Raw genomic sequence first — 57,671 nt, forward strand, 5'->3', positions numbered from 1 at the left:
CCACTGCAAGAATAATCTATTTGTGGCCCCTCAAGCTTAACTTCCTCGTAGCTTAGCGTAGAGTTAATGGTGATAGCGTGGCCTTTACCACTTTGAGGAGAGTCTGGGGCTACCACAACTACTTCTCCAATTTCGTTCATAAAGCTGATTAGATTTCTGATACCGGGAGCTGTAATTCCATCGTCATTAGTAACCAGAATAAGCGGTCTTTCCATATATTATCTTAATTTTTTTATACAAATGCAGTACAATCTGTTCATTTTAGAATAGAACAAAAAGAATTTTCAACACATCAAATGTAGTTAAAAATAAGAAGCAATAAAACAGCAGATTTATTATTCACTGATTTAATTTTAGTAAGAAACCGTCTGTATTTTAGTAAGAAAAGAGAACGGGAAGTAGGAGAAGAAAAGCTTTCAAGGGGTAAATAACTATAGAATTTTAGCATAAATTCATACTCTTCCAAATGTTAATTACCATTGAAATTGAAGATGAAGTATGATCATCATTTATCAACTATTATTCATTACTCATTGCTTATTCCAGCGGCTTTCTCCCTGTAATAATGTTATAAAGAACAACAATAATAGCAACAACAAGCAGCACATGTATTAAATAACCAGTACTGATTCCGGGAACAATGCCCAACATTCCTAAAAGCCATACAACGATGCAGATGACTGCAATTAACCATAATAAACTTCTCATGATATTACATTTTAAAGTTATCTGTTTAATTATCAGCATATTTTATGCCTTTGTGTAATGGAATTACCTTTTGTGTTATCTCTTTATGAATATTTAATAATATTTTTCATAGATTATTTTTTAAAGATGAAAGGAATAGGGCGTATCTACTTTGTATTTGGTGATGGAGAAGTGTTCAGAAAATAAAACATACAGATTTCATTGAATAAAAGTTCTTAAAACTGTGCGATATTTATAAATAAGGTATTAAATTTGATCGTTTGTAACAGTCTGCAAATTATTGCTACTTATTATAATACTTATTTTTCAAAAAATTAATAAATAAAGACAGTTTATGTGGAAAAATTTCAAACTGAATAAATTTTTACTACTGATTCCATTAACCAGTCTAATGTTTTGCTTCAACTCGCCGAAGAACGATGATGAAAAGATGCAGACAATAATGGTGAGCGTAAAAAACACTCTTTCTTACCTGCATTATAGTCCGAAGCCTATCAATGACGCCTACTCAAAAGATGTCTATAAGCACTATTTCGAATTGGTAGATCCTGCCAAAAGATATTTCCTGCAGTCTGATATGGATGAATTCAGCAAGCATGAAACAAAGCTTGATGATTATATCAACCAGGGTGATCTGAGTTTCTATAAACTTACGATAGACAGGCTTTACCAAAGAGTAGACGAGATTGACAAGATTACTCAGGACATTTTCAGCAAGCCTATTAACCTTCAGGAAGAAGAAACGCTTACGCTGGAGCCAAAGCTTAAAAAAGTACCTGCAAACAAGCAGGAACAGTATAATGAATGGAAAAAATTCATCAAATACAACATCCTTCAGGAAGTTGAATCGATGAACAGCAAAGAAGAAGCTCAGAAAGAGAAGAAAGATTCTGTTCAGAAGTACAAATTGAATGATACCATCAAGCTTAAAGTTCTTACTCAGGATGAGAAGATCAAAAAAGCTACAGGTGAAGTGAAAGATCTTGTAAAAGAGACCTTTACCAGATTCAAAAAGAGAAAAAAAATGGATTGGTTTACCGTGTATATGAATGCTTATACTGAAGTATTCGACCCACATACCAACTACTATTCTCCAAAAGATAAAGAAGACTTTGATACTCAGTTTACCGGAAAAGTAATCGGTATCGGAGCATTGATTCAGGAGAAAAAAGGGAACCTTTTTCTTGGTGCTCTTACTATTGGTGCTCCAGCATGGAAATCCAAGCAGCTTTCAGAAGGGGATAAAATCCTTAAGGTAAAATCTAAACCAAAAGATGATGCTGTAAATGTGGTAGGAATGCTTTCTGATGAAGCTGTAAGATTAATCAGAGGAGAAAAAGGAACACCTGTTACCTTAACCGTTCAGAAAAAAGATGGAACAATTAAAGATGTAACCATGATTCGTGAAGAGGTTGCCATTGAAGATACTTTTGCAAGAAGTATTGTAGTGAATGCTCCGAACGGTAAGAAGTACGGATTTGTCAACCTTCCAAGCTTTAACGCTGATTTTGAAAATTCAAAAGGAAGAAATGCTTCTGATGATATTAAGAACGAGATTATTAAACTTAAATCTCAGAATATTGAAGGAATTATTCTTGACCTTAGAAACAACGGTGGTGGATCACTTACGGAAGTAGGCGATATTATGGGACTTTTCATGGACGCCGGGCCTTATGTACAGGTAAAGGATGGAAATGGGAAAATACAGACTCTAAAGAACAAATACGAGGCTCCAATCTGGACAGGGCCGCTTGTTATTATGCAAAATGAGCTTTCAGCATCAGCTTCTGAGATCTTAGCAGGTGTAATGCAGGATTACGGAAGAGCAATGGTGATTGGATCTCCACAGTCTTTCGGAAAAGGAACCGTTCAGACTTTTGTTGATTTAAACAGATTCCTGAATACGGAAGATGATTTTGGATCTTTAAAACTAACTATTCAGAAGTTCTATAGAATTACAGGTGAGTCTACACAGAGAAAAGGAATTGTATCTGATATTCAGATGAAAGATTTCTTTACGTATGCAGAAGTAGGAGAGCGTTATGACGATTTTGCACTGGCTTGGGATAAAATTCCGGCTACTAAATTTGAAAAACTGAATTTCTTTAACATTCAGGCTCTTGAAAAAGCAAGTGCAGACAGAATGGCTAAGAATAAGAACTACCAGCTTCTTTTAGAATCAGCTCAATGGAGAGAAAAATTGGATAAAGAAGAAAACATTACGCTGAACATCAATAAATTCAATGATGTAATGAAGCACAGAAAATCTCAGATTGAAAAATTCAAAGTGCTGACTAAATTTGAGAATGGATTACAGTTTATCATGTATCCAAGTGAAGTTGAAAGAGAGAAAAAAGATGAAGCTTTCAAAAAGAAATCTGAAATGTGGATCAAGAATCTTAAAAAAGATCTTTACCTGCAGGAAGCAATGAATATTGTATCAGATATGGGAGTAAAATCATAAACAAAAAAAAACCGATAATGAAAATTATCGGTTTTTTTATTGTGTAAAATGAATGATTACTTAATTTCTACACATCCCACTCTTCCTCCTGCATTCCCAGTAGGCTGAGTATGGAAATCATCTGCAGCAGCGTGTACAATAAGACCTTTTCCGATGATGTTTTTAGATTCATCTGTACAGCCAAGACACCATTTATCAGTCTTGAAACTTAAAACAGCCGTGCCGTTCTGATCAGCCACCAAATTTCCTATATCTCCCATATGGAAGTGCTCAGCTCCCCATTTTCCATGATCGTTCTTAGATGGGTTCCAGTGTCCGCCTGTAGAGGTTCCGTCTGCTGCAGAGCAGTCTCCTTTTTCATGAATGTGTACTGCATGGATTCCAGGGGTAAGATTTGTTACATTCAGTTTCATGATTACCTCATTTCCCTGTTGGGTAAACTTTGCCGTTCCACCTGTTTGTGTTCCGCTTTTGGCATTTACGCTGTACGTTTTTGTCGTTCCGCATGAAGCGGCTAAAAATGCACATCCTGCCAATAATGCTAATGTTTGTACTTTCATTTTTAAATGATTTATAGTGATATTTAGGTTAAATTTATAAAAGATTTTCCAGAACGCTTTATGATTAAAGTCTTTTTTCTGAAAGAATATCTGAGGGAGCCATTTAATTTTATTCTGTTTAACCTCAGAATGTGTAGGTTTAACCTCATTATAATTTAGATTGAAAGACGGATAAAATTGTTTATTTTTATCTTTTTGAGTAAAGGATTACAGTTTTCTTTTATCATCAATACAACACATTTGAAGAGTATTAAAATGGTTATTCTATATACATTTATCAATGAAGAGAAGCATCAGTATTTTTTAGATCGGTATTTAAACTCTTTTCCAGAGAGCTTTAGACAGGATATCTTGAAATACAGGAGATGGCAGGATGCTCAGCTTTCCCTGCTGGGAAGAGTTCTTTTACAGTTAGGACTAAAGTCTCATTTTCATATTGATGAAGCACAGATTATGAGGTCTCCTGATAACAAACCTTATTTAAAAGATCAGCATGTCCATTTCAATATTTCTCATTCTAAAGAACTTGTAGTTTGTGCTATTGCAGAGTTTCCCATAGGAATTGATGTTGAATTTATAGATCATACAATCAATTATCGGGACTTTCAGTTTCAGATGACAGAGGATGAATTCCATCAAATTGACCGTTCTGAAGATCAAATTGGGGATTTTTTTTCATACTGGACCCAGAAAGAATCGGTAATGAAGGCTCATGGGGGAGGAATGATGATTCCACTAGATTCTTTTGAAATTGTAAATGGTGAATGTGAAATTGACTGTAAAAAATTCTTTACAAAGGAGATATTTATTGACAAAAATTATCAGACTTGCATAGCTTCAGATGATAAAAACATTAAAAATGTGGTGCCTTTTTTAATAACTCTTGAAATTTGAGTTAATTGTTTTTAATACCTTATTAATCCTTTTATTTGCGTGAATTTCAAATATTTAAAACTAATTATAAAATCATTATTTAGTGATAAAGTTTATATTTTTTACCTTTTTTTTTTTGAAAATTCATTTTTAACTTATATCTTTACTCAGAGAAAAAAAAGTTATTTAAACACTAAGATTTATACAAATGAAAAAAAATGTATTACTGCTGATTACCCTCAGTCTCAGTGTACTTTCCTTTGCACAGGTAGGTATCAAACAAAACAATCCCAATCTCAGCTCAGATCTTGAACTGGGCTCTACCAACAAGACACTCCTTTTAAACAGAGTTCCCAACACTGCCGCTGTCGCAAACCCGGTTAATGGTATGATGATTTATGACCAAACAGAGCAATGTGTAAAAGCATATCAGAATGGTAAATGGTCTAAATGTCTCGGAAAAGGACTGATCGGGAAAAAAGCATTAACTAGTACGGTATCATTATTATGTACTTCTGCTACCTTATCTCCCAATCCGGTTGCAGGTCAGTCTTTTAAAGGAACTTTGATAATTCCTTATACAGGAGGAAATGGTGGAAGTTATGAAGCACAATCTATTCAGAATAATGGATTGATTGCTACTTTACCCGCCGGAAACTTCGTGGTAGGGAACGGAAGCTTACAGTATTCTGTTACCGGGACCCCGGATAGGACCGGAAATATCACATTTAACACAAATATTGCAGGAAATTCCTGTGCAGTTGTTTCTAAATAATACAATAGATATTTTCCGGTGACCAGTTTCAACTCATTGCAATATCTTTAGGTAATTTCAATGAAAATCTGTCATTACCTTTATTAACGCATAGGGTGTATGTATTGCATCTATACAGATATTTTCAGAACCTGTTTACTGGAATTTGCTATTCTTTATTTTCATTGCAACTTCAATGAAAGAATATTTATATAGACAAATTTTATTAAACCACAACAAAAATTCAACATGAAAAAAAAGTTATTATTACCTATTTACATTAGTATTAGCTCTTTTTCCCTTGCCCAGGTTGGAATTAATCAACCTAGCCCTCATTTAAGTGCAGATCTCGAATTAGGATCTACCAATAAGAGTTTATTACTGAACAGAATTCCTAATACAGGAGTGATTAATAATCCGGTAAACGGAATGTTGATCTATGATGTATCAGAACAGTGTGTAAAGGCTTTTCAAGGAGGAGCATGGTCACAATGCTTTTGGAAAGAAAACCCGTTTGCTTTAGTATGTGCTTCCGCAGTATTTAGCCCTACTTCTGCAACTCAAAATGTACCTTACAGTGGAAGTTTAACAATCCCTTATACAGGAGGCGATGGGAGCGCTTATGCCGCACAGACTTTTCAGTCTAATGGATTAACAGCTACATTGAATGCCGGGAATTTTGCGATAGGAAATGGATCTTTAAATCTGAATGTATTCGGAACTCCGGTTAGTACAAGCCCTGCAGTATTTAATATTACTATAAATGGAAGTACTTGTTCTGGAATCTCACTTCCTGTAAATAATGGAACTCCAGTAGTTCCTCCTACCATTATTATTAATGAAGGAATATATTTTATAGGTTCAGTGTATGATAATGATTATGCTCCTTATACAGAACCTACAGGCCCTGCGACGACTGCCAGACCTGTAGCAGCAGATGGTATTCCAGATAAGTTAGCAGATTATCAAGGATTTATTTCTACATCAGGTCTAGATATCTTCATTCCTGTTACCACTACAGGAAGCGGATCTCTTCCTGCATGGAGTTCGATAACAACGGTTCCTGCTAATTTAACAGAAGATGGAATTTCCAGACAGCTTATGCTTTCATGGTCAGTACAATCATATGATTCTAATACCAGATCAATCAAAGCAAAACTTACAGCTATAGGAGGTACTTTAAATGCTAGAAAATTGGATATTAATGCCGGAATAGGAAATGATTATCTTGGAGTATTAATGGCAAGATTCCAATTCCCATCTAATAATTCCGGAACATCTAAAAATTATGATGTTCGTATATTGCCTGGTATTCCGGATAGAAGATTTGGACAGACAGACAATGCAGGGGCGCTTGATCATAATTTCCTTTATCTGCCGGTTCAGGCTGAAGATGGTTACACATGGTTAAATAATAACCTGGGTGCAGATTACACAAATACAGACAGTCCAAACTTCAGTATTGCGCAGCAGGCAACATCTGCACAGGATTATAAAGCTTACGGATCATTATTCCAATGGGGAAGAAAGCCAGATGGCCATGAATTGGTTAAATGGACTGGACCTTCAAGTGGAACCCCAGTTTATCCTACTGTAAACCCTATTGCTACTGATAATCCAACTGATACAAGATTTATTGGAACAGGAGGCGGATGGAGAGTAAATCCTGATCCGACTTTATGGCAAAACAGTGCTAAACCGAACAACCCATGTCCTAAAGGATTTACGGTTCCTACTAAATCTCAGCTCGATAACTATTTATTGGCTGCTAAACTTGGTAGTGGAATTACTGCAGCAGCAGCAACTAAATTAGCATTCCCTGCGGCGGGTAATCGTGATGCTTCATTTGGAACGATATCATCCTCTTATGCAGGAAGCAGTGGATTCTACTGGAGCGGTGAAGCAGGTGGCTCAAGTCCTTCGGCTTATATCTTCCAAATCTCACAATTTGGAACACATAGTATTTCAAGCGCTGGAACAGCACTGGGAAGCTCAGTTCGTTGTATCAAAGAATAAGTAAAATTGAAATAAATGATTATTTGATAGCTGCCAGCATTTTTGTTGGTGGCTATCAGGTGATTATTGAAGTACCATTAAAACAATAATCGTTTCTATAGATCAGATTATTTCATATGTACAGTATGATGAAAACCCTGATAAAACTACACATCTATTTTTAAATAATAGCAAGATTTCTTTTAGTAAAATAAGAGAATAGCTGTAAACCTATTGCAATTATTCTGCTCTTATCAATTCAATATTTCTTTAGATCCTAATTTCTGAAAGAATAAGATCGTTGACGTCTGGAAGTATTTGAATAAGAGTTTTTCAGAATAATTCAAATGATGAAAACGCACCTAAACCTAACTACCTAATATCTATTACCTCATGGAAGCATTCCTTATGAAGCTCACCCCATACCAATCCATTTTTTTTAATGAATGGATGCTAAACCCTTCCCGAAGCGATTATAATATTATATTTGACCAGTCGATGTCTGGTATTATAGACATTCAGAGACTCAATATAAGCTTAGTAAGATTTGTTAATAACCAGTTGTTGCTCAACAGCAATGTGATCTCTCAAGACGGAGACCTGTTTTGGAAGCGCAGGCCTTTACTTTCGGAAGATGATCAGATATTAACTTTTATTTCTCAGGAACCAAATTCTGAAGAAGTTCTGCAACTGGCATTACAGCCTTTTGATCTGGAAAATGATCAGCTTGCCAGATTTTATGCTATTAAACTCAACAATGGCGGATATAGAATTATCCATATCTTTTCCCATATCCTTGTAGATGGATTGAGTGCTAACAGTATTTACACAGAACTGAGTACTTATTATAACGATCCGGAATATGAGAATCCAGTTAACCTTACAGAACAGGAAAAATTATATGAAAACCTAAGAATCCAGCTTGAAGAAACGCTGGAAAAAGGAAAATCTGAAATGTCAAAATTCTGGAGAACCAATCTGAAAGAGGTAGAAAATATTGGATTTAAATTTTTAAAAAACAAATCTTCAGAATCAACCTCAGAAAAGAATTTAGAATATCCTAAAAACCCAATAAGTGAACTTCGATTCAGCTTTCCCGAATCTACTTTTTCAAAAGTAAGACAATTAACATCAAAATATAAACTTACACCCTATACGTATGGACAATTGGTGTTAGCTGTCTTATTGCACAAAATTTCAGGAGTAGATAATCTTGTGATTAACTATCCGGTTGGGATTACGGAAGGTCAGGATTTTATCTTTGGAGCTCATATCAATACAGTGTTAAAAGGGTACAGATTCAATAAAGACACTTCACTTCAGGATCTTATTGATCAGAATATAGAATACACTAATCAGTTAAAAATAAGCAAAGCCAGATATTTTCCTGTTGAGGAACTGATCAGCTACGTTCCTACATCAGATATTTTAGAATATGGATTTGTACAAACCAGTCTGAAAGATGTGGTTATTCATTACGAGGGAGCTAGCGATGTGATTATTAACAGTGATCTGAACGTCGATCTGGTAGGGAAACTATCATTCGAGCAGGAAGTAAGAAACGGACAGCTTAATTATAAGGTTCGATATGCAAATCAGGTGCTTGATCAGGAATTGGTACTCAATTTTACTGAAATTTATCAAAAGCTGTTTATTGATATTCTTGAAGAATTACTGGAAGGAAAAACGGAAAATTTAATAACCCATTATCAGCTTTTAAAAGATGAAGCATTCCAAACGGTAATTAAAGATTGGAATAATACAGGTTCAGGTCCCGTTTTGAGTAGAACAATTCATCAATTATTTGAAGAGCAGGTTGAAAGAACACCTGATCATACCGCACTTGTATTTAACCAGACTAAACTTACTTACAATGAACTGAACCAAAGAGCAAACCGCCTGGCAAACTACTTGGTTAAGACTTATTATCTTAATTCTGAAGATTTGATTCCTTTATGTCTGGAGCGTTCAGAAAATATGCTGGTTGCCATTCTTGCCGTTTTAAAGGCAGGAGCAACCTATGTTCCGATGGATCCCTCATATCCTTCAGACAGAGTTGAACATATTCTTAGCGATACCGGAGCGAAAATAATATTAGCTCAACATTCAACACAAGAGAAGTTACAAACGGCTGATGCTGATGTTGTTATTTTGGATGATTTCAATTTCCAAAATATAATGACAGGAATGGATTCTGGTAATCTTTCTAAGAATGTAAGTCCGGATAATCTTGCGTATATAATCTACACCAGCGGAACCACAGGAGTTCCTAAGGGGGTAATGGTAGAGCATAGGAATGTAGTGAATCTGGTAGAACAGGTACAGGAAGCTTACGGCTACAGTAAAGGAGAAAAAATAACAGCCTATACCTCTTATGTATTTGATGTATCTGTTTCCGAATTTTTCAATGCCCTATTCTACGGGAATGAACTGCATATATTGGGTGAAGAGATTAAAAAAGATGCAGATTCTATCAGAAGATATTTACTTTCCAACGAAATAACCTATGCTTATCTGCCTCCAGTAATGCTTTCTGTATTACCACGAGTGGAATATCCACGTTTAAAAGGACTGCTTTATGCCGGTGAGCCTTGTGATTATGAGACAGGAAAATACTGGTCTGAGTATACAAAACTTTACAACCTTTATGGGCCTACGGAAGCTACTATTTATGCAGTTTACAAACAGGTACATCATGGAGATGTACACCTTATCGGACGACCTGTAGGAAATACAACGGCTTATGTTTTAGATAAATATCTTCAGCCTGCATCTGTAGGAGCTGTTGGAGAGCTTTATCTTGGCGGAGCAGGTATTGCAAGAGGTTATCTTAACAGACCTGATCTGACGGCTGAACGTTTTATAGATAATCCTATTCAAGGTGAAGAAGGTAAACTGTATAAAACCGGTGACCTCGTACGATGGCTTCCAGATGGAAATATCGAATATATCGGGCGTAATGATTTTCAGGTAAAAATCAGAGGATACAGGATTGAGCTGGAAGAAATAGAAAATAAACTTCACCAGTTTCCTGGTGTAAAACAATCTGTAGTACTGGTAAAAGAAAACAAAACAGGAATGAAATATCTGGCAGGATATTATGTTTCTGATGATGAATTGAGTACTGAAGAACTCACTGTATTTCTTTCCGGTTCACTTCCGGAATATATGATTCCCGGAGCTTTTGTACAACTGACGGAACTTCCGCTCACTGTTAACGGAAAACTAGACAGAAAACAACTTCCAGAGCCTGAATTTACAGGAAACAGAGAATATACCGCTCCCCAGAATGAGCTGCAGGAAAGACTATGTCAGATCTATGGTGAAATACTTGGATTGAATAGAGAAACCATCAGTATTTATGATGATTTCTTCCGTCTTGGAGGGAACAGTATCATGGCGATAAAACTAATCAGCAAAATACAGTATGAATTGAAACTAAAGGCTAATGTAGCCATGGTTTTCAGTCATAAAACGGTTGTTTCCCTTGCTGAGGTATTAAGTGGAGAAAATAACATTGATAAACAGGACAAAATTACACCTGTAGCGGTTGCTTCCGTAGAAGAGCAGCGTTTATCATTTGCTCAGGAAAGACTTTGGTTTATTGAAAAATATGAGGAAGGAAGCAATGCTTACAATATTCCGATGGTATTTCAGCTTGGAAATCACGTTCAGGCAGAGCTTCTTCAGCAGTCTTTTGAACTATTGATTCAGCGTCATGAAGTATTGCGTAGCATCATCTGTTCAACAGAAGAAGGAGTAGGGTATCAGATGGTTACAGAGCAGAATATTCAGCTTTCTGTACAGGGTGTTCATACCAGAGAGGAGCTTGATAAGGAGATCAATATTGCCAATAACAAAATTTTCCGTTTAGAAGAAGAACTTCCGTTGAATGTTTCCCTTTTCACATGGAAAGATCAGAAATACTTATCCGTTGTAGTTCATCACATTGCTTTTGATGGCTGGTCTACGGATATTTTTATCAAAGAATTCAACAGTATTTATCATAGCCTTGCAAAAGGAAAAACACCGGAACTTAAAGCTTTACCTATTCAATACAGGGATTTTGCTTTATGGCAGAGAAATTATCTTACAGGAGACACACTCGATCAGCAAATAGAATACTGGAAAGATAAACTTGAAGGATTCCAGACACTGGATCTTCCATTGGACTTTAAAAGACCGGCACAAACCTCTTACGAAGGAGCCACAGAATATTTCAATATACCAACAGATCTTGTAACAGATCTGAGAGAGCTTTCAAAAGATTTAGGAGTAAGTTTATACAGTGTAATGCTGAGTGGATATTCTTTGATGTTATCAGCTTATTCAGGGCAGGACGATATTATTGTAGGAAGCCCTGTTGCCAACCGTCACCATGCCGGTCTTGAAGATATCATTGGTTTCTTTGTTAATACCTTGGCGTTAAGAGAAAAAATTAATCCTGAACAGGATCTTAAAGATTTTATTCTACAGGTTTCCCAGTCTGTCATGGATGCTCAGTCTCATCAGGATCTTCCATTTGAAAAATTGGTAGAAGAACTTAAAATAGATCAGGATATGTCCCGTCACCCTATTTTCCAGGTGATGTTTGGTCTCCAGAGCTTTGATGGCGGAATATATACAGGCAATGCTGATGAAGCGATACTTCTTCCTTTTGATGGGGATATTGATTATCAGACAGCGAAGTTTGATCTGACCATGATGATCGATGATAACGGAGCAACAGTACGAGGAATATTCAATTATGCAGTATCACTTTTCAGTAGAGATACGATTCTGCGTATGAAAGAAACGTATGTGATTCTTCTTGAGCAGCTTGTGAACCTTAGAAATCAAAAAGAAGAAAACTGTAAAATAAGTGATCTTCATTTGATAGGCAAGGAAGATCATAAAAAGATCATAGAGAATCAGAACACATTAGAAATAGACTATCCGGAATCACATACACTTCACAGGTTATTTGAAGAGCAGGTGCTAAGAACTCCGGATCGTACGGCATTGGTATATCAGGATGTACAACTGTCTTATAAGGAGTTAAATACCAAAGCAAATCGTCTTGCCAGCTATCTTATCAAAACATATAATCCTCAGCCTGAGGATATGATTCCTTTATTCTTGGAGCGTTCAGAAGATATGATTGTGGCCATTCTGGCTGTCTTGAAAACCGGAGCAGCTTATGTTCCTATGGATCCGGCCTATCCGGCAGACAGAATAAGACATATCCTGGATGATACCGATACGGAAATTATAATTACCCAGGAAAAAATAGCTGAAAAAATTCAGAATATAGATCTCACTAAGAGTATTATTTCATTAGATGAGGTTTCTTTCAGAGATCTTATTGAAAAGAGCAATGCTGAAAATCCTGAGACTGAAACTACTTCAGAGCATCTTGCTTACGTCATTTACACCAGTGGCACAACAGGTGTTCCTAAAGGAGTAATGATAGAGCATAGAAGTGTAGTAAATGTGGTAACTCAGATAAGGGATGCATATGGTTTCAGTGAGAATGAGAAGATAACAGCTTATACATCCTATGTATTTGATGTTTCAGTATCAGAATTTTTTAATGCCTTATTGTACGGAAATGAACTGCATATATTGGATGAGACCATTAAAAAAGATGCAGATTCAATAAGCAGATATTTACTCAATCATCAAATAGCATATGCGTATCTGCCTCCAGTAATGTTATCTGTTCTTCCTCGCATTGAATATCCGGACTTAAAAGGATTACTGTATGCAGGTGAACCATGCGATTATGAAACCGGAAAATACTGGTCAGAATATACGAGCCTTTATAACCTTTATGGTCCTACAGAAGCTACAATTTATGCAACTTACAAAAAAGTAGAGCATGGTGATGTCCATTTGATCGGGCATGCCGTAGGAAATACTTCAGTGTATGTACTGGATGGTATTCATCGCCCGGTTCCGGTAGGAGCTGTTGGAGAACTTTACCTTGGAGGGGCTGGGATTGCGCGAGGCTATCTTAACAGACCTGAACTGACTTCGGAACGCTTTATTCCAAATCCTCTTCAAACAGAAGAGCAAAAAGGACACAAAAAGAACGGAAAACTTTATAAAACAGGAGACTTAGTAAAATATCATGCCGATGGAGAATTGGAATATATTGGTCGTAATGACTTCCAGGTAAAGATCCGTGGTTATAGAATTGAGCTTGGAGAAATTGAAAACAAGTTGCAGCAAAATACTGCAATTCGCCAGTCTGTAGTTCTTGCTAAAACCAATAAAGCAGGACTGAAATATCTTGTTGGATATTATGTATCTGATTCTGCGATAGAATCTCATGAAATTTCAGAACTCCTGGCAGAAACCTTGCCAGAATATATGATTCCAAGTGCTTATGTACATCTTGAAGAGCTTCCATTAACCATTAACGGTAAACTGGACAGAAATCAATTACCGGAACCGGAATTTACCATAAGCAGCGAATATACAGCTCCAGAAAATGAATTACAGGAAAAACTATGTCAGGTTTACTCAGATGTCCTTGGTCTGGACACTTCTGTAATTGGAATTCATGATGATTTCTTCCGCCTGGGAGGAAACAGCATCATGGCTATAAGACTGATCAGCAGCATCAAAAAAGCGTTGCACATATCAATAGGAGTTGCAGTAGTATTTACCCATAAAACAGTAGTATCTCTTTCTCATTTTATTGAGAGTAAAGTTGATACTGATGTTCAGGAAACAATTGTTCCAATACAGATTTCTTCTCCGGAAGAACAAAGACTGTCTTTTGCCCAGGAAAGATTATGGTTTATTGAAAACTTTGAAGGAGGAAGCAATGCCTACAATGTTCCAATGGCCTTCAAATTAGGTAAAGAAATACAGCTGAATGTTCTTCAGAGAGCATTAGAGACTATAGTAATGCGTCATGAAGTGCTTCGTTCTGTGATCCGGACAGCGGAAAACGGAACCGGCTATCAGGTTGTTAGAGATCTTGTTCCTGAGTTTAATTATGTAGAAGTTGGGTCTAAAGAAGAACTGGAGAAAAACATAGATCAATGTGCCCATAAAATATTCCGTTTGGAAGAAGAAATTCCGGTAGAAACTACCATTTTCAGATGGGAGGAAGATTACTATCTGTCGGCTGTAGTTCATCACATCGCATTTGACGGATGGTCTGCCGACTTGTTCTTAAGAGAAATACAAACCATATATAATGCTCTTGTTAAAGGAGAAAACCCTCAGCTTCCGGAATTAAAGGTTCAGTATAAAGACTTTGCTTTATGGCAGAGAAATTACCTTACCGGGGAGATACTTGAGAAACAGATCGGCTATTGGAAAAATATTCTTGAAGACTTTGAAGCTCTTAGCTTGCCTTTGGATTTTAAAAGGCCGGCGAATATCTCTTATGACGGAGCTACAGCCCATTTCAGCCTTTCCCCGAAAGTGGGTTCAGGTTTGAGAAAGCTTTCCAGAGAGTGGGGAGTGAGCTTGTATAGCGTGATGTTGGGAGGATATTATATGATGCTTTCGGCCTATTCAGGCCAGGATGATATTGTAGTAGGAAGTCCAATTGCAAACCGTCATCACGAAGGCCTGGAGGATATGATTGGGTTCTTTGTAAATACATTGGCGCTGAGAGAAAAGGTCAATCCTGAGCAGCATTTTAAAGACTTTATTCTTCAGATTTCAAAATCAGTGACAGAAGCCCAATCTTATCAGGAGCTTCCATTTGAAAAACTGGTGGATGAACTGGATATAGAACAGGATACTTCAAAACACCCTGTTTTTCAGGTCATGTTCGGAGTTCAGAGCTTTGGAATGAATGCAGATAATGAAGCTGTATTTACTCCTCTGCACGATGAAGTCAACTATCAGGCAGCTAAGTTCGATTTGACTACCATGATTGATGACGGAGAAGAAACGATCAGGGGAATATTTAATTATGCCACTTCTCTCTTCAAAAAAGAGACAGTTCTGAGAATGCAGGATACTTATATTCTGCTTCTGGATCAGCTGGCTACAATAGGAGAGAACAGTGATAAAAAGATAAGAATTAGAGATTTCAGCCTTCTGGAGGATACAAATTACAGTAAGATCACAGAAGGGTGGAATGAAACAGTTTCTGAGTATGCTTCTGATAAAACGATCCAGCAATTGTTTGAAGTTCAGGCAGCAAAAACACCTGATGCCATAGCTTTAGTGTATCAGGATATTGAATGGTCTTATCAGGAATTGAATGAAAGATCCAACCGTTTAGCGAATTATTTAATTAGTACTTACGATCTACAGCCGGATGACTTGATTCCTTTATGTCTGGAACGTTCCGAAAATATGCTGGTGGCCATGTTGGCTATATTAAAAACAGGAGCAGCTTATGTTCCAATGGACCCTTCCTATCCATCGGAAAGAATTGAACACATTCTTCAGGATACGAAAGCAAGTTTCATTTTAGGACAGAGAAGTACGATGAAACAGTTAGAAAACAACGCTGTTGATCTTATTGCTTTAGATGAGGTTGTTTTTCAAGCAACACTTGAAACTTTTGATGTTAACAATCCTGTTACCAACGTTAATACTAATAATTTAGCCTATGTAATTTACACCAGTGGAACTACCGGAATGCCTAAGGGTGTACTGATAGAGCATAAAGGAGTAGCCAATCTGATACAACAACATGCTAAAGAATACGGATTCATTTCTGAGCAGCCTATTTCACAGAAAAATTGTCTCTGGTATGCTAACTATGTCTTTGATGCCCATGTAGCGGAGCTTTATCCCGCTCTTGTGCACGGACAGTCTATACATCTTCTGAATAAAGAAACTCAGACGGATCTAATAGGATTACAGCAATATATAAAAGAGAATAATATAAGGGTTGCTACCATTCCTCCGGTTTTATTAACCAAAGAATATATTCTTCCGTTGGAAACACTTTTGGTTGCCGGTGACATCACCAATCCGCAGGTAATGGCTCTGTACAAAAAGCATGGAGTTGATCTGGTTAACGCTTATGGACCTACAGAAAGTACCGTATGTGCAACTTTACACCACTATAATGAGGATGAAAATCCATTAAATATCGGAGGTCCAATTGGGAATATAAGTGTTTATGTTTTAGATCAAAACTTAAGACCAATTCCGGTAGGAGCAGTGGGAGAATTATACATTGGAGGAGCTGGAATTGCAAGAGGTTATCTGAATAGACCTGAACTTACAGCGGAACGTTTTATTGCCAATCCTTTCCAAACTTTAGATCAAAAAACAAAAGGAGAGAATGAACGTCTGTATAAAACAGGAGACCTTGTACGTTGGCTACCGAATGGTGAGCTGGAATATATCGGAAGAAATGACTTTCAGGTAAAGATCCGTGGATATAGAATAGAATTGGGTGAGATTGAAAATAAGCTGTTAACCTATCCTGGAATTCGTCAGTCAGCAGTATTGGCTAAGGAGAATAAAGCAGGCTTAAAATACCTTGCTGGCTATTATGTCTCTGAAAAACCTATAGATTCAACGCTTCTTTCCGAGTTTTTATCCGAGTCATTGCCGGAATATATGGTTCCGGGAGCATTTGTTCATTTAACGTCTTTCCCATTGACAATCAATGGAAAATTAGACAGAAGAGCGTTGCCTGAACCAGATTTTAAAGGAAATAAAGAATATACAGCTCCGGAAACGGAGTTGCAGAAAAAATTATGTCAGATTTACGGAGAGGTTTTAGGCCTTCCTTCAGACAGCATCAGCATTCATGATGATTTCTTCAGACTGGGCGGAGACAGTATCATCAGCATTCAGTTGGTGGGCAGAATCCGTCAGCAGCTGGCGGTAAAATTGAGCGTTAAAGAAGTCTTTGCTGCCCGTACTACCGCTTCGCTGGCTTTACTGATAGAGAATAAAAATAAAGAAGAGGAAACTCATATCGTTTCAGAACAAGGATTCTTACAGGGTGAAGTTCCACTTTTACCCATTCAGGAATGGTTCTTCAGTCAGATAGAATCAGGATATTTGGAAGATTTCAACCATTGGAATCAGGCATTCCTCATCAATGTTCCAAAACTTGATAAAGAACTGCTGGAACAATCTGTAAAATATCTGATCGAAAGGCATGATGCCCTTAGACTTCAGTACCAGATTAAAGATGGAGAATACTTTCAACAGTATGGAGAAACAAAAGTTACTTCAATCAACTACCTTAATGTTTCAGGTCTGAACGAGGAAGAATTATCAAAGGTATTTACAGATTGGCAGTCTCATTTTAATATTGAAAGGGACTCGTTATATAATGTCGGATATGTTGATGGTTATCAGGATGGTAGTGCAAGGATTTATTTTGCATTTCATCACCTGATTATTGATGCTGTAAGCTGGAGAATCATCACCGAAGATTTAAAAAATATTTATCAATCCCTTGAAAAAGGAGATACAAGATCCATTACATCCCATACCAAAGGAACCAGCTACCGTCAGTGGGTAGAAGCTGTAAAAACTTACGGATCAGAATCTCAGGAACAGGAACATTTATTTTGGAATACAATTGCAGATACAGTTGAAGAGAATAATAGAAATCTGGAAGATTTCATAGGTGAAAATTACCAGGAGAATCAATTGATTATATCCGAAGAAGCCACCCAAAAGTTAATCAGAGGCATTCATCATGTCTACAATACACAGATCAATGATGTGCTGCTTTCTGCATTATCTCTTTCACTTTCAGAATTAACAGGACATGAAAATCACTCCGTTGTGCTGGAAAGCCACGGGCGTGAAGAAATATTCAATCATCTTGATATTACACAAACAATAGGTTGGTTTACTTCTATGTATCCGGTGCTTTTAAAGAAAGGTGATGATTGGGCAGATACTGTAGTTGAGACTAAAGAAACATTGAGAAGCATTCCTCACAACGGAATCGGTTACGGTAGTTTAATAGGTTATACAGAACGGGAATTGCCTAAAATCAGTTTCAATTACCTGGGACAACTGGATCAGGAAACCGGAGAAAAAAGCTGGTTTATTGCCGCAGAAGATAGCGGTTTAAATATTGGGAATAAAAACAAAGACAGCTACTATATCAGTATCAATGGTGCAGTAATAGACGGTAAACTTCAGTTTAAGGTTGCAGGTTATCTGAAAGATGACCAGATCAGCCTTTTCTCAAAATCTTTTAAAACAAAAATAGAGGAAGTTGTTAACCGCCTTTCCCAGGCAAACAGGAGCTTCCTTACTCCATCCGATACAGATTATATTGTTGAAGAAGGTCAACTTGCAGACCTTCAGAAGGAAGGTGAAATTGAAGGAGTTTATTTGGCTAACAGTTTACAGGAAGGGTTTGTATACCATGCTTTAAATCAGGGTGAAACAGATGATGCTTACCGAGTACAGTTAATTTGGGACTATCTTGCAGATATTAGTCCTGAAAAGCTGAAAAAATCATGGGAACTGACACAAAAACGTTATCCTGCACTCAGAATAAGATTTAACTGGAATGGAGAAATCGTTCAGGTTATCGATAAAAAAGGCAATCTGGATTGGAGATATCAGGATATCAGCGGAATAAATGAAGAGACTCAGAGTGCCCTGATTGAAGAAATAACACAAAAAGACCGCTTTGAGGTTTATGATTTGTCAAAAGGAAACCTCTTCAGAATTTATCTTTTCAAACGAGGAGAAAACCATTACAGCTGCTTGCTTAGCAACCATCATGCGATTCTGGATGGATGGAGCTTGCCTGTTATTCTGAACAGTGTTCACGAGTCATATCTTCAACTGAACAAAAATCATCAGCCTGAACTTATTGCAGATACAGCGTACACAGATACCCAAAAATACCTGCAGCAAAAAAAAGAAATCAGCAGCAGCTTCTGGAAAAGCTATATGGATCAGATTGAAGATCAGGAGGATCTGACTAATTTATTGAAGGAAAGCCAAAGACATACAGAGCTGGGTATTTATAAACATATCAAAGATCATCAGGATGTAGAACTTTTGATCGAAGGAGAGCAGTATCAACAATTAAAAGAATTTACCCAAACAAATGGCTTTACCGTGAATGCTGTCCTGCAGTATTTATGGCATAACCAGCTGAAGATTTATAGTCATTCGGAAGTTACTGTAGTAGGAACTACCATATCCGGAAGAAATCTCCCTATTGATGGAATAGAATCCTCTGCAGGACTTTATATCAATACGCTACCATTAATTGTTACTCATGAAGAAGGTAAAATAAAAGATCATATATTAAAGATTCAGGATCATATCAGTGAGCTTAACAGCCATAGCGATATTAACCTGGCAAGTCTTCAACGTGACGGGCGTAGAATTTTCAGCAGTTTATTTGTCTATGAAAACTATCCTGTTCCTCAGGGAGAAAATAATAACGAACTAGGATTTGTATTCAGGGATGCAGTAGAAAGATTGGATTATCCGCTCGGCGTTACAGCTTTTGAGCGGGATGAGAAGGTTTCTTTGGTGGTAAGTTATGAAGGGCATCTGTTTGAGAAAAAGATGATGAATCAGCTTCTTAAAGGCATGCAAACCATTCTGAACCAGCTGTTGGAAAATCCTGAAATAGCTTCCGAAGATCTGTCTTATATCACCTTAGAAGATCAGAAAAAAATAATAACAGACTGGAATAATACCTGGACTGAATTCCCAACAGGTAAAACGATCCAAAATATGTTTGAAGCTCAGGCAGCTAAAACACCAGATCGTATAGCCTTGGTATATCAGGATGTAATCTTATCTTATAAAGAGCTTAATGAACGTGCAAACCGCCTTGCTAACTATCTGAACTTAACCTATGATCTTCAGCCGGATGATCTTGTTCCTCTATGCCTGGAACGTTCAGAAAATATGCTGATTGCCATTTTAGCCGTATTAAAATCAGGAGCAGCTTACGTTCCGATGGATCCAACCTATCCAACCGATAGAATGGAGCATATTCTTCAGGATACACAGGCAAAAATAGTCATCACCCAAAATAGTGTTGAAGCAAAATTCAATGAAATTCATTTGGAAAAAGCAGAAATTCTGTTATTAGATGATAAGAAACTGACAGAAAAGCTTGAAAAAATTAGTTTTAATAATCCGGTTACCCAAACTAAGGCAGACGATCTGGCTTATGTGATCTATACCAGTGGAACAACAGGGATGCCTAAAGGAGTAATGATAGAGCATACAGGAGTGTTAAACCTTGTTAGTGACCTTTATGTCCGTTACAATCTGAATGAATCCGAAATTATTCTTCAGTTTGCCAACTATGTATTTGATGCTTCAGTAGAACAGATTTTCTTAGGCTTATTGAATGGTTGCCAATTGCTGTTCATAGACAACCAGGAAATGCTGAACGAAGAGGAATATATCAGAAAATTAACGGATTATAAAGTAACCTATCTGCCTTTTACCCCTTCCGTATTGCAAAATATAGATGTTACAACGGTAGAAAGTGTACGGACATTAGATTCCGGTGGAGAAGCTTTACCGACGGATCTATATAACAAATTGAAAAATGGAAACTTCCTGTTTGTTAACTCTTATGGGCCTACAGAAGTTACCATTACGTCTCTTGTGAATACCAATCGTGATATCAACTGCATTGGTCGCCCACTTAATAATACAAGCGTATATGTTCTGGACCAGTTTTACCGTCCCGTTCCTGTAGGTGCTGTAGGAGAGCTTTACATTGGAGGGATTGGGGTTGCCCGTGGGTATCTGAACAGGCCGGAACTTACCGAAGAACGCTTTATCAACAACCCTTTCCAGACAGAAGAACAGAAAAATAAAGGAGAAAACCACAGAATTTATAAAACAGGAGACCTTGTACGTTGGCTTCCGGACGGAAATATTGATTATATCGGAAGGAACGACTTCCAGGTAAAAATAAGAGGATTCCGTATAGAATTGGGAGAAATCGAAAACAGATTGCTTCAGTATCCGGGAATCCGTCAGGGAACAGTTCTTGTGAAAGAAAACAATGCCGGACTGAAATATCTTGTCGGGTACTATGTTGCTGATGCAGGAATAGATACTCGTCTGATTTCAGAATTTATATCAGAAACACTTCCTGAGTACATGATACCTGCTGCATTTGTGCATCTGACAGCATTACCACTGACAATCAATGGTAAACTTGACAGAAAACAGCTTCCTGAACCTGAATTTATCGTAAATAAAGAATACACTGCTCCTGAAAATGACCTTCAGAAAAAGCTTGTAGAAATCTATGGACAAGTGCTGGGGTTACATGCTGAAAATATCAGCATTCACGATGATTTCTTCAGATTAGGAGGAAACAGTATTATGGCGATCAAACTTATCAGTAAGATCAAACAAAACATAGAATTACAGGTAAATGTTGCTAAGATATTCAACAATAAAACAGTTGCTGCCCTGGAAAAAGCCCTGATGGATGACAACAATCCTACAGAGCAGGTAAGCATAAAACCTGTTAAAGTAAATACTCCGGAAGAACAGAGATTATCCTTTGCTCAGGAAAGGCTTTGGTTTATAGAGGCTTATGAAAAAGGAAGCAATGCCTACAACATCCCGATGGCCGCTGTCTTGGATGAAAAAACAGACATTGAGGCTTTATGTACAGCTTTAAAAACAGTTGTAAAACGTCATGAAGTACTTCGCTCTGTCATCAGAACTACAGAAGACGGAGTGGGATATCAGGTGGTTACAGACTTACTTCCTGAAATTAAAATAACAGAAGTACATACCAGAGAAGAACTTGATCAGCATATCAATCAATGCGCCAATAAAGTATTCAAGCTTGATGAAGAGATTCCGGTACATATAGAATTCTTTACGTTTGAAAATCAGAATTATATATCCATTGTTATTCACCATATTGCTTTTGACGGATGGTCTACCGATATATTCCTAAATGAAGTACAGGTCATTTACAACAATCTGGTTAAAGGTGAGAATTCAGAGCTTTCAGCTTTAAAAATCCAGTATAAGGACTTCGCTTTATGGCAAAGAAATTACCTTACAGGAGACCGTGTGGAGCAGCAGATCAGCTATTGGAAAAACCAGCTTGAAGACTTCCAGAACCTTGATCTTCCAACAGACTTCCGAAGACCTTCACAAATATCGTATGAAGGAGAAAACTTATATTTCAACCTGACCACAAAGCAGGGCGAAAAACTTAGAAATCTATCCAAAGATCTTGGAGTGAGTCTGTACAGTGTCATGCTGGGAGGTTATTATCTGATGTTATCTGCCTATTCAGGACAAGATGATATTGTAGTGGGCAGCCCCATTGCGAACCGTCATCATGCCGGCCTGGAAGATATCATAGGGTTCTTTGTCAATACACTTGCTTTAAGAGAAAAGATTGATCCTAAACAAAGCATTAAAGACTTTATTCTTCAGATCTCAAAATCCGTTACAGAAGCACAGTCTCATCAGGATCTTCCGTTTGAGAAACTGGTAGATGAGCTGGGAATCGAGCAGGATACTTCAAGACATCCGGTTTTCCAGGTGATGTTTGGATTACAGAATGAAACAGCACTTATTCAGAATGAAGAGGCTATATTTTATCCGTTTGATGGAGAATTAGGTTATCAGGTAGCGAAGTTTGATCTGACTACGATGATTGATGACAATGGAGAAAATATCCATGGAATGTTCAATTATGCAAAAGCGATATTTTCAAGAGCAACGGTTCAAAATATGATCAATTCTTATCTGTTTTTGCTTCATCAGATTGCAGAAACTGATGAATATGAAAAAACAACGCTTTCCAAATTAGATTTTGTTCCACAGGAAGATTATAAAAAGATCACAGAAAACAGGAATGCTACCCGCAAAGAGTATCCATCAAAAATGACCATTCATGAGCTGTTTGAGCATCAGGTTGAAAAAACACCGAATCAGACAGCATTGGTATATCAGGATGTTAAGTTGTCTTACAGAGAACTGAACGAAAAAGCTAACCGTTTGGCCAACCATCTTATTGAAGCCTATGATCTTCAGCCGGATGATCTTGTTCCATTATGTCTTGAGCGTTCAGAAAATATGCTGATTACCATTCTGGCGGTATTAAAGGCTGGGGCTGCTTATGTACCGATGGATCCTTCCTATCCTGCAGACAGAATCCATCATATTCTAAAAGATACAGGAGCAAAAATTGTATTGGCAGAAGAAAATACAGCGGATAAAGCAGAACATTCAAATGTAATTGTATTGGACGAGGTTCGTTTTAAAGCTTTACTTGAAACAGCTGATTCTAATAATCCTGTAACCCATACAAAATCTACTCATCTGGCCTATGTCATTTATACCAGCGGAACAACAGGATTACCAAAAGGGGTAATGATCGAACATCGAGGAGTAATAAACCTCATTGGATCAATGATAAAAGCTCACCGGCTTGAAGAATATAAAGAAGTAGGTTGCTATTCAAATTATGTTTTTGATGCCTTTGTTTATGAAGCATTCCCTGTACTTTGTAATGGAAATACTCTATGGCTGTACAGCAATGATCTCAGAACCTCAGTAGGAGAGCTTAACGATTATATCAATGAAAATAAAATAGAAGTTTCCTTTATTCCACCAGTTTTGTTAAGAGAAATTGTGGAGAATGGAACAAGCTTGGAACTGATTTTCGCAGGGGGTGAAAACTTCCCGGCTTTAGATCAGAATATTGATGATATTATCCTGGTTAACGAGTACGGCCCAACAGAAGGAACCGTATGTTCTACCCTGCACTATTACAAAGAAGATCATAATCCATTAAACATTGGTGGTCCAATAGATAACATGAGTGTTTATGTGCTGGATCAACATCTTCGTCTCGTTCCGGAAGGAGCGATAGGAGAGCTGTATATCAGCGGTGCCGGAATTGCCAGAGGATATCTGAACAGGCCGGAGCTTACAGAAGAACTTTTCATCACAAACCCTTTCCAGACTCAAGAGCAAAAAGAAAGAGCTGAAAATGATCGTCTGTACAAAACCGGAGATTTGGTACGCTGGCTGGCTGATGGTAAGTTGGAATACATGGGAAGAAATGACTTCCAGGTTAAAATAAGAGGACACAGAATTGAGTTAGGAGAGATTGAAAACAAGCTGCAAGAATATCCTGAAATTAAACAAACTATAGTTTTAGCTAAGGAAAACCAGGCAGGGCTGAAATATCTTGCAGGATATTACGTGTCTGATACAGCAATAGATTCAGACTTCCTTTCAGACCATTTATCAGAATCCTTACCGGAATATATGATCCCGGCAGTATTTGTTCATCTGAAATCTTTACCTCTGACGATCAATGGTAAATTGGACAGAAGAGCTTTACCGGAACCGGAATTTACAGGAAGGAAAGAATATACAGCCCCTGAAACTGATCTTCAGAAAAAACTATCTGAAGTCTATGGCGAAGTTTTAGGCATTTCGTCTGAAACGATCAGTATACATGAAGATTTCTTCAGATTAGGAGGAAACAGTATCATGGCCATCAAACTGATCAGTAAGATCAAACAGGTCTTGGGAATACAGATTGATGTAGCAACGGTTTTTAGCCATAAAACCATTGCTTCACTTTCTCATGTATTCGCAGATGGGAATAATGTGGCAGAGCAGATCGTCATTACTCCTGTCACTGTAGATTCTCCGGAAGAGCAGAGATTATCCTTTGCTCAGGAAAGACTTTGGTTCATCGAAAATTATGAAGGCGGAAGCAGCGCTTATAACATCCCGATGGTTTTCCGTCTCGATGAAAAAACAGATCTGCAGATATTATGTAAAGCTTTGGATGCTGTTGTAATGCGTCATGAAATCCTTCGCTCCGTTATCCGTATGACAGATGATGGCTTAGGCTGGCAATCCGTGGTAGATGATATCCCGGTAATCCATCAGCAGGAAGTGAAAACGATGGCTGAGCTGGAAGAAAAAGCAAGCCATATTGCCAATAAAATTTTCAATCTGGAACAAGAACTGCCTATAAATATCCATATTTTCAAGCTTGAAAATGAGTACTATCTGTCTGTTGTTATTCACCATATTGCATTTGACGGATGGTCAGCAGGGGTGTTCCTGAAAGAAGTCATTCATATATATGAGGCCATCAAAAAAGAAAGAGCCCATGATCTTCCGGCCCTAAAAGTGCAGTATAAAGACTTTGCTTTATGGCAGAGAAATTACCTTACAGGGGAACGCCTCAATACCCAGGTTAATTATTGGAAAAATAAACTTGGCGGGTTCCAGAATCTTGATCTGCCATCAGATTTCAAGAGACCCGCTCAAATGTCTTATGACGGAGACAGCATTTATTTCCGTATCAATGAAGAGCAAAGTCAAAAACTGAGAGAGCTGTCAAAAGATCTTGGAGTAAGCTTATTCAGCATCCTTTTAGGAGGATATTACCTGATGCTTTCCGCCTATTCAGGGCAGGATGATATTGTCGTAGGAAGCCCTATTGCGAACCGTCATCATCCGGGATTGGAAGACATCATCGGATTCTTTGTCAATACTTTAGCTTTAAGAGAAACGATTGATCAGGAACAAAATATTAAAGATTTTATCAAGCAGATAGCCGGCTCAGTAATAGAAGCTCAGTCTCATCAGGATCTTCCGTTTGAAAAACTTGTGGAGGAACTTGGCGTAGAAAAAGATACTTCCCGCCATCCGGTATTCCAGGTGATGTTTGGTCTTCAAAGTTTTGGAGAAAATCTTTCCGATAATCAGTCAATCTTTCATCCGTTTGCCGGAAAGGTGGATTATGAAGTAGCTAAATTCGATATTACTACGATGATTGACGATAGTGACAAGAACATTCATGGGATGTTCAACTATGCTCAATCGGTGTTCTCCAGAGAAACGGTAAATAACATGATGAATTCTTATCTGTTTATGCTTGAACAGATAGCAGATACCAAAGGAAAACAAGACCTTACATTAGCACACTTAACTCTTATTTCTCAGGAACAACAGCAATCCATATCAAAGTTATGGGCTTCTGAAACATATTATTCAGATCAGAATACCATTCATGGGTTATTTGAAGCACAGGCTGAAAAAACTCCGGATCATATCGCTGTAGTGTATCAGGATGTAAGATTATCCTATAAAGAACTTAATGAACGTTCCAATCGTTTGGCTAACTATCTGATTAAAAATTATGATCTTCAGCCGGATGATTTAGTTCCATTATGCTTGGAGCGTTCCGAAGATATGCTGGTGGCCATTCTTGCCGTTTTAAAAGCCGGAGCAGCCTATGTTCCGATGGATACTTCATATCCGGTGGAAAGAATTAAGCATATTCTTGATGATACAGGCGCAAAAATAGTATTGGCACATCATAGTTCTGCGCTAAGCGTTAAAGAAGCCTGTGGTGAAAAAACAGACATGCTTATATTGAACAGTCCGGAGATGGCGGAAACTCTTGAAAACAGTAGTATTTCCAATCCGGTAACTCAGGTAGAACCACACCACATGGCTTATGTGATCTATACCAGTGGGACAACCGGAATGCCTAAAGGAGTAATGCAGGAACACAGAAATGTAGTGCGTCTTTTCAGTGCAACAGATCATTGGTATCAGTTTAATGATCAGGATGTATGGAGCTTATTCCATTCCTATGTATTTGACTTCAGCGTATGGGAGATCTGGGGTGTATTGCTGTACGGAGGAAAACTTTTGGTACCGTCTTCAGAACAGACGAAGGATACTAATTTATTCTTCAGCTTGTGCTTGAAAGAAGGACTTACCGTATTGAACCAGACTCCGACTGCTTTTTATCAGTTTATTGAAACAGCTCTTCAGCGTGAAGAACAATTAACTGAATTGCGTTACGTGATATTCGGAGGTGAAGCTTTAAATCTTGCCTCTTTGAAACCGTGGTATGAACGCTACCGTTCTAAACCTGATTTAATTAACATGTATGGAATTACGGAGACGACCGTCCATGTTACCTATAAAAAATTAAGCGTAGAAGACCTGAACAAGGCTTCTCTGATTGGAGAAAATATCCCTGACCAGGCGATGTATATCCTTGATGCCCATCTTCGTGCCGTTCCTGTTGGGGCTGTTGGAGAATTGTATGTGGGCGGAGCAGGAATTGCCAGAGGATATCTGAACAGACCTGAGCTGACGGCTGAACGATTTATACAGAATCCCTTCCAAACTTTAGAACAAAAAGAAAGCGGGAAAAACGGAATTCTCTACAAAACAGGAGACTTAGTACGCTATCTGCCCGATGGAGAACTGGAATACATCGGAAGAAATGATTTCCAAGTGAAAATCCGTGGCTACAGAATTGAGCTGGGAGAAATAGAAAACAGATTGCTGGAATATCCGGAAGTAAGACAAACCGTAGTTCTTGCCAAAGAAAATAAAGCAGGAATGAAATACCTGGTAGGTTATTATGTTTCCGATGCTGCTTTGGAAGTAGAGAAAATCACAGCATTTTTATCCGAAGTTCTACCGGAATACATGGTGCCGGCTGCCTTTGTTCATTTAACTTCATTACCACTGACCATCAATGGAAAGCTGGACAGAAGACAACTTCCTGAACCTGAATTTACAGGCGGAAAAGAATATACCGCTCCACAGACTGAATTGCAGGAGAAATTATGTCAGATCTATAGCGAAGTCCTTGGGCTGGATGCTTCAGGAATTGGTATTCAGGATGATTTCTTCAGATTAGGAGGAGACAGTATTATCAGTATTCAGCTGGTCAGCAGAATAAGACAGCGTTTAGATATAAGGATCAGTGTTAAAGATGTATTTGCTTCAAAATCAGTTAGAAATATTTCCGAACTGATCGAAACCAAAGCAAAAGAAGAGCAAACCCGTATTCTGACAGAACAGGGACAGCTGACAGGTCCTCTATCATTCCTTCCGATCCAGGAATGGTTCTTCCAACTGGCAGAAGAAGGTTATATAGGCGACCTCAATCACTGGAACCAATCCTTTTTGATTAAAGTTCCTGAACTTGACAAAGGATTGCTGGAGCAGAGTATAAAACTGCTTATCGACAAACATGATGCCTTCAGAATTCACTATCCGAAAGAAAACGGAAAATATACCCAGCAATACGGAATCAATGCATTGCCGGAATTGAAATATCTGGACGTTTCAGGAGTACAGCCAGAAGCGCTTTCAGGTATCCTTACGGAATGGCAGGCACAGTTTGATATAGAACAGGGGCCGTTATTCCAGATTGGATATATAGCAGGATATGAAGATGGAAGCGCAAGGATTTTCTTCGGACTTCATCACCTTATCATAGATGCTGTAAGCTGGAGAATCATTACCGAAGACTTAAAAAATATTTATCAAACCCTTGAAAAAGGAAATACCGTTGAGGTTCCTGTAAAAGGAAGCAGCTATCGCCAATGGATTGATGCCATAAAAGCATATAAGCTTGAAGATCCGGAATCCAGAGAAACAGAACATTCGTATTGGAGTACCATTACAGATACAGTTGCAGAGAGCAATAGTATTCTGACAACATTATCCTCTCCTGAATATCATTCTTCCAACCTTATTCTGAATGCAGGATATACAGAAAAGCTGATTAGAGAAGTACATCATGTATATCATACTCAGATCAATGATTTACTCTTATCTGCACTGGCTTCTGCACTTTCAGACCTTACAGGAGCACCAGCTCATGCCGTTCTGCTTGAAGGGCACGGGCGTGAAGATGTATTAGGAAATATGGATATCACAGAAACCGTGGGTTGGTTTACCTCTATGTATCCGCTTCTTCTAACGTCAGGAAATGATGTGAGAGATACTGTGATTCTGACCAAAGAATCTCTGAGAAGCATTCCAAACAACGGAATTGGGTATGGAAGCCTTGTTGGTTACACAGAAAGAGAACTTCCAAAGATTAGCTTCAACTATCTCGGACAGCTTGATCAGGAAGAGAGTACAGGAGAGAAAACCTGGTATATCGCCGGAGAAGACAGTGGAAAATCTATGGGAGACAAAAACCGTGATAACGATATCATTACGGTAAACGGAGCCATTGCAGACGGACAGCTTCGCTTCGGAATCTCGGGATATCTTTCACAGGATCAGGTTGATCTTCTGGCAGAAAGACTTAAAGAATACATTCAACAAACGGTTGATGAATTAACAACCGAAAAAAGAAACTGGCTTACCCCGTCAGATACAGGAAATATTGTTGGAAAAGAACAATTGATGCAAATCCAGGAATCAGGAGAAGTTGAAGGCGTTTATCTTGCCAACAGTTTACATGAAGGATTCGTGTATCATGCCTTAAGTCAGGGAGATAAAGATGATGCCTACAGAGTACAGATCGTATGGGATTATCTTGCTGAAATCAATCCTGAAATGCTTAAAAAAGCATGGTCATATACCCAGGAACAGCTTCCGACACTGAGACTTAGATTTGAATGGAGCGAAGAAATTGTACAGGTTATTGATAAACAAGGAATACTGGACTGGCGTTATCAGGATATTCAGAATATGACCGATGAAGATCAGGAATCCTTAATTGCAGAAACTACTCAAAAAGACCGTTTTGAGGTATATGATCTGTCTAAAGGAAATCTGTTCAGAGTCTATCTGTTCAAACGTTCAGACAAACGTTATACCTGTTTGTTCAGCAATCACCATGCTATTCTTGATGGCTGGAGTATGCCTGTATTCCTTACGATGATTCATGAAGCATACCTTGCATTACTCAAAGGAAATGCTCTGTCTCCGGCTCCGGATACAGCCTATGCCGAAGCCCAGAAATTCCTTCAGGAAAATAAAAATAGAAACGGAAGCTTCTGGAAAAGCTATATGGGGCTTCTGGAAGATCAGGAAAACCTGAATTGTTTGGTTAAAGAATCTCAGAAACATATTGATCTTGCTGAATATAAACATATTGTAGACCATCAGGCGGTAAAAATGCTGATTGTAGGGGAGCAGTATCAGAAACTGAAAAAATTCACATCTGACAACGGGCTGACAGTCAATGCTGTACTTCAGTTCTTATGGCATAAACAGCTTAGCTTATATAGCAATAGTGTAACCACTGTTGTAGGAACTACCGTATCCGGACGAAGTATTCCGGTAGATGGAATAGAATCCTCAGTGGGACTTTATATTAATACGCTGCCATTGATTGTGAACCATGAAGATGGCAAAGCAGTAGATATCATTGCCGAAATTCAACGCAGAATCAGTGAATTGAATACCCACAGCAGTGTCAACCTGGCAAGCCTTCAGCATGATGGACGCAGAATTTTCAGCAGTTTATTCGTGTATGAAAACTATCCGGTACCTAACGGAGAGGAAGATAATGAGCTGGGAACATTAGGATTTGTATTAAAAGAATCTGTAGAACGTCTGGACTATCCATTAGGAATTGTTGCCTACGAAAATGAAGATGAAGTACTGTTAAAGATCAAATATGACAGTTTCTTATTTGAAAATGAAATGATGGAGCAGCTGCTTCAGGGAATGGGAACAGTTCTTGAACAGCTTCTTAAAACTTCCAATATTAAATCCGAAGACCTGTTCTATCTTACCTCAGAGCAACATCAGAAGATAACAATAGATTGGAATGCGACAGAAATAGCTTATCCTGAGGAATATACCATTCATAAAATGTTTGAAGAACAGGTAGAAAAAACTCCGGATAGCACGGCTTTGATATTTCAGGATATAAAACTTTCCTACCAGAAACTGAATCAAAGAGCGAACCACCTGGCTCATTATCTTATTGAAAATTACAGTCTTAAGCCTGATGATCTGGTTCCGTTATGTCTTGAACGTTCAGAGCATATGCTGATCGCGATTCTGGCTGTTTTAAAAGCTGGTGCAGCCTATGTTCCGATGGATCCAACCTATCCGATTGACAGAATTGAACATATCATGCAGGATACCGGGGCAAAAATTATTCTTACTCAGGAAGAAGTAGAAGAAAAACAGCAAATGTCCCGAATGGCGGAAGTAATTCTGCTCGATAGCAAAAAAATACTTGATAAACTTGAACAGTCAGGAGCTGAAAATCCTGTCACCCAGACTAAATCAAACAACCTTGCTTATGTTATCTACACCAGTGGAACTACAGGGCTTCCAAAAGGAGTAATGGTAGAGCACAAAGGGGTTATCAACCTGATTGAGGATTTGTTCTCCCGCTATCAGTTAGGAAATGAGGAAGTAATTCTTCAGTTTGCCAACTATATATTTGATGCATCCATCCAGCAGATGTTGCTTGCGATATTGAAAGGAAACAGTTTATTATTTATTAAAAATCAAAAGATACTCAACGAAGAAACATTTATACAAACCCTTAATCAGCATAATGTTTCTTATATACACCTTACGCCAACGGTATTACAAAGCATAGACTTTACTCAGGTTAAAAACCTGCGTACATTGATTTCCGGAGGAGAAGCGATGCCTGCAGACCTGTTTAAAAAAGTAAGCGGAAGAAACTTCAGGCTGGTCAATTCATATGGGCCTACAGAAGTTACCATCACATCCATTGTTAATCCGGAAGGAAAAAATACCAATATTGGACGACCACTTAACAATACCACAGTATATGTGTTGAATAATCATCTTCACCCGGTTCCTGTAGGAGCTATCGGTGAGCTTTATATTGGTGGAGAAGGAATTACCAGAGGGTATCTGAACAAACCCGAACTTACGGCAGAACGTTTCATCATCAACCCATTCCAGACCTTAACACAAAAAGAAAAAGGGAAAAATGGAATCCTCTACAAAACAGGAGATTTAGTACGCTATCATGCCAACGGAGAACTGGAATACATTGGAAGAAATGACTTCCAGGTGAAGATCCGTGGATACAGAATAGAGCTTGGTGAAATAGAAAGCAGACTACAGCAATATCTGGGTGTAAAACAATCCGTAGTATTGGCCAAGGACAATAATGCCGGAATGAAATACTTGGCTGGATATTATGTTTCAGAAACAGCTATAGAACCGGATCTGCTTACAACATTCCTGTCTGAAGCTTTACCTGAATACATGATTCCAGCTGCCTTTGTGCATTTAACATCACTTCCGGTAACAATCAATGGTAAGCTGGCCAGAAGAGCGCTTCCGGAACCGGATTTTACAGGAGAAAAAACATATATGGCTCCTGAAAATGAACTGCAGGAAAAATTATGTCAGATCTACGGTGATGTTCTTGGTTTAAATGCTTCAGATATTGGTATTCATGATGATTTCTTCAGATTAGGAGGGAACAGTATCATGGCCATCAAGCTGATTAGCAATATTAAAAGAGTTTTGGATATAAGGGTAAGTGTAACAGTAGTGTTTGCACATAAAACAGTAGCTTCCCTTTCTGAGGCTTTAGCCAGTGAAACTATCAATGAACAGGAAGTTATTGCTCCTGTAAAAGTCTCTTCTCCGGAAGAACAACGACTTTCATTCGCTCAGGAAAGACTTTGGTTTATTGAAAACTATGAAGGCGGAAGCAATGCATACAATATTCCTATGGCTGTTCGTCTTGATGCAAAAGTCAATATTCCGAAACTATGCAAAGCCCTTGAAACCATCGTAATGCGTCATGAAGTATTACGAAGCATTATCCGTTCTACAGACGAAGGAAAAGGCTACCAGATTGTAAGGGACAAAGCTCCTGAAATCCAAACCCGTCACGTCTATACAAAAGAAGAACTGAATGAGGCTGTAAACAATGCTTCAGGCAAGATCTTCCGTCTGGATGAAGAATATCCTATAGCCATCAATCTTTTCAGATTAGAAAGCGATCATTATATGACTGTTGTCATTCACCATATTGCATTTGACGGATGGTCAACCGATATATTGTTGAGAGAGCTGCAAACAGTTTATGATGCTTTGGTTAATAATCAGGATTATGAACTTCCGGAATTAAAGATTCAGTACAAAGACTTTGCATTATGGCAGAGAAACTATCTTTCAGGAGAACGTCTTGACAATCAGGTTGGATATTGGAAAAGAAAACTGGATGACTTCCAGACTCTGAATCTTCCAACAGATTATAAAAGGCCTGCTCAGGTTTCTTATGAAGGAGACACTGTTGATTTCATCATTGACCAGAAAGTAGCCGCGGGTCTTAGAAATACTTCTAAAAAACTGGGAATAAGTCTGTACAGCGTGATGCTGAGCGGATATTACCTGATGTTGTCAGCCTATTCCGGTCAGGATGATATTCTGGTAGGAAGCCCTATTGCCAACCGTCATCATGAAGGACTCGAAGATATTATCGGATTCTTTGTCAATACCTTTGCTTTAAGAGAAAAAATAGATCCGGAGCAGAACCTTAAAGATTTTATTCTTCAGGTATCAGCATCCGTTACAGAAGCACAGTCTCACCAGGATCTTCCTTTTGAAAAGTTGGTAGAAGAGCTGGGAGTAGAAAAAGATATGTCCCGCCATCCTGTTTTCCAGGTGATGTTTGGATTGCAGAGCTTTGGCGGAAATGCGGATAACAAAGAAGTATTATTCCATCCTTTTGAAGGACAGACAGAGTATCAGGTGGCCAAATTTGATCTTACGGCGATGATTGATGATGGAGAAGAAACGATAAAAGGCTTCTTCAATTATGCCAAAACCCTCTTCTCAAGAGAAACGATCAGTAATATGATCAACACTTATCTATATCTTCTTAATCAGGTTTTCGGTGTTGATGAGATCAACCTTGAAAGGATCAAGCTGAGTACATTAAACTTGATCTCTGCAGAAGAAAATAAAAAGATTTCTGAAGAATGGAATGCAACAGAGAAAGTGTATCCATCAGCAAAAACAATTCAGGAATTATTTGAAAATCAGGTTAAAATAACTCCTGGACATACAGCTTTGGTATATAAAGATGTTAAGCTATCCTATCAGGAACTGAACGAAAGATCCAACCGCTTAGCAAACTATTTAATTGCTAAGTACGATCTTCAGCCTGACGAATTAGTACCATTATGCTTAGATCGTTCTGAAAACATGCTGATTGCGATTTTAGCGGTATTAAAATCCGGAGCAGCCTATGTTCCTATGGATCCTTCTTATCCAACAGATAGAATAGAACATATTCTAAAAGATACCGGAGCAAGATTGATTTTAGGTCAGGAAAGTACGGTTGAAAAGTTGAAAAAAGTGACGTCAGATGTTATCTCTTTAGATGAAGTAACCTTTAAAGCAACACTTGAAACTTCTGATGCTAAGAATCCTGTTACTAAAACTAAATCAAGCAATTTAGCTTACGTCATTTTTACCAGTGGAACGACTGGGCTTCCTAAAGGAGTAATGGTTGAGCACAGAAACGTATCCAACCTGATCCACCAGGAAGCTAAGGAATTCGGATTGCTTGAAACCGGAGTTCAAAAGAACAGTCTATGGTATGCAAATTATGTATTTGATGCCCATGTTTGGGAATTATATCCATCCATTACCCATGGACAGACAATCTATATTTTAGAAAAAGAACTTCAAACCGACCTGTCTGCTTTAAAAGATTATATAGAAGAGAATAGCATCCGCATTGCAACGATTCCACCGGTGTTATTAACCAGAGAATATCTTTTACCATTAGAAAAGCTTGTGGTTGCCGGAGACGTTACCAACTCACAGGTAATGGCGATGTATAAAGAACATGGAGTAGACTTGATCAACGCTTACGGGCCAACAGAAACTACGGTATGTGCCACTTTACATCACTATAATGAAGATGAAAATCCTGTCAATATCGGAGGTCCGATTGGAAATATGACGACCTACGTATTGGATAATCATCACCGTATTGTTCCTGTAGGAGCTGTAGGAGAGTTGTACATAGGAGGAGCGGGAATAGCCAGAGGTTATCTGAACAGGCCGGATCTTACAGAAGAGCGTTTTATCGCCAATCCTTTCCAGACTGAAGATCAGAAAGCAAAAGGAGAAAACGGACGTTTATACAAAACCGGAGACTTAGTACGCTGGTTATCCAATGGAGAATTAGAATACATCGGAAGAAATGACTTCCAGGTGAAAATCCGTGGCTATAGAATTGAGCTGGGAGAGATTGAAAATCAATTGCTGGGTTATCCTGGAATCAGTCAGTCAGCGGTTTTAGCCAAAGAAAATAATGCAGGCTTAAAATACCTTGCCGGCTACTATGTTTCTGAAACTGAAATAGATTCATCTTTACTATCAGAATATCTGTCAGAATCATTACCAGAATACATGGTTCCCGGAGTATTTGTTCACTTAACCTCTTTACCGTTGACGATCAATGGTAAATTAGATAAGAAAGCATTGCCTGAACCTGAATTTAAAGGAAGTAAAAGCTATACAGCACCACAAACAGAACTTGAAAAACAGCTTGTTGCAGTCTATGGTGAAGTGTTAGGAATCAATGCCGGGACGATCAGTACTCACGATGATTTCTTCAGATTAGGAGGAGATAGTATCATCAGTATTCAGCTGGTGGGAAGAATAAAGCAACGCATGGATATAAGAGTCAATGTAAAAGAAGTCTTTTCATCAAGAACTCCGGCAATATTGGCAAAACTTATCGAAGAAAAAAAATCTGCAACACAGATTGAACTGCTTGCTGAACAGGGAATTCTTACCGGAAACGTTTCGCTTTTACCAATTCAGGAATGGTTCTTCAGCCAAATAGAATCAGGGTATCTTCCGGATTTTAACCATTGGAATCAGTCGTTCTTATTGAATGTTCCGGAATTGGATAAAGAAATTTTTGAGCAAAGCATCAATTTGTTGATTGAAAAACATGATGTATTCAGAATGTTCTATCCAAAAGAAAACGGAACTTACAGCCAGCAATATGGAGACGATAAAGCTACAGCTGAGATCAGTTATCTTGACGTTTCATCAATACATCCGGATGAGTTATCCGAAATATTGACAACATGGCAAAAGCAATTTGATATAGAAAAAGGTCCGTTATATCATATAGGCTATATTACAGGATATGAAGACCACACAGCAAGAATTTTCTTTGCTTTCCATCACCTGATTATAGATGTGGTAAGCTGGAGAATCATCACTGAAGATCTAAAAAATATTTATCAGTCTCTTGAAAAAGGAGAGAACTATAAAATACAAAAAGGAAGCAGCTACCGTCAGTGGGCAGAAGCCATAAAAGGCTATAAATCTGAAAATTCAGAAGCAAGAGATCAGGAATTATCGTATTGGAACAGAATTACAAAAACGGTTAACCAAACCAATAATACATTGGAAGCGATTTCTGTTCACGAGCAAAATCATGATATTCTTGCGCTGGATAAAGAGTATACTGAAAAACTGATAAGAGGAAGCCATCATGTCTATCAAACTCAGATCAACGATCTTTTACTGTCTGCATTAGCAACAGCACTTGGAGATCTCACAGGAGATAGTCATAATGCCATCTTATTAGAAAGCCACGGGCGTGAAGAAGTATTTGGTAACCTGGATATTACAGAAACAGTAGGTTGGTTTACTTCCATGTATCCATTATTATTGGAAACTGGAAAAGAGGTGAGTGATACCGTAATTCTGACCAAAGAAGCACTGAGAAACATTCCAAACAATGGTATTGGTTATGGAAGCTTGGTAGGCTATACGGATCAGGAACTTCCAAAAGTGAGTTTCAACTATCTGGGACAACTTGATCAGGAAGAAAACTCAGGAGAAAAAACATGGTTTATTGCTGCTGAAGATAATGGGGTTTCCATTGGAGAATCTAACCGTGGAAGCTACCTTATCGGAATCAATGGGGCTGTTGTAGATGGAGAACTTCGTTTTAGAATTTCAGCTCATTTGACCCAGGAACAGGTAACACAATTTACTCAAAGTTTTAAAGATCAGATTGTTAATATTATTGATGAACTGTCTAAAAACACCAGAAGCTTCCTTACTCCGTCAGATGTAGACCATATCATAAGCGCTAAACAGCTTTTCAATATTCAGGAATCCGGTGAGATTGAAGGCGTATATCTTGCCAACAGTCTTCAGGAAGGATTTGTATACCATGCATTAAGTCAGGGAGATAAAGACGATGCTTATCGTATACAGCTAACCTGGGATTATCTTGCTGAGATCAATACCGCTAAGCTTAAAGAAGCATGGTCCCATACTCAGCAGCAGTTTCCTGCATTGAGACTCAGATTTGACTGGAGTGAAGAAATTGTACAGGTTATTGATAAAGAAAGTCTTCTGGATTGGCGCTATCAGGATATAACCGGAATGAATGAAGAAGAACAGGATGAACTGATTAAGGAAACTACTCAAAAAGACCGCTTTGAAGTCTATGATTTATCAAAAAGCGGATTGTTCAGAATATACCTGTTCAAGCGTTCAGAGAAACACTATACCTGTCTGTTTAGCAATCATCACGCAGTGCTGGATGGGTGGAGTATGCCTATAATCCTGAAAAGAATCCATGATATTTACCTGAGCCTGATGAAAGATCAGAAATCGGAATGGATAACCGATCAGGCATATGTCAATACCCAAAAATACCTTCAACAGCATAAAGAGACCAGCCGTAGCTTCTGGAAAGATTATATGTCAACCCTTGAAGATCGGGAAGACCTGTCCGGACTGATTAAGGATTCTCAAAAGCATATCGACCTGGGAACTTATCGTCAGATCAAAGAGCATAGCCTTGTGACGATGATGATAACAGATGAACAGTATCAGCAGCTGAAGAGATTTACAACTGAAAACGGATTCACCGTGAATGCTGTTCTCCAGTATCTATGGCATAATCAGTTGAGGATATACAGCGGAGTGGAAACTACTGTTGTAGGAACTACCGTATCCGGGCGAAGCCTGCCTGTAGACGAAATAGAATCTTCTGCAGGGTTATTCATCAATACCCTCCCATTGATTGTACAGCATACCGATGGTCTGGTGACAGATATTATCTCAGATATTCAGCGCAGATCCAGTGAGTTGAATACACATAGTGATATAAGCCTTGCTGAGCTTAACCAGGATTCAAGCCGTATTTTCAGCAGCTTATTCGTATATGAAAACTATCCGGTGCCTGAAGCAGGAGAAGATAGCAATGAAGTAGGATTTGTCTTCAAAGGCGGAGTAGAAAAACTGGATTACCCATTAGGAATCATGGCGTTTGAACACGGTGACAGCGTAATTATGAAGATCAATTACGAAGGAGCGCTCTTTGAACAAAAGACAATGGAGAATTTGACAGAAGGAATGATGAGTATTCTGGCTCAAATGCTGGAAAACTGGAACATTACATCAGGTCAGCTTTCTTATGTATCAAATGAGCAATTCAAATTAATGCAGATCTGGAATGCAACAGAGAATGTATATCCATCTGAAAAAACAATCCAGGAGCTATTTGAAAATCAGGTTGAAAGAACCCCGGAACGTACAGCCTTGGTATACAAAGACGTTAAGTTTTCTTATCAGGAACTGAACGAAAGATCAAACCGTTTAGCGAACTATCTGATTGCTACTTATGATCTTCAGCCAGACGATCTGGTACCATTATGTTTAGATCGTTCCGAAAATATGCTGATTGCGATTTTAGCCGTATTAAAATCCGGAGCAGCCTATGTTCCGATGGATCCTTCCTATCCGGCAGACAGAATAGAACATATACTTAATAATACCGGAGCAAGGTTAATCTTAAGTCAGGAAAGTACAGCAGAAAAGCTGAAAAATGTAACAGCAGATGTGATCTCTTTAGATGAGGTTACCTTTAAAGCAATGCTTGAAACTTCTGATGCTAAGAATCCTGTTACTAAAACTAAATCAAGCAATTTAGCTTACGTCATTTTTACCAGTGGAACGACCGGGCTGCCTAAAGGAGTAATGATTGAACACAGGAATGTAGTCAACCTTATCCATCAGGAAGCTAAAGAATTCGGATTAACCGGAAATGGAGTTCAAAAGAACTGTTTGTGGTATGCGAATTATGTATTTGATGCCCATGTTTGGGAATTGTACCCATCCATTACCCACGGACATAGTATCTACATTTTGGAAAAAGAACTTCAAACCGATCTGTTTTCCTTAAAAGACTATATCGAAGAGAATAACATTAGCATTGCAACCATTCCTCCGGTATTATTGATAAGGGAATATATCTTACCATTAGAGAAGCTTGTAGTAGCCGGAGATGTTACCAATCCGCAGGTTATGGCAGCGTATAAAGAGCACGGAGTAGATCTGATCAATGCCTACGGGCCAACAGAAACTACGGTATGTGCTACTTTACATCATTATAATGAAGATGAAAATCCGGTGAATATCGGCGGGGCGATTGGAAATATGACTGTTTATGTACTGGATAAATATCACCGCATTGTTCCTGTAGGAGCCGTAGGAGAGCTGTACATAGGAGGAGCAGGAATTGCAAGAGGCTATCTGAGCAGACCTGACCTTACAGAAGAACGTTTTATCACCAATGCTTTCCAGACTGAAGATCAGAAAGTAAAAGAGGAAAACGGACGTTTATACAAAACCGGAGACTTAGTACGCCAGCTATCCAATGGTGAGCTGGAATATATCGGAAGAAATGACTTCCAGGTGAAGATCCGTGGTTACAGAATTGAGTTGGGCGAAATTGAAAACAAATTGTTGGGCTATCCGGGAATCAGCCAGGTAGCTGTTTTAGGCAAAGAAAATAAAGCAGATGTAAAATATCTTGCAGGGTACTATGTATCTGATACTGAAATAGATTCAGTTTTGCTGTCAGAATACCTTTCAGAATCATTACCTGAATATATGGTTCCGGGAGTATTCGTTCATTTGACCTCTTTACCACTGACAATTAATGGTAAGCTGGATAAAAAAGCGTTACCCGAAGCGGAGTTTACCGGAAGTAAAAATTACACGACACCGGAAACAGAGCTTGAAAGACAGCTGGTGGAAATCTATGGGGAAGTATTGGGAATCAGTCCTGAAACGATCAGTGTTCATGATGATTTCTTCAGATTGGGAGGGAACAGTATTATGGCGATCAAGCTGATTGGCAAAATTAAGCAGGATCTGGGGATACAGGTAAATGTAGGAATCGTATTTAACCATAAAACAATTACCTCTCTTTCAAATGCTTTAGCTCAGGAAAATAATGAAAAACAAATAAACATTGTTCCTGTCAAGATTAATTCCCCTGAAGAACAAAGGTTATCCTTTGCTCAGGAAAGACTTTGGTTTATAGAATCTTATGAAGGCGGAAGCAATGCCTATAACATTCCTGTTATTACAAGATTAGATGACAGTATTCAGCTGAATCTTTTTGAGGAATCTTTGAGAAAGGTTATAATGCGACATGATATACTTCGTTCAATGATTCATACTACTGAGAACGGAATAGGATATCAAGCAGTTACAGACCTCATTCCTGAAATTAAAATTATAGAAGTAGAAAATGAGGCGGAATTGGAAAACGCTATCAACAAATGTGTGAATAAAGTCTTCAGACTGGATGAGGAAATTCCTGTAGAGATCAGTATTTTCAGACTGGCAGGACAGGTTTATCTGTCTGTTGTTATTCATCACATTGCCTTTGACGGCTGGTCTATAGATGTTTTCTTAAAAGAAGTAGCCTCTGTTTATTATGCACTTGTTGAAGGAAAAGAACAGGAACTTTCACCTGTAAAAGTTCAATACAAAGACTTCGCATTATGGCAGCGTGATTATCTTTCAGGAGAACGTCTTGAGAATCAGATCAGCTATTGGAAAAATAAGCTGGATGACTTCCAGAACCTGGAATTGCCTTCAGACTTCAAAAGACCACCTCAAATTTCCTACGAAGGAGAAAACCTGTATTTCAGCCTGAATGCAGAACAGGGACAAAAGCTCAGAGCCCTTTCCAAAAGGCTGGGCGTAAGTCTTTACAGTGTCATGCTGGGAGGCTATTACCTGATGCTGTCTGCCTATTCCGGTCAGGATGATATTGTGGTGGGAAGCCCGATTGCTAATCGTCACCACGCAGGTCTTGAGGATATCATCGGCTTCTTTGTCAATACATTGGCTTTAAGAGAAAAGGTAGATCCTGCACAGAATATCCGTGATTTCATTCTTCAGGTATCAAAATCAGTCAATGAGGCTCAGTCTCATCAGGATCTTCCATTCGAAAAACTGGTGGATGAATTGGGAGTGGAGCAAGATACTTCAAGACACCCGGTTTTCCAGATAATGTTTGGACTTCAAAGTATTGATGGAAACGTTAAAGCGGATAAAGAAGAAGCATTATTCCATCCTTTTGCCGGAGAAGTTGATTATAAGGCCGCCAAATTTGATTTAACTACAATGATTGACGATGACGGAGAAAACATCCGCATCATGTTCAATTATGCGAAAGCTTTGTTTAAAGAAGAAACCATTACCCGAATGGCGGGCTCTTATCAGCTTCTTTTAGATCAGATCATAGAAAACAATCCGGATCATACACCCATCCGTAAACTTTCGCTGATATCAGAAGAGGAAACTCAGCAGATCATAGCAGATTGGAATGGCACACAGGAAGACTATCCGTCAGAAAAGACCATTCATAAGGTATTTGAATATCAGGCTGAAAAAAATCCTGATACCATAGCCTTGGTATACAATGATGTTAAACTTTCATATCGTGAACTTAATGAGAGAGCAAACTGTTTAGCAAATCATTTGATCCGTCAATACCAGCTTCAGCCTGATGATCTGGTACCGGTATGCCTTGAAAGATCCGAAAATATGCTGATTGCGATCCTTGCCATATTAAAGGCAGGAGCCGCTTATGTACCAATGGATCCATCATATCCTGCAGACAGAATAGGACATATTTTAGAGGATACTCAGGCGAAATTCGTCATTGCACAGGAAAGTACAATAGAGAAATTACAGAATATAGAAGTCATTTCACTTGATGAAGTTACCCTTAAAGCAAAACTTGAAACAGAAGTAACTAACAACCCTGTTACAGAAGTTCACTCAGGGAATCTGGCTTACGTGATCTATACCAGTGGAACAACGGGACTTCCTAAAGGAGTAATGATCGAGCATAAAGGAGTGATAAACCTCATCATATCAATGATTAAGGCACACCGTCTTGAAGAATATCAGGAAGTAGGATGCTATTCCAATTATGTATTTGATGCCTTTGTCTATGAAGCGTTCCCTGTATTGTGCAATGGAAATACCCTATGGTTATACAGCAATGAGCTTAGAACCTCAGTGAATGAGCTTAATGATTATATTAAAACCAATGCCATCGAAGTTTCCTTTATTCCACCAGTCTTGCTGAGAGAAATTGTGGAGAATGGAACAGGCTTAAAGCTGATCTTCGCAGGAGGAGAAAGCTTCCCGGCATTGGATAAAAATATTGAAAACATTACCCTCGTCAATGAATATGGGCCAACGGAAGGAACTGTATGTGTCAGCCTTCATGATTATAAAGAAGATAAAAACCCATTGAACATTGGTGGGGCAATTGCCAATACAACCTTATACATTCTTGATGCTCAATATCGCCCTGTTCCTGTAGGAGCTGTAGGAGAATTGTTTATTGGTGGAGCAGGTATTGCCAGAGGTTATCTGAACAGACCTGAGCTTACTGAAGAGCGTTTTATGGTAAACCCATTCCAGACATCAGAACAGAAAGAAAGAGATGAAAATGGGCGTTTATACAGAACCGGGGACTTAGTTCGCTGGCTGCCGAACGGAGAGATGGAATACAGAGGAAGAAATGACTTCCAGGTGAAGATCCGTGGTCATAGAATTGAATTAGGTGAGATTGAAAATACCCTGCTTCAATTTGAAGGTATTCGTCAGACAGCAGTTCTGGCAAGAGAAAATAAATCAGGTGTAAAATACCTGGCTGCTTATTATGTGTCTGATTCAGCGATTGATGCAAACCTGCTTTCTGAATATGTATCAGAATCCTTACCGGAATACATGGTACCAGGTGCCTTTGTTCATTTGGCTGAGCTTCCGCTTACCATTAATGGGAAACTGGACAGAAGAGCATTGCCTGAACCTGAATTTACAGGAAATACAGACTATATTGCCCCTGAAACGGAACTTCAGTCTAAGCTGTGTCAGATCTATGGTGATGTTCTTGGGCTTGATCCTGATACGATCAGTATTCATAATGATTTCTTCAGATTGGGTGGGGACAGTATTATCAGTATTCAGCTGGTAGGGAAGATCCGTCAGCAGTTAGAAGTGAGATTAAGTGTTAAAGAAGTCTTTACTGCCCGGACTGTAGCCTCATTATCCCTACTCATAGAAGATAAAGAACATGGAAGTGAAACCAATATTCTTACCGAGCAGGGAATCCTTACAGGAGAAGTTCCGCTTCTGCCGGTACAGGAATGGTTCTTTAAGCAAAAAGAATCAGGGTATCTTGTAGACTTCAATCACTGGAATCAGGCATTTATGATCAATGTTCCGGAGCTTGATAAAGACTTATTTGAACAGGCTATAGAACATTTGTTAACAAAACATGATGCATTCAGGCTGGGATATACAGGCCATTCTCAAGAATATAAATCAGGAAAAAATGCGCCTGAGATCAATTATCTTGATGCTTCTGATCTGAAACCGGAAGAATTGGCTGACATATTCACAGACTGGCAGTCTCATTTTGATATTGAAAACGGATCATTGTATCAGATTGGGTATATCAATGGCTATCAGGATGGAGGCGCAAGAGTATTCTTTGCATTCCACCACCTTATTATCGATGCTGTAAGCTGGAGAATCCTTACCGAAGACCTGAAAAATATTTATCAGACCCTTGAAAAAGGAGAAAACTATCAGATTCAGAAAGGAAGCAGCTACCGTCAGTGGGTAGAAGCCATCAGAAACTATAAAAAAGAAACCCCGGAATCCAGAGATCAGGAAACCACCTATTGGAATCATATTGCTGATACAGTTGAAGAAAGCAATTCAACATTATCTAAACTGATTACGGATGAATACCATCATGGTCATCTTCAGCTGGATAGAGAATCCACGGGAACTCTGATTCGCGGTGTACATCACGTATATCATACCCAGATCAATGATTTGTTGCTGTCAGCTTTATCACAGGCTCTTACGAATGTTACCGGGGATGAGCGTCATGCTATTTTGTTGGAAGGTCACGGCCGTGAAGAAGTATTCAGTCAGTTAGACATCACCGAAACGATGGGTTGGTTTACCACCATGTATCCGGTACAGCTGGAAACAGGAAAATCATCGAAAGACACGGTTATCCTGACCAAAGAATCCTTAAGAAGCATCCCGAATAATGGAATCGGCTACGGTAGTCTGGTAGGCTATACAAACCGTGAATTACCGAAGATCAGTTTCAACTACTTGGGTCAGCTTGACCAGGAGGATGTATCCGGTGAGAAAACATGGTTCATTGCAGCCGAAGATAGTGGAGCTGGAGTTGGTGCTTCCAACCGTGACAGTCATTTTGTAAGCATCAATGGTGCAGTAGTTGACGGACAGCTTCGCTTCGGAATTTCAGGATACCTTTCAGCTGAAAAGATTACATTCTTATCCGAAAGTTTCAAACAGAATCTGGAATCCATTATTAAGAATCTTTCAGAAGAAAACAGAAGCTACCTTACTGCATCAGATGTAGATCACGTGGTGGAAAAAGCTCAGCTTTCAGATATTCAGGGAAAAGGAGAAATAGAAGGCGTGTATCTGGCCAACAGCTTACAGGAAGGATTCATTTATCATGCCCTGAACCAGGGAGAAACAGACGATGCCTACAGAGTACAGCTGATGTGGGATTATCGTGCAAAAATAAATGCAGAGAAACTAAAAAATTCCTGGAAGCTAACCCAGGCACAATATCCATCCCTGAGAGTCAGATTTGATTGGAACGGAGAAATTGTACAGGTCATAGACAAAGAAGGAAAATTAGATTGGAGATATCAGGATATCAGCACCCTGCCTGAAGAAGCTCAGGAAAAATTGATTAAAGAAATCACTCATAACGATCGTTTTGAAGGATATGACCTTACCAAAGGAAATCTATTCAGAGTCTATCTTTTCAAACGAAATGAGGAATATTACAGCTGTCTGTTCAGTAATCACCATGCTATATTGGATGGTTGGAGTATGCCTATTATGATGAATAGTGTTCATGAGGCGTATCTGAGCCAGCTTAATAATGAAGAATATGTTCTGTCAATAGACCATGCGTATGCAGCGAGTCAGAAATATTTACAGGTCAACAAAAAGACTGGCCGTAGTTTCTGGGATCAGTATATGAATCTTCTTGAAGATCAGGAAGACCTGAAAAGCCTTGTAAAAGAAGACCAGAGACAGATAGACTTAGGAACTTACCGCCACATCAAAGATCATCAGAAGGTAACCATGTTGATAAGTGGAGACAGGTATCACAATCTGAAAGACTTTACGAAGGCTCATGGATTAACGGTGAATGCAGTGCTGCAATACTTATGGCATAGTCAGCTAAAACTGTATAGCGGATTGCAGACAACGGTAGTAGGAACAACTGTTTCAGGAAGAAGCTTACCTGTTGATGGTATAGAATCCTCAGCCGGATTGTATATCAATACCTTACCTTTAATTGTTAATCATGAAGACGGTCGTGTTATAGATCGTATCATGGAGATCCAGAACAGGATCAGTGATCTGAATACCCATAGCGATATCAATCTTGCAGATCTTCACCATGATGGACGCCGTATTTTCAGCAGCTTGTTTGTGTATGAAAACTATCCTGTTCCAAAAGGAGAGGGAAGCAATGAACTTGGCTTTGTATTCAAGGATTCAGTAGAAAAACTGGATTATCCTTTAGGAATAATGGCTTCAGAACAAGGAGAAAGCGTTCTGCTGAAACTGAACTATGAAGGAGCCCTTTTTGATAACAAAACCATGAAGCAGTTGATGGATGGAATGGAAATTATTCTGAATCAGATTCTGGATAACCAAGAAATGACTTCCGATGAACTTTCTTACATTTCAGAAAACCAATGGCAACAAATGTTTGCGTGGAATGATACTCAATTGGCCTATCCGTCAGATAAGACAATTCACAGCCTGTTTGAAGACCAGGTACTGAAAACCCCGAATAATATTGCCTTAGTATACGAAGATATAAAGCTGTCATACCATGAATTGAATGAACGTTCAAACCGTTTGGCAAATTATCTTATTAAAGTCTATGACATTCAGCCGGATGATTTAGTACCTTTATGTCTGGAACGTTCAGAGAATATGCTGATCGGAATTTTGGCAGTACTGAAGGCAGGGGCGGGTTATGTACCAATGGATACCTCTTATCCGGCAGAAAGAATAGAATATATTCTGTCAGATACCAAGGCCAAAATTATATTGACTCAGGAAAGCACAGTAGAAAAATTACAGGATATGAATGTAGATGTTATTTCTTTAAATAATATCTCTTTCAGACAGATCGTTGAAAAAGAAGATGCCTCTAATCCAGTGACAGCTATTAAACCGGATAATCTTGCCTATGTCATCTACACCAGTGGAACAACAGGACATCCAAAAGGAGTAATGGTAGAACATACAAGTGTGATAAACCGTATCGTCTGGATGAATGATACCTATCCTTTGGTGGCAACAGATAATATTCTGCAGAAAACCCCTTACACATTTGATGTTTCCGTCTGGGAATTATTCTGGGCTCATTTTTACGGGGCGTGTATCGTATTTGCACGTCCGGAAGGGCATAAAGACCCTGAATACTTAGCTGAAGTCATTCAAAAGGCCAATGTGACCATTTTACACTTTGTTCCTTCCATGTTGAGTGCCTTCGAAGAAACATTAGATACCAAAGAAGAGCTGCAGTCTATGGTAAAAAGTCTGAGGTATATATTCTGTAGTGGAGAAGCTTTAACATTAAAGCAGGTACAGGACGCACGAAGACTGATGGGCCATGCGGAAATTCACAACCTTTACGGACCAACAGAGGCCACCGTGGATGTTCTGTATTATGATTGTAATGATCCGGCTATTCAGCAGGTATTGATTGGGCAACCAATTGCTAATACAACGGTTTATGTACTTGATAAATTCTTACATCCGGTTCCTATCGGCGGTGTAGGAGAACTATACATCGGCGGTGTAGGAGTTGCCAGAGGATATTTAAACAGACCGGAGCTGACGGAGGAGCGCTTCATTGCGAATCCATTCCAGACAGATAAAGAAAAAAGAGAAGAATATAACGGAACCCTATATAAAACAGGAGATTTAGTAAGATGGGTATCCGGAGGAAACATAGAATATCTGGGCAGAAATGACTTCCAGGTGAAAGTTCGTGGTTTCCGTATCGAGCTGGGAGAAATCGAAAATGCTTTGGTAAAATATTCTGATATCCGTCAGGTAGCAGTATTGGCTAAAGAAAATAAAGCAGGAGTAAAATATCTTGTAGGATACTATGTTTCTGATAAAGAATTGGATGAAGGAGTACTTTCAGAATTTCTGTCCGAAACATTACCTGAATATATGGTGCCGAATATTTTTGTTCACCTAAAAGTATTACCTGTAACCCTTAATGGAAAACTGGACAGAAAACAACTGCCAGAACCGGAAGTAAAAGCAAGTCGTGAATATATAGCGTCAACAAATGAATTACAGGAAAAGCTATGTCATATTTATGGTGAAGTATTGGGAATTAACGCTGAAAGTATCAGTATTCATGATGATTTCTTCAGGATGGGAGGAAACAGTATCATGGCGATAAAGCTTATCAGTAAGATCAGGCTTACATTGGATATGCAGGCTAATGTTGACATGATATTCAATCATAAAACGGTTGCTTCTTTATCCGAAGCTTTAGCGGGAAATATCTTGGAAGATCAGATAACCATATCTCCTTCAAAAGTAGATACCTCAGAAGAGCAAAGACTGTCCTTTGCTCAGGAAAGACTTTGGTTTATAGAATCCTATGAAGGTGGAAGCAGTGCTTATAACATTCCAATGACGGTTACTCTGAGCTCGAAAACCAATATTCCGGCTTTATGCAAAGCTTTAGAAACAGTAATTCTGCGCCATGAAGTACTTCGTACATTTATTCTGACTACAGAAAACGGAGTGGGTTATCAGGTCGTTACAGATCTTCTTCCGGAAATAAGAACTATAAAAGCAGAAAATAGAGAAGAACTGGAGGAGTTGGTAAACAGAAGTTCTCATAAAGTATTCCGTTTGGAAGAAGAGATTCCTGTTGCGATCAATATTTTCACGTTAAATAATATCAGCTATCTGTCTGTAGTTATTCACCACATTGCTTTTGATGGCTGGTCTACCGATGTATTCCTGAAAGAAGTGGGTGCAGCCTATCATGCCATTGCAGGAGGGCAACATCCTAAGCTCCCTAAATTAACAATCCAATACAAGGATTTTGCATTATGGCAGCGAAACTATCTTACAGGAGAGCGTCTTGATAACCAGATTGAATACTGGAAAACAAAGCTTGATGACTATCAGAGTTTAGATCTTCCTTTAGATTTCCATAGACCGGCTGAAATTTCCTATGAAGGAGATACCATCAGGTTTAATATCCCTGAAGAAACAGCACTTGGATTGAAAGATATCTCCAAAACTCTTGGAGTAAGTCTGTACAATGTGATGTTGAGTGGTTACTATCTGACACTGTCTACCTATTCAGGTCAGGAAGATATTATAGTAGGAAGCCCGATTGCCAACCGTCATTATGCAGGCCTTGAAGATCTTATCGGTTTCTTTGTGAACACATTGGCACTGAGAGAGAAAATTGATCCTAAACAAAATATCAGAGATTTCATTCAGCAGGTGTCAAAATCGGTGACAGAAGCCCAGTCTCATCAGGATCTTCCATTTGAGAAATTAGTGGAAGAACTGGGAGTAGAACAGGATACTTCAAGACATCCGGTCTTCCAGGTGATGTTTGGCCTTCAGACCAGTAATGGTGGAGATAGTGTAGCTCAGAAAGAAGAGCCTGTTTTCCAGCCATTTGATGGTGAAGTAGACTATCAGGCAGCGAAATTTGATCTTACAACCATGATTAATGAAAGCCCTGATGGAATTCAGATGAGCTTCAATTATGCTACATCCTTATTTAAAAAAGATACCATAACCCGTATAGCAGACACTTATCAATATCTGTTAACCCAGATTGTACAGATTGGAAAATCTGATGCTAACGACTTGAAAATAGGAGAAATATCTCTTCTATCAGAAACAGAGGGCAGAGAGATCACAGAACTTTTGAATGATAACAGAAAAGCATATCAGGATCAAGCAACAATTCATCAACAGTTTGAATCTCAGGTTGCCATAATGCCTGATGCTACAGCTCTGGTATATCAGAATGTTAGATTGTCCTATAGAGAATTGAATGAAAAAGCCAATCAATTATCAAATTACCTGATCAAAGAATACCAGCTTCAGCCTGATAATTTGGTGCCATTATGCATTGAAAGATCCGAAAATATGTTGGTGGCGATCCTTGCTGTATTAAAAGCCGGAGCAGCGTATGTTCCAATGGATCCTTCATATCCTGCAGAAAGGATCAATCATATTTTAAAAGATACGGGAGCTGAGGTTATCATTATTCAAGAAGAAGTAAGAGAGAAATTCAATGAAGTTTCTTTAGATGTAAATCTGGTTTCATTGAATGATAGGGGATTAATTGAGGAATTGACAACAGCAGACACTCATAATCCTTCTACCCAAGTATCTTCAGACCATTTAGCCTATGTGATTTACACGAGTGGAACCACAGGACTTCCAAAAGGAGTAATGATTGAACATAAAGGAGTCATCAACCTGATCGATGCAATGACAGACGTTCATCAGCTTGAAAAATATCAAAATGTAGGAGTGTACTCCAATTATGTATTTGATGCCTTTGTATATGAGACATTCCCGTCTTTATGCAATGGAAACACCCTTTGGCTGTACAGCAATGAGCTTAGAACCTCAGTACATGAGCTTAATGAGTATATTAAAACTAATGCTGTAGAAGTTTCCTTTATTCCACCAGTTTTGTTAAAAGAAATTGTGGAGAATGGAACAAGCCTAAAACTGATTCACGCAGGAGGAGAAAGCTTCCCGGCTCTCGATAAAAATATTGAAAACATTACCCTTATCAATGAATATGGGCCAACAGAAGGAACAGTATGTGCCACGCTTCATGATTACAAGGAAGATAAAAATCCATTAAATATCGGTAGAGCAATTGCCAATACAACTTTATACATTCTTGATAATCAGTGTCGTCCTGTTCCGGTGGGAGCAGTAGGAGAACTGTATATAGGAGGAGCTGGTATTGCCAGAGGCTATCTGAACAGACCTGAGCTTACTGAAGAACGCTTTATGGTAAACCCATTCCAGACGGCTGACCAAAAGGAAAGAGGAGAAAACAACCGCTTATACAGAACAGGAGATTTAGTTCGCAGATTAGCCAATGGAGCGTTGGAATATATGGGAAGAAATGATTTCCAGGTGAAGATCCGCGGTCATAGAATTGAGTTGGGAGAAATTGAAAATACCCTGCTTCAATATGAAGGTATTCGTCAGGCTGCCGTTGTAGTAAAAGAAGACAAAGGAAATATGAAATACCTTGTTGGATACTATGTTTCCGATCCGGTAATTGATCCACTCCAATTGTCAGAATTCTTGCTGAAATCACTTCCAGAATATATGGTACCGAATGTTTTTGTTCATTTAACAGCCTTACCGTTGACTATTAATGGCAAGCTGGACAGAAAACAACTTCCAGAACCTGAATTTACAGGGATATCAGAATATGCTGCTCCGGAAAATGAACTTCAAATACAGATGGCAGAAATCTATGGTGAAGTATTAGGTCTTGATCCGGAATCTATCAGTATTCATGATGATTTCTTCAGATTAGGAGGAAACAGTATCATGGCTATAAAACTGATTAGCAAAATACAGCAGGCATTAGATGTTAAAGTGAAGATTATAGATGTTTTCAAAGAAAGAACAATCAGTAAACTAGCTGCTCTTATTGGAAAATATGGCAAAGAATACAGAACAGTATCCATTCTGAATGCTGTTAATAACAATCCGAATATATTCCTTATTCACCCGGGGAATGGAGGAAGTGAAGTATATCAGTCCTTGGCAGAACAGTTGAAAACCAACTATGACTGCTATGGTGTGGATTCTTACAATCTCTACCATGAAGAAAAGATTGATAATCTGAACAGACTTGCAGGATATTATCTGGATCATATTAGGCAGATACAAGAACAAACTCAGCAGGAAGAGTATATTTTGCTGGGCTGGTCTCTTGGGGGGAATATAGCTTTGGAAATGGCTTCTCAACTAGAAAAAAGAGGCTGTAAAAAGATTAAAGTTTATCTGTTAGATACCATTTTCTATGCTTCAGATCAGAAGTTAGTCAATTTCCTTTCATTCCCTTCAGATGAAGAATTGAGCAACAAACTGGAAGTTCCTGTAGATCACAGCCATTTTATAGCGACTAAGAGCTTTATGTCAGCAGAATTTACCATTGCCAGAGAACCGATCTCTAATAACCTCAGCTTTACAAAAGTGGTTTTATTAAAAGCCATGGTAGGCGGAGATGGATTTGATGAATCATTTAACAACTATATGATGGGCTGTACTTACAATAATGTAGACTCAGTTATAGAAGACCAGGAGTTGTTATCAGTATATCCTATTGAAGCCGCCCACCAGTTTATGTTGGAGAAAGAAGAAGAGATTATTGATATCATTAATAAAACTGTTGGAGAATAAAAAGATATGGGAGATCATCGTCTCCCATATTTTAATGTAAAAAAGAAAACCCTATGAACACGGCAACATCATCAAAACCACAAATATTTTTGTTGCATTATGCAGGCGGAGACAGAAACTCTTTTCGACCTTTAATAGAAAATTTGCAGTCTCATTTTCAGGTAGAAACTCCGGAACTTCCGGGAAGAGGAGACCGAATGTCAGAACCTCCTTTGAAAAATAAGAAGGAAGCTTTAACAGACGTACTGGAACAGATAAAACAAGTCCGTAATAAAAATGTTCCCTATTTGATTTATGGTCACAGTATGGGAGCCATATTGGGATTTGAAATTTGCTATGCTATGGAAAAAGATAATGATGTACCGGTGCATTTTGTTGCAACAGGATATCCAGGCCCAGGAATAAAAGAAAGTATACCCATTGCACATCTTCCTAAAACAGAATTTTTTGCTGAAGTAAGAAAGCTTGGGGGAATTTCTGATGAGGTGATGCAGTATGAAGAATTACTAGATTTCTTTGAGCCTTTATTGAGAGGAGATTTCGGACTTCTGGAAAACAAAAGCAACCAGATCCCCAATATAAAAATACAGACTCCCATTTACGCCATAATGGGAAAAAATGAAAAATATGCACTGAATATAAGAAACTGGGCCAACTACACGGAGACAGAATGTGAATGTCAGATCGTCAACGGAAACCATTTCTTTATCAATCAGAATTTCAACTATCTGTCGCAGGTGATTAAAAACCTCATGAATACAGCAATAGCTAAATGATAAAAACATCTAATTCATTCATAAAGTAAAACCTTACCTATGCCCGGAAGAAAAGAACACGCATTAACCTTCATCTATATTACAGTTCTGATTGATATTATCGGAATCGGAATTATTGGCCCTGTATTACCCACTTTGATTACAAAACTGTCAAATGCAGATAACATAAGTATCACTGCCCAGTATATCGGATGGTTTATATCCGTATATGCTTTAATGCAATTTCTGTTTGCTCCTGTTTTGGGAGGTTTGAGTGACAGATATGGGCGTAGACCGGTACTTTTATGTTCATTACTGGGACTTGGAGTAGATTATCTCATTCTTGCATTGGCTCCTGATATTGCATGGTTGTTTGTAGGAAGAATCATCAACGGAATAATGGGATCCAGTATGACAACAGCAGCAGCCTATATTTCAGATGTCAGTACTCCTGAAAAAAGAGGACAGTATTTTGGAATGATGAGCGCGGTAGCCGGAGTAGGAATGATTATTGGGCCGGTTATAGGAGGTGTACTTGGACAATATGGAGAAAGAATTCCTTTTTATGCCGCCGCAGGATTAAGCTTACTGAATCTGGTGTATGGTTTTTTTGTTCTCCCCGAGTCCTTGTCAGAAAGTAACCGACGCCCATTTTCCTGGAAAACAGCCAATCCGATTGGAGTAATAAAAAGTATGGATAGAGAGATTTTAGCACCCTCATTTATCATTGCCTTTATTCTTATTGCATTGGCAGGACATTCCGTACAAAGCTCCTGGAGTGTATATGTCATGGATAAATTTAACTGGAAGGAAGATATGATAGGGTATTCAATGGGATTTCTGGGACTGCTGATGGTTATTTTCCAAGGCGGATTGATTGGCTTGTTTATCAATAAACTAGGGCAAAAGAAATCAGTAGTTATTTTTCTGGCGTTCTTTTGTCTAAGCATGCTGCTATTTGGAATAGCCAACAAAGGTTGGATGATGTTTGTGGTAATTGCTATTTATGCCCTGGGTGGAATGGCATCTCCAATACTTCAAGCCATGATTTCTTCAAAAGTTCCCGATAATAAACAAGGATTATTGCAGGGTGGGCTCACCAGTGTTCTCAGTTTAACCTCTATTTTCGGACCCTTGCTGATGACCTGGGTATTTGCTTATTTTACCTCTACTCACTCACCAGTTTCTTACAGCGGTGCCCCTTTTATTTTAGGAGCTGTGTTAGCAATAATTGGCAGCGTTTGTATATACTTTGCTATGAAAAAAGATAATGAATTGAAATAAATAAAGGTAATTATATACAATTTTACACTAATACAGTTATCTTATTATTATGATTCTGTCATTCTGAATGTAACGAAGTGAAATGAAGAATCTAAGCCATATTATGAGATTCTTCCTTCGTCAGAAATCGAAGATTCGACGTAGTCAATGACAGTGGTGAAAAATTGTATATAGTCACCTAAATAAATTTTAATTAAATAAAAGATAATTAGTTACTTCTTCTGTGAAGAAGCCTTGTAGTTATACATCCGCTTCATCGAATCAACGGAGTTGATTCCATTCTTTGCTCCCTAAAAATAAAGCATAACAAAAATAAAACGTTGCATCAATAAAAATTATGGAGCTGTATTATTTAGCAATAATAGACAACTGAAATGTACTTAGGATCAATATCTTTGTGATTCTACTCCTTTTATTTTGGAAGAATATAAAAAACGGATTGTAAAGACCATACAATATATCGATGCAAATCTTGATGCTGATCTCTCTCTTGAAAAAATTGCAGAGATCAGCGTCTATTCGCCTTTTCATTTTCACAGAATATTCAAGCTGGTTACAGGAGAAACCCTTCAGAACTATATTATAAGGAGAAAAATAGAAAAAAGTGCCTTTCTTTTGGCCATGCATAAAAATATCGAGATGAAGGAAATCTACTTTGATCTTGGTTTTTCAAATCCATCTGTTTTCAGCAAAACCTTTAAAAAATATTACGGATTAGCACCATCAGAATTCCGTAAAGCAGCTCCCGAAGCATTTCACAAGATTTTACAAACACAAAGCAAGAACGGACAAATTGATACGGTTTTCAGCAAATACATTTGCACTATTGAAAACCTATTAAAATGGATAGCAATGAATTTAAAAATTGAAGTAAAAGAAATGCCGGAAATGAATCTGGCAGCAGTAATGAGCCTTGGCCTTGCTGGGGTAGAACCCTCTTACAATGTACTCATAGACTGGGCAAAAAAGAAACAGCTGTTTCCCAGAGAAAATGTAAAAATGATCTCTGTGTATCACGACAGTTTTAAAGTAACACCACCCGATAAGGTAAGAATTCATGCCTGTATGCTGTTGAATGAAAAACTGGAAGAACCAACAGGAGAAATTTTTTCAGAAACTATAGAAGCCGGAAAATTTATTGTCGGAAGTGGTGAAGTTACGCTCAATGATTTTGAGCAATGCTGGGTATCATTATTTTTATGGATGAATGAACACAATTACTCTACACGGAGAACCTTTCCATTTGAGATCTATCACTCCAATTTTAAAGAACATCCTGAAGGAAAAATGAGGGTGGATTTCTGCATTCCGATCCAGTAATTTTACCTGAAACAGAGATAAATATGCCTGATTGGAAGAATTGAAGCTAGAAATGAAATAGAGAACTATTAATAATTATAACAGAAAATAACTTCCAGCCTCCTTGTTCAAGCTTCCAGCCTTTTTACCATTCAGTAGCAAAAGGATGCCCTTCAGTAATAATTTTTTTATAGGAGGGCATTTTTCATATTATTTTTGATCCAGAAATTAATAACCATGAAAACACAAGGACATAAAATACTTCTTCTGATAGCACTCATTGCCTTTACATTGGGGTATTCTCAGGTAAAGATTTCAGGAAGAGTCTTATTTAAAAATAAAGGAGTAAGTGAAGTAAACGTCACACTGAAAGACACTTATGACGGAGCAACTACTGATGCTCAAGGTAATTTTTCCTTTGAAACTCCAGAAAAGGGAAGTCATCAGATCACTTTTATCCATCCTAAATACGAAGAGGTTGAAAAAATAATTAATATTGATAATCAGAGTGTTATCGTCAATGCTGATCTTAAAGAGCAAATCAGTGAAATAGATGCTGTAGTGGTTTCTGCAGGTTCAATTGAAGCCAGTGATCGAAAACGGGCTACTGCATTATTGAGTCCTATTGATATTTATACCACAGCAGGTTCTGACGGACAGATAACATCAGCTTTAACTTATCTGCCCGGCGTTCAGAAAGTAGGAGAGTCCGGAGGATTGTTCATTAGAGGAGGTACGGGTGCTGAATCTAAGATCTTTATGGATGGAAGTCTCATTAATAATTATTTTTCTAATTCTGTACCCGGAATTGCAGGAAGAGACCAATTCAATACTTCACTTTTCAAAGGGAATATATTCTCAAGTGGTGGATATTCTGCATTGTACGGGCAGGCTCTTTCAGGAGTACTGATGTTGGAAAGTGTGGATCTGCCGGATGAGAGTTCGTATAATTTGGGCGTTTCTCCTATCTTTTTAGATGCAGGATTTCAGAAATTGGGGGCCCGGAAAAATTATTCTTTTGGAGCATCTGCAGGATATTCTCTTTTAAGTCTCATGCAGAAGGTTTTTAATTTTAATACCGATTTTATTGATGCACCTCAGGGGTTCAACAGTGATTTTAACTTTAGATTTAAAACAAAGTCCGGAGGCTTTTTTAAATATTATGGGATGTATAACTCCAATAAAATGGGGGTGAAAACAGAAAGCCTGGAACCTGAATATGATTTTGGGCTGGTAAGATTAAAAGGCAAAACTACCTATCACAATCTGTCTTTCAGACAAAAATTGGGAAAGTATCTTCTCAATGTAAGTGGTTCTTATTCTTATAACCAGTCAGATCTTAACTTTGCTACAGAAACCAACGAGGTAGAAAATGGAAACAGCAGATTGCTGACCGATGGAAACTATATTAATTTTAAAACGGTTCTTGAAAGGAAGGTTAACAAAATCAGCGCGTTAAGAGGAGGTTTTGAACTCAATAATACCGATGAAAATCTGAACTTTGAAAGTGTTCAGAAAAACTATAAAGATTTAATTTCCTCTGCATTTATAGAAACAGATCTTGGATTCAGCAATGCATTGTCTGCAAAGATCGGATTGAGAGCAGAAAATTCATCTTATCTTGACAAAAGTAATATAGCACCGCGTTTTGCGCTGGCATACCGTCTTGCTGATAAATGGACAACTAACGTAGCCTATGGAATTTTTTATCAGAATCCTGAAAGTAAATACATCAATGGGCCTGCGAATCTGAATTTTCAAAAGTCGCAACATTATATTTTTCAGTTATTAAGAAGTTCAGAAGGAAGAAGTCTACGCTTTGAGGCTTTTTATAAAAAATATGACCAGCTTATCAAAACATTTAATGTTCTTCCTGGAAAAGAACAGAACCAGCAGGTTCAGACAGCCCTGAATAATGATGGTTACGGCTATGCAAAAGGACTGGAACTATTTTGGAGAGACAATAAAAAGACATTTAAAAATATTGATTACTGGTTGACATATTCCTTCCTGGATTCCAAAAGAGACTTTATCAATTATCCGGCAAGCTTAAAACCGGGTTTTGCAGCAGAACATACATTTTCTGCCGTAGTCAAAAGATTTATTCCGAAATGGAAGCTGGGTGTAAATTTATCCTACACGTATGCTAAAGGCCGCCCATATTATGATATTGCCACTGAATTTAAAAATGGAGAAGCATTTAATTATACAAGAAATGAAGGAAAATTGAAGGATTACAACGCGTTGAATATCAGTTTCAATTATCTTCCTGCAATAGGAAAAAAAGAGGCAAAAGCATTTCCTGTATTTGTATTAAGCATTTCAAATGTTCTTGGATCTAAAAATATATACGGATATAACTTTTCGGCAAACGGGTCAAG

12 protein-coding genes (2 of these 12 running past the window's edge) are annotated in these 57,671 nt (G+C 38.3%); 9 read left to right on the forward strand and 3 right to left on the reverse strand.

The window, feature by feature from the left end; translation table 11 throughout:
* Positions 1-215: the 5' end (the start) of a 5'/3'-nucleotidase SurE gene (gene surE, locus J2772_RS12030; protein ID WP_209916947.1), read on the reverse strand. It extends 574 nt beyond the left edge of the window; 215 of the gene's 789 nt are visible here — the first part of the coding sequence; it begins with the start codon at positions 213-215; its stop codon lies off the left edge, out of view.
* A 322-nt stretch (positions 216-537) separates the two neighbouring features.
* Positions 538-708, reverse strand: a complete 171-nt coding sequence (locus J2772_RS12035; RefSeq protein WP_209916949.1) for a lmo0937 family membrane protein — start codon at positions 706-708, stop codon at positions 538-540.
* 334 nt (positions 709-1,042) lie between these two features.
* Here J2772_RS12035 and J2772_RS12040 point away from each other — a divergent pair, with 334 nt between their 5' ends.
* The gene (locus J2772_RS12040) at positions 1,043-3,172 is read left to right on the forward strand and encodes a carboxy terminal-processing peptidase (RefSeq protein WP_209916952.1); all 2,130 of its coding nucleotides are present in this window, start codon (positions 1,043-1,045) and stop codon (positions 3,170-3,172) included.
* Positions 3,173-3,228: 56 nt separating this feature from the next.
* On the opposite strand, the gene J2772_RS12045 is transcribed toward J2772_RS12040, so the two are convergent.
* Positions 3,229-3,732, reverse strand: a complete 504-nt coding sequence (locus J2772_RS12045) for a superoxide dismutase family protein (protein ID WP_209916954.1) — start codon at positions 3,730-3,732, stop codon at positions 3,229-3,231.
* 255 nt (positions 3,733-3,987) lie between these two features.
* Between J2772_RS12045 and J2772_RS12050 the strand changes: the two genes are divergently transcribed.
* From J2772_RS12050 to J2772_RS12085, 8 genes are all read left to right on the forward strand, one after another.
* On the forward strand, positions 3,988-4,626 hold the full coding sequence (locus J2772_RS12050) for a 4'-phosphopantetheinyl transferase family protein (RefSeq protein ID WP_410494428.1): 639 nt from the start codon (positions 3,988-3,990) through the stop codon (positions 4,624-4,626).
* A 187-nt stretch (positions 4,627-4,813) separates the two neighbouring features.
* Positions 4,814-5,380 carry a hypothetical protein gene (locus J2772_RS12055; RefSeq protein WP_209916958.1) on the forward strand — a complete coding sequence of 189 codons (567 nt, stop codon included), beginning with the start codon at positions 4,814-4,816 and terminating at the stop codon, positions 5,378-5,380.
* Between the two features lie 228 nt (positions 5,381-5,608).
* Positions 5,609-7,375, forward strand: coding sequence for an FISUMP domain-containing protein (locus tag J2772_RS12060; protein WP_209916960.1), 1,767 nt, complete (start codon positions 5,609-5,611; stop codon positions 7,373-7,375).
* Positions 7,376-7,747: 372 nt separating this feature from the next.
* Entirely contained in the window at positions 7,748-51,952 is a 44,205-nt protein-coding gene (locus J2772_RS12065) for a non-ribosomal peptide synthase/polyketide synthase (RefSeq protein WP_209916961.1), read from the forward strand.
* Between the two features lie 53 nt (positions 51,953-52,005).
* Positions 52,006-52,728 carry a thioesterase II family protein gene (locus J2772_RS12070; protein WP_209916963.1) on the forward strand — a complete coding sequence of 241 codons (723 nt, stop codon included), beginning with the start codon at positions 52,006-52,008 and terminating at the stop codon, positions 52,726-52,728.
* 39 nt (positions 52,729-52,767) lie between these two features.
* Complete coding sequence (locus J2772_RS12075; RefSeq protein WP_209916964.1) at positions 52,768-53,991, forward strand: TCR/Tet family MFS transporter; 1,224 nt, start codon at positions 52,768-52,770, stop codon at positions 53,989-53,991.
* Between the two features lie 417 nt (positions 53,992-54,408).
* Positions 54,409-55,311 (forward strand): GyrI-like domain-containing protein, encoded by a 903-nt coding sequence (locus J2772_RS12080; protein ID WP_245365211.1) that lies wholly within the window; start codon positions 54,409-54,411, stop codon positions 55,309-55,311.
* 216 nt (positions 55,312-55,527) lie between these two features.
* Positions 55,528-57,671, forward strand: partial view of a TonB-dependent receptor gene (locus J2772_RS12085; protein WP_209916965.1) — the 5' portion only. 103 nt of this gene lie beyond the right edge of the window; only the first 2,144 of its 2,247 coding nucleotides appear in the window; it begins with the start codon at positions 55,528-55,530; the stop codon falls past the right edge of the window.

The sequence above is a fragment of the Chryseobacterium jejuense genome (genome assembly GCF_017877355.1).
Classification (GTDB): Bacteria; Bacteroidota; Bacteroidia; order Flavobacteriales; family Weeksellaceae; genus Chryseobacterium; species Chryseobacterium jejuense_A.

What these genes read in the sequence shown, in the direction of transcription:
- J2772_RS12035 (WP_209916949.1), bottom strand. Translation starts at nt 708, where the DNA reads ATGAGAAGTTTATTATGGTTAATTGCAGTCATCTGCATCGTTGTATGG.
- J2772_RS12040 (WP_209916952.1), top strand. Translation starts at nt 1,043, where the DNA reads ATGTGGAAAAATTTCAAACTGAATAAATTTTTACTACTGATTCCATTA.
- J2772_RS12045 (WP_209916954.1), bottom strand. Translation starts at nt 3,732, where the DNA reads ATGAAAGTACAAACATTAGCATTATTGGCAGGATGTGCATTTTTAGCC.
- J2772_RS12050 (WP_410494428.1), top strand. Translation starts at nt 3,988, where the DNA reads ATGGTTATTCTATATACATTTATCAATGAAGAGAAGCATCAGTATTTT.
- J2772_RS12055 (WP_209916958.1), top strand. Translation starts at nt 4,814, where the DNA reads ATGAAAAAAAATGTATTACTGCTGATTACCCTCAGTCTCAGTGTACTT.
- J2772_RS12060 (WP_209916960.1), top strand. Translation starts at nt 5,609, where the DNA reads ATGAAAAAAAAGTTATTATTACCTATTTACATTAGTATTAGCTCTTTT.
- J2772_RS12065 (WP_209916961.1), top strand. Translation starts at nt 7,748, where the DNA reads ATGGAAGCATTCCTTATGAAGCTCACCCCATACCAATCCATTTTTTTT.
- J2772_RS12070 (WP_209916963.1), top strand. Translation starts at nt 52,006, where the DNA reads ATGAACACGGCAACATCATCAAAACCACAAATATTTTTGTTGCATTAT.
- J2772_RS12075 (WP_209916964.1), top strand. Translation starts at nt 52,768, where the DNA reads ATGCCCGGAAGAAAAGAACACGCATTAACCTTCATCTATATTACAGTT.